At 36.6% G+C, this 57,671-nt stretch carries 43 protein-coding genes (1 of these 43 running past the window's edge); 24 read left to right on the forward strand and 19 right to left on the reverse strand.

Annotated elements, in window-relative coordinates; genetic code table 11:
* Nucleotides 1-205 precede the first annotated feature (205 nt).
* From BM383_RS02850 to BM383_RS02860, 4 genes are all read right to left on the reverse strand, one after another.
* Nucleotides 206-817, reverse strand: coding sequence for a HEAT repeat domain-containing protein (locus BM383_RS02850; protein WP_143106332.1), 612 nt, complete (start codon nt 815-817; stop codon nt 206-208).
* Nucleotides 818-836: 19 nt separating this feature from the next.
* Nucleotides 837-1,004: a hypothetical protein gene (locus tag BM383_RS18915; RefSeq protein ID WP_218157908.1), complete on the reverse strand. Its 168-nt coding sequence runs from the start codon at nt 1,002-1,004 to the stop codon at nt 837-839.
* Nucleotides 1,005-2,026: 1,022 nt separating this feature from the next.
* On the reverse strand, nt 2,027-3,994 hold the full coding sequence (locus BM383_RS02855; protein ID WP_093023432.1) for a DUF2075 domain-containing protein: 1,968 nt from the start codon (nt 3,992-3,994) through the stop codon (nt 2,027-2,029).
* A gap of 141 nt (nt 3,995-4,135) precedes the next feature.
* On the reverse strand, nt 4,136-5,128 hold the full coding sequence (locus BM383_RS02860; protein ID WP_093022749.1) for an HNH endonuclease: 993 nt from the start codon (nt 5,126-5,128) through the stop codon (nt 4,136-4,138).
* Nucleotides 5,129-5,636: 508 nt separating this feature from the next.
* On the opposite strand from BM383_RS02860, the gene era reads away from it, so the two are divergent.
* Together era and BM383_RS02870 are read left to right on the forward strand one after the other, a co-directional pair.
* Nucleotides 5,637-6,521, forward strand: a complete 885-nt coding sequence (gene era, locus BM383_RS02865; protein ID WP_093022752.1) for a GTPase Era — start codon at nt 5,637-5,639, stop codon at nt 6,519-6,521.
* A gap of 535 nt (nt 6,522-7,056) precedes the next feature.
* On the forward strand, nt 7,057-7,389 hold the full coding sequence (locus BM383_RS02870) for a GIY-YIG nuclease family protein (protein ID WP_093022755.1): 333 nt from the start codon (nt 7,057-7,059) through the stop codon (nt 7,387-7,389).
* A gap of 418 nt (nt 7,390-7,807) precedes the next feature.
* Here the strand turns inward: BM383_RS02870 and BM383_RS02875 are convergent, their stop codons facing one another.
* Complete coding sequence (locus BM383_RS02875; protein ID WP_093022758.1) at nt 7,808-8,341, reverse strand: lipid-binding SYLF domain-containing protein; 534 nt, start codon at nt 8,339-8,341, stop codon at nt 7,808-7,810.
* Nucleotides 8,342-8,518: 177 nt separating this feature from the next.
* On the opposite strand from BM383_RS02875, the gene BM383_RS02880 reads away from it, so the two are divergent.
* From BM383_RS02880 to BM383_RS02890, 3 genes are all read left to right on the forward strand, one after another.
* Nucleotides 8,519-9,304, forward strand: a complete 786-nt coding sequence (locus tag BM383_RS02880; RefSeq protein ID WP_093022761.1) for a M90 family metallopeptidase — start codon at nt 8,519-8,521, stop codon at nt 9,302-9,304.
* Nucleotides 9,305-9,398: 94 nt separating this feature from the next.
* Entirely contained in the window at nt 9,399-10,703 is a 1,305-nt protein-coding gene (gene der / locus BM383_RS02885) for a ribosome biogenesis GTPase Der (RefSeq protein WP_093022764.1), read from the forward strand.
* 300 nt (nt 10,704-11,003) lie between these two features.
* The gene (locus BM383_RS02890; protein WP_093022767.1) at nt 11,004-13,760 is read left to right on the forward strand and encodes an outer membrane beta-barrel protein; all 2,757 of its coding nucleotides are present in this window, start codon (nt 11,004-11,006) and stop codon (nt 13,758-13,760) included.
* A 103-nt stretch (nt 13,761-13,863) separates the two neighbouring features.
* Here BM383_RS02890 and BM383_RS02895 read toward each other — a convergent pair whose 3' ends face one another.
* Genes BM383_RS02895 through BM383_RS02915 form a run of 5 tightly spaced genes read right to left on the reverse strand, consistent with a single transcriptional unit; the run spans nt 13,864 to nt 17,033 of the window.
* Nucleotides 13,864-14,682: a TPM domain-containing protein gene (locus BM383_RS02895; protein WP_394331568.1), complete on the reverse strand. Its 819-nt coding sequence runs from the start codon at nt 14,680-14,682 to the stop codon at nt 13,864-13,866.
* Nucleotides 14,663-15,100 carry a TPM domain-containing protein gene (locus tag BM383_RS02900; RefSeq protein ID WP_093022771.1) on the reverse strand — a complete coding sequence of 146 codons (438 nt, stop codon included), beginning with the start codon at nt 15,098-15,100 and terminating at the stop codon, nt 14,663-14,665. The genes BM383_RS02895 and BM383_RS02900 overlap by 20 nt, the downstream gene beginning before the upstream one ends.
* A gap of 11 nt (nt 15,101-15,111) precedes the next feature.
* Nucleotides 15,112-15,714: a LemA family protein gene (locus tag BM383_RS02905; RefSeq protein ID WP_093022774.1), complete on the reverse strand. Its 603-nt coding sequence runs from the start codon at nt 15,712-15,714 to the stop codon at nt 15,112-15,114.
* A gap of 12 nt (nt 15,715-15,726) precedes the next feature.
* A complete protein-coding gene (locus BM383_RS02910) occupies nt 15,727-16,056 on the reverse strand; it encodes a MerR family transcriptional regulator (RefSeq protein WP_093022777.1) in 330 nt (109 codons plus the stop codon).
* Nucleotides 16,056-17,033: a M23 family metallopeptidase gene (locus BM383_RS02915; protein WP_093022780.1), complete on the reverse strand. Its 978-nt coding sequence runs from the start codon at nt 17,031-17,033 to the stop codon at nt 16,056-16,058. The genes BM383_RS02910 and BM383_RS02915 overlap by 1 nt, the downstream gene beginning before the upstream one ends.
* A 125-nt stretch (nt 17,034-17,158) precedes the next feature.
* On the opposite strand from BM383_RS02915, the gene alaS reads away from it, so the two are divergent.
* The 3 genes from alaS (at nt 17,159) to BM383_RS02930 (ending at nt 21,522) form a co-directional block, all read left to right on the forward strand.
* A complete protein-coding gene (alaS, locus tag BM383_RS02920; RefSeq protein WP_093023436.1) occupies nt 17,159-19,771 on the forward strand; it encodes an alanine--tRNA ligase in 2,613 nt (870 codons plus the stop codon).
* Nucleotides 19,772-19,835: 64 nt separating this feature from the next.
* Nucleotides 19,836-20,783 (forward strand): GSCFA domain-containing protein, encoded by a 948-nt coding sequence (locus tag BM383_RS02925; protein WP_093022783.1) that lies wholly within the window; start codon nt 19,836-19,838, stop codon nt 20,781-20,783.
* A 40-nt stretch (nt 20,784-20,823) separates the two neighbouring features.
* A complete protein-coding gene (locus BM383_RS02930) occupies nt 20,824-21,522 on the forward strand; it encodes a DUF4412 domain-containing protein (RefSeq protein ID WP_093022786.1) in 699 nt (232 codons plus the stop codon).
* A 55-nt stretch (nt 21,523-21,577) separates the two neighbouring features.
* Here the strand turns inward: BM383_RS02930 and BM383_RS02935 are convergent, their stop codons facing one another.
* The gene (locus BM383_RS02935) at nt 21,578-21,886 is read right to left on the reverse strand and encodes a rhodanese-like domain-containing protein (RefSeq protein ID WP_093022789.1); all 309 of its coding nucleotides are present in this window, start codon (nt 21,884-21,886) and stop codon (nt 21,578-21,580) included.
* Between the two features lie 127 nt (nt 21,887-22,013).
* Nucleotides 22,014-22,541, reverse strand: a complete 528-nt coding sequence (locus BM383_RS02940) for a DUF4136 domain-containing protein (protein ID WP_093022792.1) — start codon at nt 22,539-22,541, stop codon at nt 22,014-22,016.
* Between the two features lie 164 nt (nt 22,542-22,705).
* Between BM383_RS02940 and BM383_RS02945 the strand changes: the two genes are divergently transcribed.
* On the forward strand, nt 22,706-22,948 hold the full coding sequence (locus tag BM383_RS02945; protein ID WP_093022795.1) for a hypothetical protein: 243 nt from the start codon (nt 22,706-22,708) through the stop codon (nt 22,946-22,948).
* Nucleotides 22,949-22,986: 38 nt separating this feature from the next.
* Here the strand turns inward: BM383_RS02945 and BM383_RS02950 are convergent, their stop codons facing one another.
* The 4 genes from BM383_RS02950 to BM383_RS02960 all read right to left on the reverse strand — a co-directional run bounded on the left by BM383_RS02950 (nt 22,987) and on the right by BM383_RS02960 (nt 33,636).
* Entirely contained in the window at nt 22,987-24,963 is a 1,977-nt protein-coding gene (locus BM383_RS02950; RefSeq protein WP_093022798.1) for a urocanate hydratase, read from the reverse strand.
* 118 nt (nt 24,964-25,081) lie between these two features.
* Nucleotides 25,082-25,246 (reverse strand): C1orf53 family protein, encoded by a 165-nt coding sequence (locus tag BM383_RS18775; protein WP_177229058.1) that lies wholly within the window; start codon nt 25,244-25,246, stop codon nt 25,082-25,084.
* A gap of 110 nt (nt 25,247-25,356) precedes the next feature.
* Nucleotides 25,357-29,784: a GEVED domain-containing protein gene (locus BM383_RS02955; protein WP_093022802.1), complete on the reverse strand. Its 4,428-nt coding sequence runs from the start codon at nt 29,782-29,784 to the stop codon at nt 25,357-25,359.
* A 246-nt stretch (nt 29,785-30,030) separates the two neighbouring features.
* A complete protein-coding gene (locus BM383_RS02960) occupies nt 30,031-33,636 on the reverse strand; it encodes an Ig-like domain-containing protein (protein WP_093022804.1) in 3,606 nt (1,201 codons plus the stop codon).
* 156 nt (nt 33,637-33,792) lie between these two features.
* On the opposite strand from BM383_RS02960, the gene BM383_RS02965 reads away from it, so the two are divergent.
* Genes BM383_RS02965 through hemL form a run of 3 tightly spaced genes read left to right on the forward strand, consistent with a single transcriptional unit; the run spans nt 33,793 to nt 36,789 of the window.
* Nucleotides 33,793-34,680, forward strand: coding sequence for a 1-aminocyclopropane-1-carboxylate deaminase/D-cysteine desulfhydrase (locus BM383_RS02965; protein ID WP_245766516.1), 888 nt, complete (start codon nt 33,793-33,795; stop codon nt 34,678-34,680).
* Nucleotides 34,670-35,503, forward strand: coding sequence for a glucosaminidase domain-containing protein (locus BM383_RS02970; protein WP_093022808.1), 834 nt, complete (start codon nt 34,670-34,672; stop codon nt 35,501-35,503). The genes BM383_RS02965 and BM383_RS02970 overlap by 11 nt, the downstream gene beginning before the upstream one ends.
* Entirely contained in the window at nt 35,503-36,789 is a 1,287-nt protein-coding gene (hemL, locus tag BM383_RS02975; RefSeq protein ID WP_093022810.1) for a glutamate-1-semialdehyde 2,1-aminomutase, read from the forward strand. Before BM383_RS02970 ends, hemL begins: the two co-directional genes overlap by 1 nt.
* A gap of 69 nt (nt 36,790-36,858) precedes the next feature.
* On the opposite strand, the gene BM383_RS02980 is transcribed toward hemL, so the two are convergent.
* The 3 genes from BM383_RS02980 to BM383_RS02990 form a co-directional block, all read right to left on the reverse strand.
* Nucleotides 36,859-37,200, reverse strand: a complete 342-nt coding sequence (locus BM383_RS02980; RefSeq protein WP_143106333.1) for a hypothetical protein — start codon at nt 37,198-37,200, stop codon at nt 36,859-36,861.
* Between the two features lie 77 nt (nt 37,201-37,277).
* Nucleotides 37,278-37,946 carry a ribulose-phosphate 3-epimerase gene (rpe, locus tag BM383_RS02985; RefSeq protein ID WP_093022814.1) on the reverse strand — a complete coding sequence of 223 codons (669 nt, stop codon included), beginning with the start codon at nt 37,944-37,946 and terminating at the stop codon, nt 37,278-37,280.
* A gap of 220 nt (nt 37,947-38,166) precedes the next feature.
* Nucleotides 38,167-39,030, reverse strand: coding sequence for a sigma-70 family RNA polymerase sigma factor (locus tag BM383_RS02990; protein ID WP_093022816.1), 864 nt, complete (start codon nt 39,028-39,030; stop codon nt 38,167-38,169).
* Nucleotides 39,031-39,175: 145 nt separating this feature from the next.
* Between BM383_RS02990 and BM383_RS02995 the strand changes: the two genes are divergently transcribed.
* From BM383_RS02995 to gndA, 12 genes are all read left to right on the forward strand, one after another.
* A complete protein-coding gene (locus BM383_RS02995; RefSeq protein ID WP_093022818.1) occupies nt 39,176-41,920 on the forward strand; it encodes a helix-turn-helix and ligand-binding sensor domain-containing protein in 2,745 nt (914 codons plus the stop codon).
* Between the two features lie 230 nt (nt 41,921-42,150).
* The gene (locus BM383_RS03000; protein ID WP_093022820.1) at nt 42,151-45,267 is read left to right on the forward strand and encodes a SusC/RagA family TonB-linked outer membrane protein; all 3,117 of its coding nucleotides are present in this window, start codon (nt 42,151-42,153) and stop codon (nt 45,265-45,267) included.
* A gap of 25 nt (nt 45,268-45,292) precedes the next feature.
* The gene (locus BM383_RS03005) at nt 45,293-46,693 is read left to right on the forward strand and encodes a RagB/SusD family nutrient uptake outer membrane protein (RefSeq protein ID WP_093023438.1); all 1,401 of its coding nucleotides are present in this window, start codon (nt 45,293-45,295) and stop codon (nt 46,691-46,693) included.
* Nucleotides 46,694-46,784: 91 nt separating this feature from the next.
* Nucleotides 46,785-48,161, forward strand: coding sequence for a glucoamylase family protein (locus BM383_RS03010; RefSeq protein WP_093023440.1), 1,377 nt, complete (start codon nt 46,785-46,787; stop codon nt 48,159-48,161).
* Nucleotides 48,161-49,537 carry a glucoamylase family protein gene (locus BM383_RS03015; RefSeq protein ID WP_093022822.1) on the forward strand — a complete coding sequence of 459 codons (1,377 nt, stop codon included), beginning with the start codon at nt 48,161-48,163 and terminating at the stop codon, nt 49,535-49,537. The genes BM383_RS03010 and BM383_RS03015 overlap by 1 nt, the downstream gene beginning before the upstream one ends.
* Entirely contained in the window at nt 49,530-50,324 is a 795-nt protein-coding gene (locus BM383_RS03020) for a carboxylesterase family protein (protein ID WP_093022824.1), read from the forward strand. Before BM383_RS03015 ends, BM383_RS03020 begins: the two co-directional genes overlap by 8 nt.
* The gene (gene bglX / locus BM383_RS03025) at nt 50,321-52,672 is read left to right on the forward strand and encodes a beta-glucosidase BglX (RefSeq protein WP_093022826.1); all 2,352 of its coding nucleotides are present in this window, start codon (nt 50,321-50,323) and stop codon (nt 52,670-52,672) included. The genes BM383_RS03020 and bglX overlap by 4 nt, the downstream gene beginning before the upstream one ends.
* A gap of 183 nt (nt 52,673-52,855) precedes the next feature.
* Nucleotides 52,856-53,749, forward strand: a complete 894-nt coding sequence (locus BM383_RS03030; RefSeq protein WP_093022828.1) for a LysR family transcriptional regulator — start codon at nt 52,856-52,858, stop codon at nt 53,747-53,749.
* A gap of 69 nt (nt 53,750-53,818) precedes the next feature.
* The gene (locus BM383_RS03035; protein WP_093022830.1) at nt 53,819-54,796 is read left to right on the forward strand and encodes a YeiH family protein; all 978 of its coding nucleotides are present in this window, start codon (nt 53,819-53,821) and stop codon (nt 54,794-54,796) included.
* A 63-nt stretch (nt 54,797-54,859) separates the two neighbouring features.
* Nucleotides 54,860-55,858 carry an MBL fold metallo-hydrolase gene (locus BM383_RS03040; RefSeq protein WP_093022832.1) on the forward strand — a complete coding sequence of 333 codons (999 nt, stop codon included), beginning with the start codon at nt 54,860-54,862 and terminating at the stop codon, nt 55,856-55,858.
* Between the two features lie 232 nt (nt 55,859-56,090).
* Nucleotides 56,091-56,546 (forward strand): RpiB/LacA/LacB family sugar-phosphate isomerase, encoded by a 456-nt coding sequence (locus tag BM383_RS03045; RefSeq protein WP_093022834.1) that lies wholly within the window; start codon nt 56,091-56,093, stop codon nt 56,544-56,546.
* A 24-nt stretch (nt 56,547-56,570) separates the two neighbouring features.
* Nucleotides 56,571-57,671: the 5' portion of an NADP-dependent phosphogluconate dehydrogenase gene (gene gndA / locus BM383_RS03050; RefSeq protein WP_093022836.1), read on the forward strand. Its footprint extends 315 nt past the window's final position; the window shows 1,101 of its 1,416 coding nt (coding positions 1-1,101); the start codon lies at nt 56,571-56,573; its stop codon lies beyond the right edge, outside the window.

The following is a 57,671-nucleotide window of genomic DNA, read 5'->3' on the forward strand; positions in this document are numbered from 1 at the left end:
ATTGAAAACCACTCAGTGACCTGCCTTGGTGTATGGTAGTAATGATTCGGCACTTCGGTACACTTTTCAATTCTTTACTTCGTAGTATTGAAAACCACTCAGTGGCCTGTTATGGCGAAGGCGTATTGGTGTTAAAACAACAGCCACTGACTTCCCCTCTTATCAATGGCTGTTGCACTTTTACTAACGGTTTATTTCTACATTTCTAGTTAGTGAGGTAGTGTAGTGTTTTTTCGTAGGTGCTTTGTACTTCGGGGATGGAACGATCCCAGGAGTTGAGTTCGGCAGTGACGGCATCGTTATCTAACTGGCGCAATTGATGCAGGGCCAGGGCCAGGGTTTGTTGCAGGTCATCATCGTCTAAGAAGCGTTTGCCTGCAATGAGTTGAATGGCGACTTCGGGATATTTTCTAAAAAAGGAATCGTTGCGGGCATGGCTGATGCTGCGTATGGCAGCTTTGCATACGGTGGGTTCATCGCTTTGCAACCAATCTACCATAACGGGTAGGGCATGTGCATGGCCTACGGTGCTGCAATAATAATCAAAGGCGCGCACCAGGGCTTCCTGTACCCGTTGGCTGGTATCGGTACTTACTTCTTGCCGAAGTACTTGTAAAGCTCGCGGGTTCTTTACAGCAATACGCCCCAGAAGGCATACGCCCAAACTGCGTATCTGTTCGTTTCGGTAGGTTAAAAATCCATAGGCATAGGCAAAACAATCGGCCGTTGTTTTGTGTTGAAACATGTCTTGTGCGGTCCCTTCAATGGGTTGATACCCCTGGACGCTGTTCTGTAGTTTTGTGATGGTCGCTTTCATAAGGTTTTGTGTTTAGCATTTATACATCTTTTGCTATTACCTCTACTCTTTTAAAGGTACACCATAAACAACCGCCACAACCATCTCTCTCCACTTTTTTAAGTGATATCCCTAAGAAATAGGAAATTATAAAAACCACCTCATTTGTATTTCTAATTAGGCGTTTTTGTCCCTCTGAAAATTTCATTTTGACAAAAAAAATGTGAAACGCCACTCTGTGCAGAAGCTTAATTATAAGTAGGTTATCCTTTGAAAACTAACAAATATCATTGATTACAGTCAAAAGGAAACGTCAAAAATTAAGTAGGCGCATTTTGGGTATCGCTTTTAGCAACAAGGGTCACAAAAAATGGCAAAGTCGTAGTTTGGTCGATACCTTGTCGGTACTTTATCGTGGTTAGTACGTCGTTGCTCTGTGGATGCTCTGTAATTACTTCGGGGAATCGTCGGGGGATTCATAGGGAATCGTCGATGCCCGCTCGGGGTTTGGTCGATAGCTCCTCGGGTGATTGTCGTGAACGTGTCGTGGCAGCCTCGTGGAAACGTCGGCTTTTGTCGTGGAAGGGTCGTGGGAGTGTCGTGAACTTGTCGTGGAGCGGTCGTGAACCGCGATGCTCAAAAAGCTCTTTACACCCTATTTTTTTACATCTTTTTCTTACGAAAAGACGTTGTTGCACTTTTTTAATGCTTCTTTACGTGTGTATATAAACACTGCCTTCTATTGTATTCCGGAACGTTGGCTGTTACCCCTTATTTGATTGTAAGATAGGGAATTGATTTGGGGTTTGCAAGGGGGAATTTGGTTATAGGTTGTTTAGTTTGAAGATTGAAATTGATGAAATCTTAATCTTTGCAGTTTAATGTTCTTGAAAAAAGTAGAAATTAGAGTAACTACTATTTTAAATATTGTCTAGAAGTTTTTTATTCGTTCCCTGCTTCATGAGAATATTAGTCGAGAACTTTTACTATAATTTTATTAGTTGGTTTTTCTAAATACATTTCGTTTTAGTTTTTGCCTAGCACATTATATACCTTTAACATATAATGTATGCCTGTAACAGATTTTAAATATCCTTTAGTTTGATTAAATGTAGAGATATTCCATTATTGTAACGTGTTGATAAATAGGTTTTCATGTCGTGTTTAAACTTGTTAAAGTCACTTGTGTTCCTATATTTTGAACTGTATACCGTATAACACTGTTATTGTTTATTCTAATTCTGGTATTCCCAATTCTTTCAAATATTTATATGTACCATTATAAAATTCGCTTGGCCTTGTTTTATCAAAGTCGGAGCCTTCAGGGACAAAAATTACCATACCCTGACGTGCTCTTGTAAGTAAAACTCTGTATGTATTTTTTAAATAACTTTGATCAATCTCTTTTCTTATGTTTTGCCATTTAGTACCCTTAAAATTTTGATATTTCCAGGACAAATCATCTAAATGAAAATTTGCACCCCAAGCGACACAAGCCCAATCAATCTCAAGACCTTGGATATCAAATTCAGTAGCAATATCCTCCATATAGTATGATGATCTAGTATCTTCATTATCGTTCAGAAACCAATTGGCTGCCTTTATTTCGTTCTTGACATCAATTCCATAAGGTCTTAATCTTCGCGCGCCAGAAGAAGCAATTAATCCGTAGCGCTCCGTTCCTTTTGACATATTCTTTACCCATTGTTTTGCTAACTCTAAATCACGGGTCAACATAATAGGATAATCAAACTTTATCTCTTGGTACAGTTCCTTTGCAGAATCCTTTTTTAAATCTAATAAATCATGAATGAAATCTGAGAGTTTCTCCGAGCGAAATGACCTTACCGAAACGGCTAAATGTAAATCCGTTTGGATATTTGCGTTGATAGTTAACCAATCTTTTAGTTCAGTTTGTTTTAAATAATTTTCATTTTCAGTTATCAAATTTGAATAATGTATTTCCCATTCAGAATAATGTTCTTTTAATGCTATAATCCACTCTTCTAATCCTGCTTCTCCTGTATTAATTTCTTGGCCACCTCCAATCAAGCAGATTATTGTACACCAATCTTTATGACGATTCATTACATTAATTAGGAATTCAGGTTCAGACATGTTAAAGTCCTCAATTCCTTTTTTTCTTTTCATAAATGAACTTGCTTGTTGCATTGTCCATGCTCGTTGAGCTTCATCAAATACAACAACTTTTTCTATTGGAGCTTTTTCAGATAATAAATTATCGTCTCTGAAGTGATGAATATTTTGGATAAAAGCATTTGCTTTTATTGCTGCTTCTTTTTTTGTTTTATTTTCTCCGGTTTCTTTTGCTGTTTGGACTTCATTTCTAGTTAAAGCTTCTCTTAATACATCAACCAGAGGTCCATTTCCAGAAAGAAAAACCGCATGCTCGTTTTCGTCAGCATTCATTCGTTCATTTGCAATGTTTAATCCCGCAAGAGTTTTTCCGGCACCAGGAACTCCGGTAACAAAACAAATTGATTTAGCTTTTGAAGTTTTTGAATACTCTACAATTTCGTTTATACAAGTTGTAGTTTTTGAAAGATTTATTGCTCCCGAATCAGAACGAGTAATTTCTTTTACATCATGTCCTTTATACAGGGCTTGAGCAGCTTCAATAATAGTCGGGGTTGGTTTATAAATAGAGTTTTCCCAAGAAACTATATCAATTGATTTATTATTTTCAGTAATGAAAGAATTTATGACTTCTTGTAAATTTTTCTTATTCGATTTGGCAGCTGTTCTATGTTTAATAATTTCTTGTAATTCATTAATTATAGTTTCTGCATTTGTTGCAACAAGAATTGGAATCAATTTTATACAATGACTTCCTTCATGAAAATTCTTTAGATCAATTGTATAATCAATAACTTGTTCGATTGCATATTTTGCGTACCAACCGTCACCAACTTTAAACTCTATGATAAATGCAGTGTCCTTTACGATGACGATATTATCAACTCTTTTTCCCATTCTTGGGATTGCAAACTCAAAATAGATTTGTCCTTCCAATCCATTTAATTGATCTTTAAGAATTTCAATTTGCTTTTTCCAGGCGTTAGTTTGCAACTCATCTAAACTTCTGTTGCTATGATTCATACTTAATTCTCCGATTATACTGGAAACTGAATCATTTAAAAATTGGTCTATCGTATTTGAGTAATATGCTCTTTTCATTTCATTTTCTTTTGTGTCAATAAGATTCTTGGCATTAGACAAAACCTGTTATAATGGAGATATACTAATGATATTGTGTGCTATTTTTGTCATAAGAGGAATTTCTAATAATCTTATTTTTCCTATAAATCACTTAGTTTATTATCGTTTCCCTTTTACAAATACTTGCGAACGATGCCATGCAAATGCAGCTTGTGATGGATGGTAGGCGGGTTCTTTGGGTAGCAAGAGTTCTGCCCCTTGGAATTGCGAAATGGCATATACCGAGGGTTGTTCGGTAACTACTGGTGAAACTATGACGCGGTAATCGTCATCTACCCCAATCAACCCACGGTCAAACGCGCGGTGTAAGGTGGGCGATAGTGAAAAACCATTCGTCACGGTATCGTCTAAAGAGGTCTTAAAGGGTATGATATGGCAGGCGTCTACCATTTGTATGGGCAAGCCTGTTTGCACCTGCATGCCCGAAATGCAACACCGGTGTTGGTAGAGTTTTGGAATGGTTTTTTTAAATACATCGCTGCGTACATAGCGTTCTATTTGATAAATTTCTTTGGAGGGCTTTTCCTGAAACCATTTCATTTTGGTTTGATAGGTTTCCGCAGGCTCTTGTAACATTTCGTCAGCTAGTTGAGTATAGCGTTTTTCCAAACCTTCTGCATCATAGGCTTGTTTGGTGGCTGGGAAATAGGTAGCCAGTAATACTTCTGTTAGATAAGCTGCATGTACTGGGTTTGTGAGTAGTTGAAACAGGTCTGGGGCTAGCTCTGCATAGCGTACTTCTTCTTCGAGCATTTTGAAGCTTTTGATACTTCGGGAAGTGGTGGTGAGTTTATCCAATCCATTCCAAGTGACCAAATTCCAAAAGTCTCCTTTTTCGTTCTTTAAATGGAAAAAGGGCAATGAGAATGTGGGAATATGTGCTGTGATGACCAAAGCCTCCCAATTAGTTTGAAAAGCCGTGACCAACTCTGGACTCACATATACTTTTGGACTGCGGATGCTGCCATTTTGGATCAATTGAATGACCGAAAGCAATAGTACCGGTTTGTGGGGTGCTTTTCCTAATCCTTTGCTGTAACCTTGTTTTAGGGTCTGAAAGTATTTGGTGTATTTGGCTAGTTGTTGGTTCAAAGTTTCGTTGTAGTAGTGCCTAAATATACAACAAAACCTCACATCATATCATAAAACAGTTGTAATTCAAGGCGGCGTATTTCTTTTTTTTGTCATTACATGCTTTCTGTGTCTCTTTTTTTAAAAAATATAATTAACTGATTATTAGCTGATTAATTTATGTAAAACCACTATACATAACACTTCCATTACAGTTGCGGACACTTGTGTTTTGGTAAAGTGTTGTTTTACTGTATTTTAGTTAAAATAAAGCGGACACTTGTGTTGTTTTCTGTTAGTGTTCTGTGTTCATCCTGTAAGCTTTCTGTAAGCAATCCCTATGCTTTCTCTTAGTTGGCTCTTAGGTTTTCTAAGTATGGTCTGTGCATGCTTTTACCAAGGTTCTGTCTACCTTCCTTCAACCTTCTTTTGATCTTTTGGTAGTGCCTGTAACTTTTGGGTTATTGCTGTACGTAGAAAGCTGATAACATTCAACTAAAACCGTATCTTTGCCCCAAAGCAATTACATATGAGTCATAAAGCAGGATTTGTAAACATCATAGGAAACCCAAACGTGGGGAAATCTACCTTGATGAATGCCTTTATAGGCGAGAAGTTGAGCATTATTACTTCCAAAGCACAAACTACCCGCCACCGTATTTTGGGGATTGTGAATGGAGACGATTTTCAGGTGGTATTGTCTGATACTCCGGGAATCATTAAACCTGCCTATGAGCTGCAATCTTCTATGATGGACTTTGTAAAGAGTGCTTTTGAAGATGCCGATGTGTTGCTATACATGGTGGAGATAGGCGAGAAGGAACTGAAAGATGAGGCTTTTTTCAAAAAGATCAACAAGGCTAAGATTCCTGTATTGCTGTTATTGAATAAGATAGATACCACTTCGCAGGAACAATTGGAGGAGCAAATGCTTTATTGGAAAGAAAAAGTACCGAAAGCAGAAGTATATCCTATTTCGGCATTGGAGAACTTTAATGTTCCGGAAGTGTTTGATCGTATTTTATCGTTGTTACCAGCTTCGCCTCCCTTTTACCCAAAAGATCAGCTAACGGATAAGCCAGAGCGTTTTTTTGTGAATGAAAACATTCGCGAAAAGATTTTGGTGAACTACAAGAAGGAAATTCCGTATGCGGTAGAAGTAGATACTGAGGAGTTTTTTGAGAGTGAAGAGATCATTCGTATTCGTTCTGTGATCATGGTAGAGCGTGAAACTCAAAAGGGAATCATTATTGGTCATAAAGGAGAAGCGATTAAGCGTGTAGGGATGCAAGCGCGTGCTGACCTGGAGAAATTCTTTGGTAAACAAATACATATTGAGCTTTATGTAAAAGTGAATAAAGATTGGCGTAGCAATGCAAATCAGCTTAAGCGTTTTGGGTACAATCAGAAGTAAGTTTGAAGTGTTTTGAATTATTCAACAGCTTCGACTCCGCTCAGCCTGACACCGGGTTTTTAGTTATAATTGGCTTCGATTACTTCGTAAGGTATCTTCGATTAAAATGTATTTTACTCTCGATAATGCTCAGCCTGACACCGGGATTTTAGTAGTTATGGGGCTTCGACTCCGCTCAGCCTGACACCGAGATTTTAATTATGATTGGCTTCGGTTACTTCGTAATGTATCTTCGATTAAAATGTATTTTACTCTCGATAATGCTCAGCCTGACATGGTGGTAGAGGTATGATTTTTCGTTGTGATTGGCTTCGACTCCGCTCAGCCTGACACTGGGTTTTTCGTTGTTGAGCAGCTTCGACTCCGCTCAGCCTGACACTGGGTTTTTAGTTGTTATTGGGCTTCGACTCTGCTCAGCCTGACATGGTAGAATATATTGTCAGTTCGAGCGTAGTCGAGAACAAAACTTTTAATTGACTCGTGTTGTATAATTTATAATGAATATATTTTTAGTACCTTAAGCTGAAAATGAGCGATGAAATTCTATAACGTTTACATACTACTCTGTGCGGATGGCTCTTATTATACGGGAATCACCTCTGATGTAGAAAAACGTTTGATAGATCATAACTCAGGAAGAAAGCCAAATGCTTATACTTATAATAGAAGACCTGTGGAGCTTGTTTGGAGTCAATCCTTTACAGAACCTGTACAAGCTATACTATTTGAGAAGAAAATAAAGAAGTGGAGTAGAGCAAAGAAAGAGGCCTTGATTAATGGTGCTTATGAAATGCTTTCAGAACTTTCCGAATGCAAAAATATCTCACATTATATGAATCATATCGGCCATAAGAAAAAGGATGGTTAATGGAGTTGAGAGGTTTAAGATTGGTATTTGAACTATTAAATGGCTTCGACTCTGCTCTGCTTGACATGGTGGTATAATTTTGATTTTTAGTTGTTTAGTAGCTTCGACTCTGCTCAGCCTGACACCGGGATTTTAGTTATGATTGGCTTCGGTTACTTCGTAAGGTATCTTCGATTAAAATGTATTTTACTCTCGATAATGCTCAGCGTGACACTGGGATTTTAGTAGTTATGGGGCTTCGACTCCGCTCAGCCTGACATAGTGGTAGAGGTATATCTTTTACTCTCGATAATACTCAGCCTGACATGGTAGAATGTATTGTCAGTTCGAGCGTAGTCGAGAACCTTTAGATTTCTACATAAAATACATAAAAAAAGCCCGGTATGTACCGGGCTTTTTTTATAAATCAACTATGGACTTAGAATGATTCATAATCAAATTTTTGTCCGCCTACGGAAGCATCGGCCATCAAACCACCTTTTGGCATTGCAAATACGGCAACACCATCTTTATACTTCGCATTCACTGCTTTTCCAGACTTTACGGCAACCGCTGAAGCCTCGGCAGAAAATTGGAAGTTTCCTTTCATAAAATCTTTGAGGTCCCCTTCTGTCTCAAAGAAAATTACTTCGGTAATGGCTTGACCACCTGCTTGTAGACCTACGTTAATTTTTTTTAGATCGGCCATTCCAATAGCAACACCATCATCATACACTACACCGTTTCCGGTAGCACCTCCAATAATGAAACCGCCTTTCCCTACATTGGGAAAAATCACATATCCGGCTGCATCATCAAAGAAACTTTCCAGTCCGGCATCTTTTGCCATGAGTGTCGTTTTTGCCTTTGCGGCATCTTTCATGATTTTTTGATCTTTACTTGTTTGTGCCACGGCATTTGCAGTAAACAAACATACCAGAGCACTGGCCAATACAGTTTTTAATTTTTTCATAACAATTCTTTTTTTTATAGTTCTTTTTCTTTCTTTTTCTACTACGAATGTACAATGTAACTCGTGCGCCGGCTGTTAAAGGTGCGTTATTAATCGTCAATAAAATGTTAGAAAGCCATGCGCCTACCATCGCTTTCCACTTTAATCAACTACATTTGGATTTGCAATATCTATAGCATGGGACAATATATAAGTGTGATCTTGTTTGCAGCCTTGGTGCTGTTTTTTTGGAACAAAAGAAAGAAGAAAAAGAAAGTGGAAGCTTTTCCAAAGAAGTGGGAGCCGTACATTCAGCATTCGGTTTTCTACAAGCGTCTTCCTACAGAGGAAAAGCAACAGTTTAAGAACCGCATCATGAAGTTTTTAACCGAAGTCTATATAGAAGGCGTACAGACCGAAGTTACCGACGAAGATAAAGTATTGGTAGCTGCCGCAGCCGTGATTCCCACCATGGGGTTTGAAGCATGGTACTATCCCAATTTGAGTTCGGTATTGTTATATCCCGCGTCTTTTAATAAAGAATTTGACTTTAACAAAGAAGACAAGGAGCGCGTGATCATGGGGATGGTAGGCAATGGCCGTTTGAAGAATACCATGATTTTATCTAAAAAAGCATTGCACCATGGGTTTGATAACGAATCTGATAAACTGAATACAGGGATTCATGAGTTTGTGCATTTAATAGATGGGGTAGATGGTGCTGTGGATGGCGTACCGGAGCAGTTGTTACAAGAACCCAATACGCTGCCGTGGTTAAAACTGATGCACGATACCATGGAAGAAATTAATAAGAACCAATCTGATATACGCAAGTACGGAGGTACATCACAACAGGAATTTTTTGCGGTGGCTTCGGAGTATTTTTTTAGCAGGCCCAAGTTGATGCAGCGAAAGCATCCGGAATTGTATGCTATGCTAGAAAAGTGTTTCCGTCAAGATCCATCGGATTCAACCCGACTTTAATCCTTGAAAAACTGAAAATTACAGTCTTCGGGGTCGCTAACTATTTTATCATAAGAATCTAAACACTACCTTTGCACATAATTTTTAGAAGCACATGAGTAGAATTGTAGCTATAGTTGGTAGGCCCAATGTAGGGAAGTCCACTTTGTTTAACCGTTTGATTAAGCGAAGAGAGGCTATTGTAGACGCTGTAAGCGGGGTTACCAGAGACCGTCACTACGGAAGATCGGATTGGAATGGTCGTGAATTTTCATTGATCGATACCGGTGGATACGTTGTGGGTAGCGATGATATTTTTGAACAAGAAATAGATAAACAAGTAGAGTTAGCTATTGATGAAGCAGACATTCTTGTTTTTGTTGTAGATGTAGAAACCGGAGTTACCGGAATGGACGAGGATGTAGCCAATTTGCTACGCCGCTCTGACAAACCTGTTTTTCTAGTAGTAAATAAAGTAGATACTGCCATGCGCGAAGCAAACGCAGTAGAGTTTTATAGTTTGGGGTTAGGCGAATATTACACCATTTCCAGTATTAACGGTAGTGGTACCGGAGAATTGCTAGATGCTGTAGTAGAAGCCTTGCCAGAAGATGAAGAGGAAGAAGTAAGCGAGTTACCGCGTTTTGCCGTTGTAGGAAGACCTAATGCCGGAAAATCATCTTTTATCAATGCCTTAATTGGAGAAGACAGGTATATAGTTACCGATATTGCAGGAACAACGCGTGATAGTAACGATACCCGTTACAACCGTTTTGGTTTTGAATTCAACCTTGTAGATACAGCCGGGATAAGAAGAAAAGCCAAAGTTAAAGAAGATCTAGAGTTTTACTCTGTTATGCGTTCGGTACGTGCCATAGAACATTCAGATGTATGTTTGTTGGTGTTAGATGCCACTCGTGGATTTGAAGGACAGGATGTAAATATCTTTTGGTTGGCACAGCGTAACCGTAAAGGCGTGGTGATTTTGGTAAACAAATGGGATTTGATAGAGAAAGATACCAATTCTGCAAAAGCATTTACCCAAGCCATAGAACGCGAAATAGCACCGTTTACCGATGTGCCAATTATTTATATGTCTGCTTTGACCAAGCAACGTATTTATAAAGCTATTGAAACAGCAGTAGAGGTATATGAGAATCGTAGCAAACGCATTAAAACCAGCGTGCTTAACGAAACCATGTTGCCTATCATAGAAAATACGCCGCCACCGGCAACCAAAGGGAAGTTTATAAAGATCAAATATTGTATGCAGTTGCCTACACCAATGCCACAGTTTGTATTCTTTGCCAACTTACCACAATACGTTAAAGATCCGTACAAGCGATTTATAGAAAATCAGTTACGCGATCACTTTGGTTTTACCGGAGTGCCTATTGATGTTTATTTTAGAAAGAAATAAGATTTATTCCTATACATACTACCTAGAAGGAAGCTATTATTAGCTTCCTTTTTTCATTTTATGCATTAGAATTATTAGGTACTCTTTAAACCTTTTTCCTAGAAGACAGTCTAAGCTTTTGATGCTATATTTTTTGTAGCATTCATCATTATATGAGTGGGGAGACTTTTAAAGAAAATGGTGTTTCTTTTTTGTTAAAATAATACTAAAGTAAAGCTATTAACGTTTTTACACTGAAAAGTTGATTACTTTTCTTGCAAGTTATTCATTCATCAACTAAAAACTAACAATCAACCAATCATGAAGAAAAATGTGCTGTTTTTCTTGCTCTGTGCTTTTTGTATGGCTATAGGGCAAGCACAAGACTATACGGTCTCGGGAACCGTAAAAGACGAATTTGACAACACACTAGAATCTGCCACTGTATTTGTGGAAACCATTGCCGATAGTACCTTAATCAACTATACGGTTACCAATCAAAATGGTGTCTTTGAGCTAGAATTTAAAACCAAAAAGCCCAAAGCCAGAGTTGTAATCACCTATAATGGTTATCAAACCTACCGAAAAGAATTAACCCTTACCAAAGAAACTTTTGCCTTGGGAACCGTCTCAATGCAGCCTTATGCTATGGAGCTGGAAGGAGTAAGTGTCGTGGGAGAAAGTGCTCCTATTACCGTAAAGGCAGATACGCTGGAGTTTAATGCAAGCTCTTTTAAAGTAGCGCCAGATTCCAATGTAGAACAGATGCTGAAACAACTGCCTGGTGTAGATGTAAAGCCAGACGGAACCATTACGGTGAACGGAAAAGAGGTTAACAACATTCTGGTAAACGGAAAACCGTTTTTTGGAAGCGATGGTAAAATAGCAACGCAAAATTTACCGGCAGAATTGATAGAAAAGATTCAGGTAACCAATACCAAAACAGACGAAGAAGAACTTTCCGGTGATAAAGCAAGTGGCGATAACAAGACCATAAACCTTACCATAGCCGAAGATAAAAACAAAGGCTTGTTTGGAAAAGCCATGGCTGGGTATGGTACCGACGATAGGTATGAGTCTAGCTTACTGTTCAATACCTTTAAAGGCGACCGAAAAATAAGTGTATTAGCTTCCTCTAACAATATCAATTCTGTAGGTTTTTCTATGGATGAAGTATTTGATAATATGGGTGGTGGACGAAATTCATGGGATACTTTTGATGAGTTACAGTCGGCTACAAGGTATGGTATTACCCAATCCAATATGATAGGATTCAATTATGCAGACAGCTTTCTGGATGAAAAAATAGAACCTAATTTAACGTACTATTTTACAGAAACGAATACTGATAATGATAACGTAACCAGTACCGAAAACTTTCAGCCGGACCGCACTACCTTTACCAACTCAAACAGTGTTACCGATAATTACAGCAGAACACACACCGTGAGTGGAGACCGAACTACCATAAAAATTGACTCTACCTTAACCATTCGTGTCAACCCGAATTTTAAGCAGAGTACCAATGTAAACAATTATACCCAGGCAGAAGCAACTACCGATGAAGAAGGAGCCTTGTTAAATGATAGTCAGTCAAAATCTGTCACCAACAAGGAAAGTACTTCATTTGAAAATCGTTTGTATCTCTTTAAAAAGTTGGCGAAGAAGGGGAGAGGCTACAATGTGAGTTTTAACAATACGAACAGCCGTTCCAATACCGATTTGAATACCCAATCGGAAACCAACTTTTATGAAACTGGTGATCCTTCGGATATACGAGATCAAAATAGATTTACCAGAAATACCACAGATGAATACCGATTGAGCGCAGGATTCCGTGAACCGTTAACAGATTCGTTACGATTGAATATTGATGCGACGTACAAATACACCAATGATTTGGATCAACGAAATACTTTTGATTTTGATGGTACGGCCTATACAGATCTCAATGCAGAACAGTCTTATTATTACGATTCTAAAACCAATACTTTTTCTCCAGAGGCAGGATTGAGTGTTCAGAAAAAAAATCTATGGTTAAGTTTAGATTTGGGAGCAGATATCATTGATTTTAAAAACAGATCGGTCTATGTGGGAGCAACTACAGAACTAAATCAATCTTACGTATTTCCAACCGTAAGTGCAAGAGGGCGTATTCAAATAGGGAAATCGAAGTCTATTTATATGAATTATAACTACGACGTAAGCTTGCCTTCTGCTCAACAGCTTTTGCCGGTAGCCAATTTATCCAATCCATTGAGTACCATTATTGGTAATCCAGACTTAGATCCTACTCGAAATAATAACTTGTATTTCAACTTTAATAATTTTGATTTCTCCACACGTACCGGATTGTTTATTTGGGGAGGAGGAAGTACTACCAATAATCAGGTAGTTTCTTCAACCACTTATGACGATGCCAACAAAGCGACGACTACCTATGAGAATTTAGATGATGTGTATTCTGGATTTGGAGGTTTTAGTTATAGTAAGTCATTTAAAGGAGAAAACGGAAATTCTTTACGATACCGTGCCAGTATAGATGCTAATTATAGTAAAAGTAAAGGTTTGACCAATGCAGAGTTGTACGAGTCAGACCGATGGACGTTAAGTCCGGGTGTATCGGTAACCTATGAAATTCCGGAACTAGTGACCATAGAACCAAGCTATCGTTTGAATTATTATGATACCAAATATGATAATTACGTTATAGATGCTACCAGCAATGTAACCCACACCGCCAACGTGCAAACTACTTTGTACTGGCCAAAGAACGTAGTTTGGGGTAATGATTTTGGATACACCTATAATTCTAATATTGCTGATGGTTTCCGTAAAGACTTTTATTTATGGAACATGAGTTTAGGGTACAATTTTTACAAAGACAGATTTTTAGCGAAAGTAAAAGTATATGATTTATTAGATCAAAACTTAAGCGCTACCAGAACCATTACGCCTACCGCTATTGTAGATGAACAGAATACGGTTTTAAAGCGTTATGTAATGTTCTCTTTAACGTATAATCTAGAAATGTTTGGCGGTCAGAAGAAGAAAGAGCGCCACTTTATGAGATTCTAAAAAGACTTCTATAAATTGCTATAGAGATTTTAATTTTGAACCGAAAAAGCCATGCAAATGCATGGCTTTTTTATATCGTATATTTTGGAGTATTGTTATTTGTTTACCAGCTACCACCGGCGCCTCCACCAGAGAAACCACCGCCGCCAAAGCCGCCTCCGAAGCCTCCGCCTCCAAAGCCTCCGCTGCTTCCACCACCAAAGCCACCTCCGCCATAGTTTCCACCACGGCCCAAGCTGCTTAGAATGATAAAATCGGTAAGGTCAAAACCACCTCTTCGGCCACCTCGACCTCCGCCACCGCCTCTACGGTTTCTGAAGATAAGCATTATAATAATGATGAATATAACAATGACCACCAAGGGAGCAGCAGAACCTCCACTTCTTTTACGTGTACCTTTGAAAGTGCCTTGTAATACTTCAAAAATAGCATCGGTACCTTTGTCTAAGCCTGCGTAGTAATCGCCTCGTTTAAATTCTGGAATAATGATATTTCTAATGATTTCTCCATTGATTCCGGCAGTTAGTTTTTCTTCCGCTTCGTAACCAGGAGCTATCCAGATTTCGTGTTCTTTTTCTGCCAAAAGAATTACAACACCGTTATCTTTTCCTTTTTGACCAATACCCCATTGTTGTCCCCATTTTGGAGCTAGCAATCCTATGTTTTCGCCATTAAGACTTTTAATAGAAATGAAAACAATTTGTGTTGAGGTAGTGTCTGAGTAACGTACTAATTTATTCTCTAATGCATTCTTTTGTCCTTTTGATAAAACTTCAGCATAATCATATACACTGGTTTCTTTAGAGGGTTTTTCTGGGATCTCAAATTGTGCAGATACTACACAAGTAATGAGCAATGCAATTAAGGTAAAGTACTGTTTAAAATTTATTTGTTGTAACATATTAGCCTTTAGAAATTTCATCTGGTAATTCATTTACATCATCGTCTTGGTAAGGGAAATGCGCTTTTAGTTGCTCGCCTGCTTTTAAAATTCCGTCTACCAAACCTTGTTTAAAATTACCTTGTTTAAATTGGTTGATGATTTCATCTTTGGTGCTGTCCCAGAAGTTATCTGGCACAACATCATTGATACCTTTATCACCGCAAATGACAAAAGTTCTTTTCTCTACAGCGACGTAGATAAGCACTCCGTTTTGTAATTCAGTCTTGTGCATTTCCAACATTTGAAAAACTTCTAAGGCACGGTCAAAATCATCTTTATCGGTTCCTTTTTCAATATGTACCCGAATTTCGCCACTGGTATTGGTTTCGGCCGTTTTAATGGCAGCTACAATAGCGGTTTCGTCTTCCTTACTTAAAAAATCTTTTATAGAAGGCATAGTGTGCTGTTTTAGAAGTTAAAATCTACATCTGGAGCTTTCTCTGCACCTTCATCTGATTTGAAGAATGGTTTTTTCTCATAACCCGACAAGAACCAGCTGTTCGGTATTTTTTGAATGTATACGTTGTATTCTTTTACCGCTGTGTTGTAACGCGTTCTGGCTGTTTGAATGGTGTTTTCGGTACTCGTTAATTCATCTTGAAGCTTTAAGAAGTTCTGATTTGCTTTCAACTCCGGATAACGCTCTACCGATACCAATAACCTTGATAAAGCTGAAGATACACCCGATTGTGCTTTCTGAAATTGTTCTATTTGTGCAGCATTTAAGTTGGAAGCATCTACATTTACCGAAGTTGCTTTGGAACGAGCTTCGATCACTTCTTTCAAAGTGTTTCTCTCAAAATCAGCAGCCCCTTGAACCGTCTTAACCAAGTTGCCAATAAGGTCGTTTCTACGCTGGTATGATGTTTCTACATTTCCCCAAGCTTGTTCAACAGTTTGATCTCTTTCCAAGGCTGTATTTGGGATTGACACAAATCCTCGGAAAACAAAAATTCCGATGATAAGTACCAAAATTCCAATAATGATGAGTCCAATAGTTCCTTTTTTCATTTCTTTTTTAGTTTATAGTTGATCTTTAATCTTTATCAATTCTGCTTTGATATTTTCAAGTTTCCGAATGATCTCAAAATTATCAAGTGTCTTTTTCTTTTCTTCTTTTAGATGTGTTTTGGCGCCTTCCAAGGTAAATCCGCGCTCTTTTACCAAATGATAAATCAGTTGGAGATTCTTGATATCTTCTTTGGTAAATTTACGATTTCCTTTTGCGTTCTTTTTTGGTTTGATGGCATCAAACTCTTTTTCCCAAAAGCGAATTAGCGAAGTGTTTACCTGAAAAGCTTCGGCAACTTCACCAATACTATAATATAATTTATCAGGAAGATTAACGTGCATTAGTCAAGCGATTGGTTTTCTAATGAAGAAGCATGAAGCATTGCATCAAATTCGGCCTGCGTTAAACTACCATAGTAGAAGTTCATTGGGTTGATACGGTCTCCGTCTTTCCAAACTTCGTAATGGCAGTGAGGACCTTGAGAGCGTCCGCTACTACCTACATACCCAATAAGATCACCACGCTTTACCTTTTGACCTTTTCGAACATTATAGCGGCTTAAGTGTGCATAAAGGCTGGTGTAACCATATCCATGATCTATACGAATGTGCTCTCCATACCCTGTTGCACGGTGGTCTGCTCTTATCACAACTCCGTCACCCGTAGCATAAATAGGCGTTCCTGTTGGGGCGGAAAAATCCATTCCATAGTGGAATTTTCTAGCTTTGGTAAATGGGTCAGATCTCCATCCATATCCCGAAGCCATTCTTTTTAAATCTTCATTACGTACCGGCTGAATTGCTGGTATTTTAGCTAAAAAATCTTCTTTGTCTTCCGCTAGTTTGATGATTTCGTCCAAAGATTTTGATTGTACTACCAACCGTTTTTGTAATACTTCTAAGCGCTTGGTAGTTTCTGTGATTTTTTCAGAATTGTTATAACCTTCTAGATTTTTGTAACGGTTTACACCACCAAACCCAGCTTTTCTTTGCTCTTCCGGGATAGGGTTCGCCTCAAAATAAGAACGGTAGATGTTGTTGTCTTTATCTTCAATGTATGCCAACACCTCTTCCATTTGAGACATTTTTTTGTCTAATATCTCAAACTGAAGTTCGTATTGTTTGTTCTCTCTTTCCAGTGAAAGTTCTTTTGGAGTATTTACAACATTAAGGTTTAGCAGAACAATGGCTCCCAATCCACCAGCTATAAAAGCCGCTGTAAAAAGTAAAAAAACATTTCTGATTTTCTTACCACGCTTGGCTTCTATTTTCTTGTAGGATAGTGTTTCAGGATCGTAATAATATTTTACCTTACTCATAAGTGAAAATTGCTATTTTTGCATTCAAACGTTTCATCGTTATGAATTCGTATATGTGTAATTCACAAATATAAACAATGTACGCTGGAACGCAATTTTTTAAATCGGTTAAGAATCAAAATTATATGACTTCTCAAGAAATCAGAGCTCAATTTTTAGAGTTTTTCAAAAGCAAACAACATACCATTGTACCCTCGGCTCCTATGGTAATTAAGAACGACCCTACACTGATGTTTACCAATGCGGGAATGAATCAGTTTAAAGAGTTCTTTTTAGGAAATTCAGATCCTAAAAGTACCCGTGTGACCGATACGCAAAAGTGTTTGCGCGTTTCCGGTAAGCACAACGATCTCGAAGAAGTGGGGATGGATACCTATCACCACACCATGTTTGAGATGTTGGGGAACTGGAGTTTTGGCGATTATTTTAAAGAAGAAGCCATTGCCTGGGCATGGGAGTTGTTAACAGAAGTTTTTAAAGTAGATAAAGATATTTTATATGTAACCATTTTTGAAGGGGACGAAAGTGAAGGCCTTGAAAAAGATATGGAAGCTTATAATATCTGGAAAAAACACATTCCGGAAGATCGTATTTTGTTAGGGAACAAAAAAGATAATTTCTGGGAAATGGGAGATCAAGGACCATGTGGACCTTGTTCTGAAATTCATATCGACATTCGTTCTGCAGAAGAAAAAGCAAAAATTTCCGGGAAAGATTTGGTGAATCATGACCATCCTCAAGTGGTGGAAATCTGGAATTTGGTATTCATGCAGTTCAACCGTAAAGCGAACGGAAGTTTAGAGTCTTTACCAGCCAAACACGTGGATACCGGAATGGGCTTTGAACGTTTGTGTATGGTGTTGCAAGGCAAGCAAAGTAACTATGATACCGATGTGTTTACACCGTTATTAGCAAAGATAGAAGCGGTGACCAAAAACGCGTATGGCAAGGACGAAGAAAAAAACATTGCAATGCGTGTGATTGCAGATCACATTCGCGCAGTGGCTTTTGCTATTGCAGACGGACAGTTGCCAAGCAATACCGGAGCAGGATATGTCATCAGAAGAATTTTAAGAAGAGCCATCCGTTATGGATTCTCTTTCCTAAATATGACCGAGCCTTTTATTTATGAATTGGTTCAAACCCTAAGTGATCAAATGTCAGTGGCTTTCCCTGAGTTAAAATCACAACAAAATCTAATTGTCAATGTTGTAAAAGAAGAAGAACAATCGTTCTTAAGAACTTTGGAGCAAGGATTACAATTGTTAGAAAATGTGATTTCAGAAACCGAAGGCAAGCAAGTTTCTGGAGCAAAAGCTTTTGAATTGTATGACACCTTTGGATTTCCAATCGACTTAACCGCTTTGATTTTAAGAGAACGTGGTTATACGTTGGACGAGGCGGCTTTTGAAGCAGCTTTGCAAGAACAGAAAGAACGTTCGAGAGCAGCTACCAAAGTGGCTACTGGTGACTGGACCGTGTTGATTGATACCAAAGATGAAACCTTTGTGGGGTATGATACGTTAACCGCTGCGGTTCACATTACCAAATACCGTAAAGTAGAGAGTAAGAAGGATGGTGAAATGTATCAGTTGGTGTTAGATGTAACTCCTTTCTATGCAGAAAGCGGTGGTCAAGTAGGTGATACAGGTGTTTTGAAATCGGATGATGGAAGCACGATTAAAATCACAGACACCAAGAAAGAAAACAACCAGATTATTCACTTTACCAAGAAGCTTCCTGCAAATCCTGAAGCTACTTTTACAGCCATTGTAGATGCAGCTGAAAGAGCACAAACATGTAGTAATCATACTGCTACTCACTTGTTGCACCAAGCACTGCGCAGTGTTTTAGGAACACATGTAGAGCAAAAAGGATCTATGGTTCGTAGTAGTTATTTACGTTTCGATTTTTCTCATTTTAGTAAAATGACTGCAGAAGAATTGAAAGCAGTAGAAATTTTTGTAAACAATAGAATTGCAGAGCAACTTACGTTAGAAGAAAATAGAAAAGTGCCTTTTGATAAAGCAGTTGAAGAAGGCGCTATGGCTTTGTTCGGTGAAAAATATGCCGATGAGGTTCGTGTGATTCGTTTTGGTGAAAGTGCCGAATTGTGTGGAGGAACACATGTAAAGAATACCGGAGAGATTTGGCATTTTATCATTACAGGTGAAAGTGCTGTGGCTGCCGGAATTCGAAGAATAGAAGCGATTACTTCCGATGCAGCAAAAGCTTATTTTGAAACACAGACCGAAGGATTTCAACAAGTAAAATCGGTATTGAAGAATGCCAAAGATCCTGTGAAAGCTATTGAACAATTGCAAGATGAAAATACTGCTTTGAAAAAGCAATTGGAGCAATTGTTGAAAGACAAGGCGAAAGGATTGAAAAATGAGTTAAAAGAGCAAATAACCGAAGTGAATGGCGTGAATTTCTTGGCTACAAAAGTAGATTTAGATGCTGGAGGAATTAAAGATTTAGCCTTTGCTTTAGGAAGTGAAGTGTCAAACTTGTTTGCTTTGTTCGCAACCGATCAAGGAGGAAAAGCTGTTTTAACTTGTTATATAGATAAAGATTTAGCTAAAAATAAAGACCTGAATGCAGGTACTATTGTTAGAGAATTAGGAAAACACATTCAAGGAGGCGGCGGTGGCCAACCGTTCTTTGCTACCGCAGGAGGTAAAAATCCAGATGGAATTCCTGCTGCTTTGGAAGCTGTGAAATCCTATTTGTCTTAAATTAAGAACTTAAAAAATAGCCTGAAATTGTAGCATTACCATTTCAGGCTTTTATTTTCAATATATGAAGTTGCAAACGCAAATCCCTTTTCAAAAACAACCACAGCCTATAGGGTATGAGGATAGATTGCTATTGATGGGATCTTGTTTTGCTTCTAACATGGCAGAGAAATTAGCTTATTATAAGTTTCAGCATGTTGTGAATCCGTTTGGTGTGCTTTTTCATCCAATAGCCATAGAAAAGTTACTAACTAGAGCCATTAATAAAGAAGCTTTTACAGATGCTGATATTTTTTTCGCTAACGAGCAATGGCATTGTTTTGATGTTCATTCAGAACTGAGTCATGCTGATAAAGACATCTTTTTAGAAAATTTAAATAAACAATTGACTAACCTTCATGCGTCTGTTCACAATGCAACTTATTTTGTGTTGACACTTGGAACTGCTTGGGTATATCGTTTGATAGAAAAAGATGATCTAGTAGCCAATTGCCATAAAATTCCACAAAAGAAGTTTTTAAAAGAAATCCTGTCTGTAGAAGAAGTTGTTGCTTCGTTGGAAAACATATCGGTCCTTTTAAAGAGTATCAATCCTCAATTAAAAATGATAACCACGGTTTCTCCCGTGCGTCACTTGAAAGATGGTTTTGTAGAGAACATGCAAAGCAAAGCTCATTTACTAGCGGCTGTACAACAAGTTGTAACTCCAAGAGAACAGTTGTATTATTTTCCTTCCTATGAATTGATGATGGATGAATTACGTGATTACCGTTTTTATAAAGAAGACATGATTCATCCTAATGCTTTGGCAGTAACTTATATCTGGAAGAAATTTTTGGATGTATGGTTTTCAGAAGAAGCCATTCAGTTTTCTAAAGAAATAGATCAAATTCAAAAAGGCTTATCGCACCGCTCGTTCAATGCGCAATCCGAAGCACATCAACAATTTTTGGAGAAATTGAACATGAAAATAACCAAACTAAAAGAACGTTATTCATTTTTAAAATTCTAATTAAATGAATGATAATTGTATATTTATCAAAAACTAACTTATGAGAAACTTGAAAAACGCGGTTCTAACCGCAATTTTAGTATTAGGAATTACTTCTGCATTTGCACAAAAAACACTAAAAAATGCAACCGTTACCTATCAAATGTCTACCGATGCTATGAATCCGCAGACAAATGAAGAAATGACTATTAACATGGAGCTTGTTCTAAAAGTTTTGAATAAAAAAGCCGCCATAGACATGAATATGAATTTGATGGGAATGCAAATGAACATGAAAACATCTTTAGATACTGAAAGTAAAAACGGTATTTTATTAATGGATGTAATGGGACAAAAAATGGCAGCTAAGATTAATCCGGCTGATTATGATACCATGAAGTCTCAAAACAAGGTTGAAACTCCTCAAAGCGTTGAAAAAACAAACAAAACAAAAACTATTTTAGGGTATTTGTGTAAGCATGCTATTGTTACCGGAAAAGATGGTTCTGTAAGCGATGTGTATTATACAGAAAAGTTGAACAATTTAGATATAGATGGAGCTAATCAAGTAGCCATTAGCGGTGTAGATGGTTTGCCTCTAGAGTATGTGACCAAAGCACATGGAGCTACTATTACAGTAACTGTGGAAGGTATAGAAGAAAATACAGTAAAAGCTTCTGATTTTATGTCTTCGATTCCTGAGGGGTATACAGAAGTTACTTATGAGCAATTGACAAGTATGGGAGGAGCTGGAATGTAGGTTTTGATTTACTTTAAATATGATAAAAAAATAGCGGTCATTGACCGCTATTTTTTTATTGAAGTTTCTTGTATAAACTCATATATCCACCACCGTTGAGTGCTTCTATACCACTACTTTTTAGCATAGCCGCTGCACTTGCACTACGCATACCACTGGCACAACAAGTGATCACAGGTTTATTCCATTTTTTAACAGTATCTAATTTACTCCCTAAGGTTTGTAATGGAATATTTTTAGAACCTGGTATGGCGCCACTACTATATTCTCCGGGAGTTCTTACATCCAGAATCACAGCATCTCTTTCTATAAAGTCATTTATTTTTTCCATTTTATTTCCGAATAAATTATTTAAAAATCCCATATGTTTTATTTTTTAACAAAGGAAATACATCTTGGATAAACGTAGCGTAATAATTGTTACACAGGTTCTAGTCATAAAAAAAGCTGCCTTAAAAAGACAGCTTTTCTAATATCATTTTATTACTTCATTATTGTTTCTGCGGAGGATATTGCGATAGAATTTCTGATACAAATTCATTGATACGTTCCTGTTTTTTAGCAATATCATCAACTTCCAGGTAGCCAGAACCTTTACCTTGCCAAACAAGTTCGTTGGTTTTAGCATCAATCAAATCAATATATAAACTTCCCTGTGTAGAAGTACGTACATTGTTATAAGCTCCTCCCCAATACCAAGGGCTCCAACCCCAACCATAACCGTAGTTGTTATACACGTCTACCTGTTTTTGTTCTTTGGTAAAGATATTTACCAACAAATCTGGTTGTTCAGATTTTTGAAAACCTTTTTGGGTCATAGAAGCATCAATAGCTCTTAAAATTCTCTTTTTATCTAGGTCAGAAATTTCAGCTTTGTCGATTCCCGGTTTGTAAAATGCGAACGATTTATAACTGGTGAAATTAGCTTGTTGATCATAATCTGAAACTACTTTAACACTAGAGCATGAAGCTGTAACCGCTACCAATGCAAGTATCATAATTGATTTTATCCATTTCATCTTTCAAATTTTTTGAGGGTTATTTTACTTAAAGATAGAAAACAAAAATTATGCCTAAGTAAAAATCTTTGTTAATGTTTATGGTGTTGATATGTAGAATGTTAAAAAAATGCTAGACTAGGTCTGAAGTTTTCGAAGAATGAGTACCTTAAAACAAAAATGTTATGAAAAAGTTAGTAATAGCCTTAATGGCATTGAGTTTATCTACAGGTTCTTTGGTTTCTTGTAGAGATAGCAAAGAAAAGAAGAAGCAAGAATTGATTGATGAAATGAAAGAAGAGGGAGCCGATATTAAAATGAAGAAAGATGGTGATGAAGAGAAAATAAAGATGGAAACAGAGAATAAAGAAGTCAAAATAAAAGAAGATGATGACGGCGACATGAAAATTAAAACGGATGATAATTAATTGAAAAAGGCTGAACGATGAGTTCAGCCTTTTTTATGTTACAATAAATCTTCATCTACTAAATTGGGGATGGTGATTTTTAAATTTGGTTCGGCTTCCATGGCGCGTTTGGCGGCAAACATAGCACCTTCGTTACGTGCCCAACTTCTTCTGGAAATTCCGTTGTTCACATCCCAGAAAAGCATAGATTTTAGTCGGCGTTCGGCATCATCAGAACCGTCTAATACCATTCCGAATCCACCATTCATAACTTCTCCCCAGCCAACGCCACCACCATTGTGGATAGATACCCAGGTAGCGCCTCTAAAGCTATCGCCAATTACATTTTGAATGGACATATCTGCTGTAAAACGAGAGCCGTCATAGATGTTAGAAGTTTCTCTGTATGGAGAATCAGTCCCCGATACATCGTGGTGATCTCTTCCCAAAACTACATAGCCAATTTCGCCATTGGCGATGGCTTTGTTGAATGCTTGTGCAATTTTGGTACGGCCTTCGGCATCGGCATATAAAATACGTGCTTGTGAACCTACCACCAATTTATTTTCTTGCGCTCCTTTGATCCATTGAATATTGTCTTGCATTTGTTGCTGGATTTCTGCCGGAGCTGTTTGTTTGATTTCTTCTAATACTTCACACGCAATGGCATCGGTTTTGGCTAAATCTTCCGGTTTTCCTGAAGTACATACCCAACGGAAAGGTCCAAATCCGTAATCAAAACACATAGGTCCCATAATGTCTTGTACGTAGCTAGGATATTTAAAATCGATTCCATTTTCGGCTATCACATCGGCGCCGGCTCTGGAAGCTTCTAGTAAGAAAGCATTTCCATAGTCGAAGAAATAAGTTCCTTTTTCGGTGTGCTTGTTAATCGCTTTGGCTTGTCTGCGTAACGATTCCTGAACCTTTGTTTTAAAGTTTTCAGGATTGTTAGCCATCATATCGTTGGCTTCTTCATAGCTTAAACCTGCCGGATAATAACCGCCAGCCCAAGGGTTGTGCAATGAAGTTTGATCGGATCCTAGATCAATGTATAGATCTTCTTCATCAAAACGTTCCCAAACATCTACTACGTTTCCTAAATAAGCAAGTGACACCACTTCTTTGGCAGCTTTGGCTTTTTGAACACGGGTTACTAAAGCATCGATATCTTCAATAACTTCGTGAATCCAGCCTTGTTCATGACGAATTTTAGTGATTTTAGGATTTACCTCTGCGCAAACCGTGATACAACCTGCGATGGTTCCTGCTTTGGGTTGCGCACCACTCATCCCCCCCAATCCGGAAGTAACAAAAAGATTTCCTGCCGGTTCAGTTTTAATTTTTCTGAAACCATTCAATACCGTAATCGTAGTACCGTGAACAATTCCTTGGGGCCCAATGTACATATAACTTCCAGCTGTCATTTGTCCGTATTGTGTAACGCCTAATGCGTTGAATTTTTCCCAGTCATCTGGTTGGGAGTAATTCGGAATCATCATTCCGTTTGTGACTACAACTCTCGGCGCATCTTTGTGCGAAGGGAACAAACCCATTGGGTGTCCTGAATACATTACCAAAGTTTGTTCGTCTGTCATTTCGGCCAAATACTGCATGGTTAGCAGGTATTGTGCCCAGTTTTGAAACACGGCACCGTTACCGCCATAGGTGATTAATTCATGCGGATGTTGTGCCACAGCATAATCCAAATTATTTTGAATCATGAGCATGATGGCTTTGGCCTGTGAACTTTTTCCCGGATATTCTTCTATAGGTCGCGCGTACATTTTATAGTCGGGACGTAGGCGATACATATAGATGCGGCCATAGGTTTCTAATTCATATTTAAATTCAGGAATTAGTGTAGCGTGTTGCTCCGGTGAAAAATAACGTAAAGCATTTTTAAGCGCTAACTTTTTCTCGTCGGCAGATAAAATGTCTTTGCGTTTTGGCGCATGGTTGATGGAATTATCGTATGTTTTTGGCTCTGGAAGTATTTCCGGAATTCCTTGTAAAATATGTTCTTGAAATGTCATAGTTTTTTGTGTTTTTGCGTGAGCGATTGAGCCTTTGTTGGAGCTCTTTGGTTGGTAAACCAAAAGCGACTGGCGAAAGCGCGACCCGAACCGAAAGGGTAGGGGCACGCCCAGCAAATTATTTTGATACTTTTCCTGTTTTTTTGTCGAATCCGTAGGGGCAATGCCTGCATCCACTTTGGCAGCAATAGCCGCGTTTTAGGTGGTATTGTTCTGTGAAACACCGGTAGCCTTCCGGAGTTAGGTAATAATCGCCTTCTTCTATAGGAATTCGTTTGTTCATTATATGATCTGTGAATTACAAAGATATAAGAATTGTGTGTTTTGAAAAGTAAATAAAAAAAGCCTTCCGATTATTGGAAGGCTTTCTTGGAGTGCTATATTTCTCGAATTTTAGTGTACTAATTTTTTTGTAATTGTAGCTCCACTAGTGGTGGTTACAGTAATTAGCAGGGTACTATTTGTTCTTTTTGAATAGAACGTTTTGTCTAGTGTTTGTATGTCTTGTAAAGAAAGAACCAATTTACCATTGATGTCATAAATTGTAATGTCTTTCATAACTTCCTGAGTAGATAATACTCTTACTTTCTGATCATTGATCTCTACGGCTTTGATGGTATTGGCGTTAACGGCGATATCTTCTAAACCTAGTGCTGTATTTACATATTTTACAACGAATCTATCGTCAAATCTACCAACTGAAGCAGCAAAGGTATATGGAGCATTTGTTAACTCGTGGGTTACATTCAAATAAGTATCTTCAAGATAAATCTCAGTTTGCGTACCATCTGTAAATAATCCATCAGCATCTGCGATTGCAATGGTATAATTACCTGCAGTACCTGTGTAATACCCTAATGAAACCGTATCTGTATTTTCAAAAGGTAATGCTTTACCTTGGATCATCACATTTTCATCATCAATAATTGAATATAAATTCAATGATGTGTTTTCATCTGCATATGCATCGTATAAACGATCTTTATCATTGGTAGCGCCATCAATATAACCGATTAAGGTTCTTTTTACTGATGTTTGATTTGGTGAAATGATGTCTAACCAAAATCTTCCTTCAGGGTTTGTAGGTGTTTCGGTTTCTGTTGTTGCAGTTCTAAAGAAAGATGAATTGTTGAATGATTCACTTCTCATTTCATTGCTAAATGTAACAGTTTCTGTAGCGGCACTACCGTCTGCCATTTTTACAAAGAAAGATTGTCCTGCAGCAATATAGCCATCAAAACCTAATAGTCCACTAATAAGTCCGGTAGCGTTGAATACAATGTAGTCGTCTTGGCTATAGTTAAAGCCATAATCTGCATAGAAAGGATTCGCATTACTATTACTTGGGTTGTTTCCATGCGTCCAAATTCTAACCGCTCCTTCTATATTTAAGTTTTGAGATAAGAAAGCGTTTACACTGATTGATGATGGATATGGATTTCCTATAAGATTCCAGTTGTCATCATAGTTGGTCACCCAAGATCCATTGATGATATTTAGGAAATCTAAACCAGTATAACTTCCACGCTGAATGCTTTTTGTAATAGTTCCGTTATTTGGAGTCCCCTCGAATGTAGCTGTAAAATCTTGATCGGTGTTTACCGGATAGTCCATTGGAGCTCTGATGATATACCCTTTTCCGGCAATCATATCTTCTGATGTGTTTGACCACTGACCATATCCACCAGCTACGGTAGGAATCCATTCATAAATAGACCATGTTGGACTGTCGGGTGATACATCTTGAACGTTGAAAGATTGTACAGGTGAAGACCAATACACATAATCGTATTTGCTAATTGAAGCGTCACGATCCATAGTAATTGACCCCGTGTTTTGAACGTCCTGTACTTGGATTAAGCTACCAGAGTCTTCAATATGGAAAATACCACCATCTTCCACTGTTACTTCCTCTTGAACTGTAAGGGTGCCACCACCTTCAATAGTGAATTCTCCACCGTTTTTAACTTTAAATATTTTAGCTTGACCATTTTGATTGTTTGTAATGTCAGAAATGAAATCATCTTTTACAATTACACAGTTTTCCGATGTAGGAACTCCAAATGGTAACCAGTTATTAGGGTTGTTCCAACTTGCATTAGAAGAGGTTCCTTGCCAAATTTTTGAATTGTTGGTTACGGTAACATCTCTAGAAGCAATACAGCCGTTAGATAGTTGCGCACTTACCGTAAATGTGTATTCGCTTACTTCTAACTGTTCTAAAGTAGGTTTGATGTACACGTTTGAAGAAGTGTCTGTACCTTCTATATAAGGGATTGTACAAGCTTCATCTAAATAGGCATCTACATTGTCTCCACTCCACAAGAAAGCGGTAGTTAGCGGTTTGTAACCATGTAAAGAAATGTTGTCTATTGCCGCACCATCTTTCCAACCTGCTCGGTATCTAAAACGTACTTTTAATTGTGTGTATCCTATGTAATTGGAAAAGTCGAATGATAAATTAGCAAAATTTGAACCAACTCCAACATCTTGAGTAAAATCATGAAAAGTAGACCAATTGTATCCGTTATTGGTAGACACTTCAACAATAATGTGGTCATCATCACTTACCCCAGCATAGTTAGAATAATATAGATCAAAATTAAGTGTTAGACTTTGAAAGTTTTCGGTGTTAATGCTGTTGCTTAATGTAATAGCATTATTTACAGAAGTGCCATTCCCTAAGTCTGAAGTAGTCATAGCAAAGTGATTTCCGTTGAAACCAGATGCAATGGCCGGAAACCATACTTGTGTGTTATTAGGAACATATGGACTCTCTTTTATTTGCCAGTTAGATCCATTAGAAGAAGAGCTTACATTTTGGTTGTAAAAGCTTCCTAAATTATTGTTTTCAAAATCTTCATTGATAAGATATACTTCCTCCAATTCGCCACCTGCAGAAAGTTCAATAACGGCATCTTCACCACAAACTACTGGGTTTGCTGGTGTAACCCCTAATGTAGGGACAGGTTTTACAGTGGCCTTTACAGCTGTTCTTTCTAATGATTCGCAACTACCATTGTAGGCTGTTACATAAAATGTAGTGGTCTCTGTAAGTTCGGGAGTAGTCCATGTTGTATTTGTGGTCGTAGCAATTAAATTATCGCCTGTTGCAGCGCCATACCATCTGTATTCTGTGGTGCCATAACTAGCAGTAACGCTTAGATCTTGAGAGCCTTCACCACAACCTTCAGATTCTGTGATGCTTGTAATTAGAGCTTCGCAATTTTCAACTACTGTAAATTTATAGTCTTCTACTTCCCCATAATAACTATTGTCACAAGTGCTATTGCTGTCGTTTCTTAAGCGTAAAACGTAGCTGCCTGGGGTAGTGTTTTCAGGAATTACAAATCCAAAAGTTGTAGATACAATACCAGTACCACCAGATGAATACACTTGCTCATTATAATCGTTAAAGTCTCCATCTTTATTCCAGTCAACCCATGCGTATACAGCTGATAAATCTTGATCGTTATAAGTGATTTCTGCAAAAATATTAATACTTTCTCCCTGAGCTTGAGAACTTACTTCATCTAAATTCGTGAAATCTTGGTATCCATTATAGGAATACGTAGAGCTATTTTCGGTATCATTTAAAGTTCCTATAAAGTTAACTTGAGAGAAATAAGATTTATTTTCATAACTCACATTAGGAGTACAGTAGGATGGAAGGTCATCGTTTCCACCTCCGCTTCCAGCATTCACAGTGACGTTGTAATCTTCTGCGGAACCATAGCTTTCATATCCACAAGGGTTATTTATGTAGCTTCCGTATTTTTGTATAACTCTCATTCTCGTGATTCCATTAAGAGCAGAAGAAGGAACTTCGATAGTGTTAGAAATTGAACCATTATAGTTATTGCTTCCTATATTATATTTTTCATTACTATCGAAACTGTTGTTTTGATTCCAGTCAATATATACACTGATATAATATGAATAATATCCGTTAGTTTCGGATGATACCGATATGTTGTAAGTTCCACCTTGTGTAACGGTAGCTTCATCGCAATACGAATCATAAGCACCATAGCTAGTTGAATTAGAAGAACTGTTGTTAATACCTGCAAAAGTTACATTGGTAATGGGTCTAGTGGTTCCAAAAGTAGGAATACAATAACTACCTGAAGATTGAGAATACGTTATTTTTACTTGACCATTACCGCCGTCGCCACCTTTTTTACTATCATTGTGATAACCTTCGCCGCCGCCGCCGCCGCCGCCAGGATTTTCACCGTCTTCACCATTCTGACTTTGTTGGCCATCTCCACCATAACCACCACCAGCATTCGTGTTTCCCGCGTTACCACCGTCTCCACCAGTGCTGTTATTTCCATTGCTTCCATTTTGGCCGTTGTTATTTTGACTTCCGCCTGAAGGTTGTCCTGGTTGTCCTGGTTGTCCGTTTTGGTTTCTTTGACCACCATAGCCTCCACCAGCGGTCATTGTATAACCGGTGAAGTTTATAATTGTACTTTCTCCATTGTCACCATCGGCGTTATAATGTCCTTCTCCACCAGCACCAATAGTAAACGATACAGTTTCTCCTCCGGATAGGTTGTTAAAGGTTCGTCTTACATAGGCACCACCACCACCACCGGCACCACCACCGGCATTGTTATTTGAACTTCCACCACCTGCACCACCTGCGCCCCAGGCTTCGATGGTAATTGAAGTTACACCACATGGGACTTCAAAAGTGCTATTTCCAGGGGTGTTAAAAGTTTCGGTTTGATTATTTTGTGAAAATACTACAGCTGAGAATAGTAGGCATAGCGCAATCAAAGAGCTGTGGACTCTGTGGGGAAATTTAGAATTCATGCTAAGAGGTAATTTTTTGCGATAGTTGTTAATTGTAAAAATTTGAGCACCACAAAACTAATGGCTCTTAGTATCAAACTGTTGATTATGTCTTTATAATCGTTGAAAGCGTAAAAACTTCGATAAAGTGCATTTTTTTATCGTTAAGAGTACGTGTTTTTTTACACAGTAAAGTTGTTTTTTAGTATTGAAATAAAAAAGCAATCCATTTGGATTGCTTTTCGAAATTATTTAAAAATACTTTAATTAATGAACAATTTTCTTAGTGGCTAAATGATTATCTATCGTTTGTATGTTGACTAAAATTACGTTGTTCAATTGTTTTAAAGGAATTTGAACCGAAGATGTATTCAAATTATTCAAACTTAAAAGCTTTTGACCATTAACGGTATAAATCGTTATTTCTTTTAAATTCTCTTTAGAGGAGCTGATGTTCAATATGCTTCTGTTTGATGATTGGTACACTAAGATAGTATTCTCATCTAAGAATTTATCAGAATTTAGCGCTGTTTCAACATATTTAATGTAAAATCGATCGTTATAAATATCTGCTGTACTCACATTAAATGTATACGGAGATTGACTTAAATTATGAACTTGGTTTGAATATGTATCTTCAATATAAATGGTGTAATCATCCAAGTTTTCAAAAATACCATCCACATTTGCTAGGGCGATGGTATAATTTCCAGAAGAAGTAGCATTGAATCCTAAGGGTATCATATCTGTATTATCAAAGGGAATAGATCTGGCTTGGATTTCCATTCTTTTTGTTCCTAATAAGGTAAATAATGAAGGATTATTAATGGTATAGCTATCATACAATCTATCTTTTTCGTTTGTAGCTCCTTCTAGGTAACCAACCAAAGTCCTTGATATGTCATTGGATGGTGTAATAAGATCTAACCAAAATCTTCCTTCAAGATTTTCTGGAGTTGTGGTTTCGGTTGTTTGCATAGATCTGAAAAATTGAGAATTATTAAACTCTCCACTTCTCATGCCGTTATCAAAAATAACCGAAGAAGTAATCTCTGCTCCATCGGTCATTTGAATGAAAAAACCTTGGCTTGCACCAATATAACCATCAAATGTATCAGGACCGGCAGAAGATCCTGTAGCGTTGAAAACTATGTAGTCTTCCTGTGTATAGTTGTATTGAAAGTCATCATAGAAAGAATCATCATAGCTTTCACTAGGTGCTTCGCCATGCGTCCAGATTTGAATAGTTCCCTCTATATTTTCATTGGCTGATAGAAATGCTCCTGCATCTATGGCAGAAGGGTATGGGTTTCCAACAAGATTAAAGTTGTCATCCATATTGGTTACTGTAGCGCCATAACTATTTTCGTAATTTTCGCCAGTATAGTTTCCTCTTGAAATGGTGGTAGTTATTGTTCCGTTATTTGGAGTACCATCAAAAGTGGCGGTATACTCTTGTGTTTCAGTTGATGAATATTCTGAAGGAGCTCTTACAATATAACCTTTACCTAACATCATATTTCCGGAACTATTTACCCAATTACCTACTGAATTGTTTACTGTAGGTAGCCATTCATAAATGTAACTTGATGGCGTGTTTGGAGAAATATCATTTACAGCAAAACTAGCTACCGGACTTGACCAATACACGTAATCAAATAAACCAATGGTACTATTTCTATCCATAGTAATAATGCCTGTATTAGCTACATCTTGGACTTGAACTAAACTTCCATTATCTTCTATATGGAATGTGCCATTTTCTTCAACAATTATTGTTTCTTCTACTGTTAATGCAGCATTGCTCTCTATAGTAAATTCGCCATTGTTCTTTACTTTGAAGTTTTTAGCGTGGCCTTGGGTATTCTCTGGAATACTAGCAGTTTGAACATCTTTAATGATTACACAATTTTCTGATGTAGGTATTTCTGCGGGCAACCAATTATTTATATCTGTCCAATCATCCGAATTTCCTTGCCAAACTCTTGTAGTATTGGTAACCGTTACACTTGTGTTAGCATAGCAACTATTAGTCAAAGTAGCGCTTGCGGTAAAAGTGTATGAAGGTAACTGTAGTTGGTCTAAAGTAGGTTTTATAAATACAGTATCAACAGGAGTTCCTTCTGCATAAGGAATGGTACAAGCTTCATTGGTATAGGCATCTACAGTGGTATCGCTAATCCAATTGAATGCTGTGTTCAAAGGTTTGTCTCCATATAGTTTTACATCATCTACGGCAACTCCATCCGGTAACCAACCAGAAGAAGTTGAGTAGGAATAATGGTTAAATCTGATTTTTAAGTTTTCAAACCCTACAAATTCACTGAGATCAATAGAGATGTTTTCAAATCTACTGCCAATTCCTACGTCTTCATTGTAGTTGAGAACAGTATTCCATGAATTTCCATTATCAGTAGATACTTGAAAAAGAAAATACTCTTGAAATGTTTCATTGTCATTAGGCAAATATCTTGAATAAAACATGTCAAACTCTAAATTCAATGATACAAACTCACTCGTATTTACGGCATTTGTAAGTGTGAGCATGTTATTGATATTGTTAGGAGCCGGACTGTTTATCAAGTCAGAATTTGCCATAGCAAAATGATCATCTCCAAAACCTGAGGAAATAGCTGGAAACCAAACTTTTCCTTCTGGAACTATTGTACTTGTATAAGTTTGCCATTTTGAATATTGGTCGTAGGAAGATGTATTGCCATCATTGTTAATATTTTCGAATACTCCTAAGCCAGACTCAAAGTCTTCGTCAATTAAATATATCTGTTCAAAATCACCCGTTGCAGATAGTGTAAGAATGTCATCATCTCCACAAACTGTTGGATTTTCAGGAGAGAAGTTTAACGTAGGAATAGGATTTACATGGGCAATAACTTCAGTTCTCTCATAAGATTCGCAGAAACCATTGTAAGCCGTTACGTAGTATGAAGTTGTGGTAGAAATATTTGGTGTTGTCCAGTCTCCTGTAACAGTGGTTGCAACAAGACTTCCGCCAGTAAGCGCATTGTACCATCTAAATTCAGTTACGTCATCGGAACCAGAGACGGCTAAGTCTACTATTCCGTTACCACAGGTCTCGCCGTCAATAATATCGGTTATGTAGGCGTCACAACTTTCTAAAACAGTAAATGTGTAATCTTCAGCTTCACCATATTCCTGAAAATTTCTGTTTTGTCCAGCATAATAAACTGTATTTGTATCAAAAGTTTCGCAAGCATTGAAATTATACCCAAAATACTCGATCGTGGATCCATTTATAGTAGTGAAACTGTTATATACGCGAATACGAAGTCTGTAATCACCTGGAGTTGTATTTTCTGGAATGACGAATCCAAAAGTTGTAGTAAGAGCAGCATAGCTTCCAGGATTATAAACAATTTCAGTACTTTCATTAAATTGTCCATCTTTATTCCAGTCTACCCAGGCTTTCCATCTTCCTCTTGAGTTTGCCTCTGCATAAATATTTACTCCTTCGTTTTGAGCTTGTGAAGCAACAGTACTTGCGGATGTAAAATTTTGATATCCTATTGGAGAAGACGACGCGTATGTGGACGAATTAGAGGTGTCATTTAAGGTACCTATAAAATCCATTTTTTTTATGTAGCGTTGGCTAGCGCTATTTGTGGTAGTGGGCGTACAATAGGCCGTTGTTTCGTATGGAACGTAACTTACAGTTTCAATTAAAAAAGTAGAATCTTTAATAGCATCTGATAATATAATATCAAAAGTAACATCGGTTCCAGATGGAGTGTCAAGAACTTTAGTTGGAGCAATATTCCCAAATAGAGGAGCGTATACTACATAACACAGAAGCATAAAGAAGAAATACTTTCTTCCTAGAGGAAAGTTGATCATGCGTTTGGGGTTATTCCTGTTTATTAAATTTTACATGTTTTTTTTTGGCTTGCCAAAATTATTAAATTTTTAATTTTGTTAGATTGAAAACATGGGAAAATAAAGTTATTAGTCAATTAAACGGTTATTTTTATAGATAAATTATATTTCTTGAAAGTGAAAAATTATAAAAGTGTAATCCAAAACAGATTAATCCTACTTCCAGAATATAAAAACCATCCATTTATATCAGGTAATAAATTACGAAAGCTGAAATACAATGTGCTTAAAGCGAAAGATATGGGTTTAAAAACCATTGTTACTTTTGGTGGAGCATTTTCAAATCATATTGCGGCGACAGCAGCGGCTGGTAAGGAGTATGGTTTCAAAACCATAGGAGTTATTAGAGGTGAAGAACTTGTCTCTAAAATTGATGAAAACCCAACTTTAGCTTTTGCAAAAGATTTGGGTATGCAGTTTAAATTTGTTTCTAGAAGTGCTTATCGTGAAAAGTCTTCGGAGTTATTTTTGAATCAATTAGAACAAGAATTTGGAGCGTTTTATCTATTGCCCGAAGGAGGAACCAATGAATTGGCGGTAAAAGGTTGCGAGGAAATATTGTGCGATTCAACAAAAGATTTTGATTTTATTTGCGTTCCTGTAGGGACGGGAGGAACAATTTCCGGGTTAATCAACGCAAGTGAACCACGCCAAACAATTTTGGGGTTTCCGGCTTTGAAAGGTGAATTTTTACAAAATGATATTACTACATTTGTAACCAAAACTAATTGGAAACTGATTCATGATTATCATTTTGGAGGATATGCCAAAGTAAATTATGAATTGATTCAATTTTTAAATTCGTTTTACGAAGAAACTCAAATTCCACTGGATCCTATTTACACAGGAAAAATGGTTTACGGAGTTTACGATTTATTGGAAAAAGGATATTTCCCAGAAAATTCAAAAATTTTATTGGTTCATACCGGAGGTTTACAAGGAATTAAGGGAATGAATCAAAAACTAAAAAAGAAAGGTAGTACTACCATTAATTATGAAGTTTAAATATCTATTTATATGCATTCTTTCTTTAGCAATTATTTCTTGTGGAGGGAAGAAGAAGGTTTCGAAAAAGAAAAAATCAGCTCCCAAAAGAGAGAATACCATTGTTATTAAAGCTCCCACAAAAAAAGAACAGGTAGAATTGTTAGAAGCTACTTCTACCGTAGCCGTTAAAACGAATACAGTTGAAGAGTATATCAATGTGTATAAAGATATTGCTATGGTAGAAATGCAGCGTTACAATATACCTGCCAGTATTACTTTGGCGCAGGCAATTTTAGAAAGTGGTTCTGGTAAAGGAGAATTAACACTTAAAGCAAACAATCACTTTGGTATTAAATGTCATTCAGATTGGCATGGACCAAGTGTTACGCATGATGATGATAGAAGAGGAGAGTGTTTTAGAAAATATGACAATCCAAATAAATCATTTGAAGATCATTCACTGTTTTTAACAGAAAGAAGCAGATACGCTTTTTTGTTTGATCTGAAACAGAGCGATTACAAAGGTTGGGCTCGTGGCTTAAAGAAAGCAGGGTATGCTACAGATCCAAAATATCCAAACAAATTAATTACCATAATTGAGAAATATCAATTGTTTGAGTTCGATAAATTGGTGTTGAAGGATAATTATGAAATAGTAGTTGAAAAAGACAATGCAGAAGAGGTAGTAACTGCTGGTGAAACCTATCACACCGTAGTTAAAGGAGATACTTTGTACAATATTTCTAAGAGATATGGTGTAAGCGTAGAATCTATTCAAAAAGCCAATAAGCTAAAGGGAAGTGGTATTTCAATTGGTCAAAAATTAAAAATAGTTAAGTAATGTTATATAAAAGAAGTAGTGAGTTGTTTGCTCAAGCAAGTAAAGTGATTCCTGGCGGAGTAAACTCTCCGGTGAGAGCTTTTAAAGCAGTGGGAGGAACACCTATTTTTATAAAAGAAGCAAAAGGAGCTTATTTGTATGATGAAGATGGAAACCGTTTGATAGATTATATCGCATCTTGGGGACCAATGATTTTAGGACATGCATATGAGCCTGTAACCAATGCTGTTATTGAAAAAACTAAAAAAGGAACTTCTTTTGGAACGCCTACCGAAATAGAAACTAAAATTGCTGAATTGGCAGTGGCGATGGTTCCTAATATTGATAAAATCCGATTTGTAAATAGTGGAACCGAGGCTTGTATGAGTGCAGTCCGTCTAGCTAGAGGATTTACAGGAAGAGATAAGATCATCAAATTTGCGGGTTGTTATCACGGGCATTCTGATTCTTTTTTGATTCAGGCAGGAAGTGGAGCAGTTACCTTTGGTTCACCAAATAGTCCTGGAGTAACACAGGGAACAGCGAAGGATACTTTACTAGCTCCGTATAATAATTTAGACGCTGTTGAAGCACTTTTTGAAGCCAATAAAGATGAAATAGCAGCTATAATTATTGAACCAATTGCCGGAAATATGGGGTGTGTAATTCCTAAAGAAGGCTTTCTAGAAGGTTTAAGAGCGTTGTGTGATAAGCACAACACACTGTTGATTTTTGATGAAGTGATGACAGGTTTTCGTCTTGGAAAAGGTGGCGCTCAGGAAAAATTAGGAATCGATGCTGATATTGTAACTTTTGGAAAAGTAATTGGTGGCGGTTTGCCGGTTGGAGCATTTGCGGCGAGAGCCGAAATTATGAGCTATTTAGCTCCGGAAGGTCCAGTATACCAAGCAGGAACTTTGAGCGGAAATCCTTTAGCAATGGCAGCCGGTCTAGCCATGTTAACAGCATTAAACGATACTCCTGAAGTTTTTGAAAGTTTAGAAAAGAAGACAGCTTACCTACACGAAGGTTTTGAGAAAGCCTTGTCTAAAACTTCTTTGGAATATACCATAAATAGATTTGGTTCTATGATTTCGGTATTTTTTGCAAAAGATGAAGTGGTGGATTTTGAAACTTCAGCAACAGCAAATAATGATACTTTTAAGAAGTATTTCCATGGTATGTTGGCAGAAGGAATCTATTTGCCGCCAAGCTCATTTGAAAGTTATTTTTTAAATGATGCTTTGTCTTATGAAGATTTAGATTTTACAATCGCTGCTTTTGAGAAAGTTGTAGCAACATTGTAAACAAAAAATATAGCAAATAAAAAAAATCCGGTTTTAAACCGGATTTTTTTATTCTTTAGTATGTGTGGGTTATTGCATTTGAACGTACCCCATAAAAGTATCATACTGTTCGTCTGTAAGAACATCTTTAATTTCTGGTAAGATATCTGCAGCATATTTCTCTCTCATAACAGAAAATTTGCTGTTAGGATATGGAGATGCAGTAGCATCAACATAGTCTAATTTGTTTTCTTCATATTTTTTGATAACGTCAAACATATCAAATTGCTGGTCTTTGGTTAATTGTAAAGCTCCAACTAATTCCATTGTTTTTCTTTTTGCCATGGCATCATAATCAACACTGGTTTGTGCATATGCTGTAATGCCTGCAAACATGAAGAAACAGATAAATAGTGTGTAAATTTTTTTCATAGTATGGTGAAGTGTTTTATAAACTTCAATTTTAAGGAAAAAACCTAACATATACAAATGCTTATTTCAGTGTTTTGTTATAATTCAAAGTTTGTAAGATTCTTTAACTCTTTAATAGTGTCTATTGGATTGTCACTTTTAAAAACAAAGCTTCCGGCTACTAAGACATCTGCACCTGCATCAACTAGTTTTTTTGCATTGACAGATGATACTCCACCGTCTATTTCTATTAATGTACTTGCATTTTTGGTAAGGATCATTTCTTTTAAAGTGCTTACTTTTCGATAAGTGTTTTCAATGAATGATTGTCCGCCAAAACCTGGATTAACGCTCATGATGAGAACAATGTCAATATCCGTTATGATATCTTCTAATAAAGAAATTGGGGTATGAGGATTGAGCGCCACACCAGCTTTCATACCTTCAGCTTTTATGGCTTGTAAAGTTCTATGCAAGTGTGTACATGCTTCGTAATGAACGGTAAGATGATCTGCTCCCAAGTCAGCAAACGTTTTGATATATCTATCAGGATTCTCTATCATTAAATGAACATCGTTTACTTTGGTAGTATGTTTTGTTATTGCTTCCAAAACAGGCATACCAAAAGAAATATTTGGAACAAACATTCCGTCCATAATATCAATATGAAACCAATCTGCTTCGCTATTATTAACAAGTTCTATATCGCGTTGAAGATTTGCGAAATCTGCTGCGAGTAAGGAAGGAGCAATCAATTTATTGTTCATCGTAAATTCTTTTACTAAGTACTCAAATGTACATATTAAAAATGAAAAACTCCGGTAATCAGCCGGAGTTCATTCATCAATCAAAAAACGAACAGTTATGATAAACTGTTGTAGTCTTATATATTTTTAAATAGATATTTCTTCTTTAAGAAGCGTTCATACAAATATAAACAAAGATTTTTAATATCAATGTTTTTAAAAATGAAACGAAAACTTAAAATTAACCTAAATATGTTTTTAAGATTTTACTTCTTGAAGTGTGCTTCAATCTACGAATAGCTTTTTCTTTGATTTGTCTAACACGTTCACGAGTTAAATCGAAAGTTTCTCCAATTTCTTCAAGTGTCATTGGGTGTTGGTCACCTAATCCAAAGTACAAACGAATTACGTCTGCTTCTCTTGGAGTTAATGTTTCCAAAGCTCTTTCAATTTCGGTACGTAAAGATTCATGTAACAAGTCTCTGTCTGGGTTTGGAGATTCTCCAGAACGCAAAACATCATAAAGGTTAGAATCTTCACCTTCCACTAAAGGAGCATCCATAGATACGTGACGACCAGAGTTTTTCATAGACTCTTTTACATCGTTCACAGTCATGTCTAGCTCTTTTGCAATTTCTTCTGCAGAAGGAACACGTTCATGTGCTTGCTCTAAGAAAGCGAAAGTTTTATTGATTTTGTTAATAGAACCAATTTTGTTTAGCGGTAAACGTACGATACGAGATTGCTCTGCCAATGCTTGAAGAATAGATTGACGAATCCACCATACTGCATAAGAGATAAATTTAAATCCACGTGTTTCATCGAAACGTTGTGCTGCTTTGATAAGTCCTAAGTTACCTTCATTAATAAGATCGGGTAAGGTTAACCCTTGGTTTTGATATTGTTTCGCTACAGAAACTACGAAACGTAAGTTTGCTTTTGTAAGTTTTTCGAGTGCTCTTTGGTCACCAGCTTTGATTCGCTGTGCTAATTCTACCTCTTCATCTGCAGTAATCAAATCAACTTTACCTATTTCTTGAAGGTATTTGTCTAATGATGCTGTCTCTCTGTTGGTAACCTGTTTTGTAATTTTAAGCTGTCTCATATGTACTTGTCCTTGTTTTTAATTTGGGTTTGAGTGCGTGCGCTTTTAGTTATACGTATGAATGCTTCCAAATGTTACAAAAAAGTTTGATTATTTTTTGAAGGCATAAAATAACTTACATTAGCACTGTAGATTATTTAATTCTATGATGAGATTTCATTCCTATATATTTATTTTAATTTTTCTTATAAGTTCTACGCTAAGGGCGCAAGTAGAAACGTATCCAGTAACCAATTATGCGGTAAACGAATATGGAGCTGCAAATCAAAATTGGGGTATTTCTTTAAATGATAAAGAACATGTTTTTGTTGCGAATCATCAAGGTTTATTGCTATTTGACGGTCAGCATTGGGAATTAAAGAAATTGCCAAACAATACCATTGTACGCTCCGTATTGTCAGATTATAATAGAGTGTATACTGGTTCTTATGAGGAATTTGGTTATTGGAAAGAAAACGAATTTGGAGTGTATGAGTATACATCTTTAACTTCATTAATAGATAATAGTTATGAATTTCAGAGCGAAGAATTCTGGGAGATTGTTAAATGGAATAATAAAATAGTATTTAGATCTTTTAGAGCTCTTTATATATATGATGGAAAAACTATTCAGGTTGTAGAACCTAATTTAATTATCACTAAAATTTTTCCGTTTGAAGATCAATTGATTCTTGGGACAGAGAACAGAGGCGTTTATTCTTGTACTTCTACATATAGAATTCTGCCGTTGGAAGGTTCAGAAGAAATTTCAGATTTGTCTATTGCTGATATTGCTTTGTTGTCCAAAGATGAATTGATTATTGGATCTAAGTATGATGGTGTTTTTTCTATCAGAAATAAAAAACTTTCAAGGTGGAGTTCAGAATTAAATCAAATATTAGAAGAAGATCAGTTAAATAAGATTGCCGTTATAAATAGTTCGGAAGTGGTTTTTGGAACTATTAAAAATGGATTGGTTTTTTATGATCTGAATCAAAAAAGTATTACACATTTCAATAGAAGTTTAGGATTGCAGAATAATACAATCCTCGGACTAGCCTGTGGCAAAGATCATTTATGGGTGGCTCAGGATAATGGTATTTCTGTATTGGATGTCACTAGTGGAATCACATTTTTCAATGATCTTAGTGGTCAGCTGGGAACAGTTTACGATGTTAAACAGTTTGAAGGTACTACGTATCTAGGTAGTAATACCGGAGTTTTTTATTTTGAAAATGAGCAGTTGAAGTTTCTTGAAGGTAGCCAAGGACACGTTTGGTCTCTCACTTTAGTGGACGGGAAGTTATTATGTGGGCATAATGATGGATTGTTTCAAATTAAGAATAAAACTTTTCAGCCTATTGCTGGTTTAGAAGGTACTTTTAGCGTTTCTAAAATTCCAAATGAAGCCAACTCATATTTGGCGGGAACCTATATTGGTATTTCTAAATTGACATACTATAATGGTCAATGGCAAACTAGCAGAATTAGGAATGTAGATTTTCCTGTAAGCGCAATTGTTTTTGAAGCAGAAGATACCATTTGGGCTACACATCCTTATAAAGGTTTGTACAGAATCGCTCTAAATGATAATATGACGGAAGCTGAACTGCTGAAGTTTAATGATCATGAAGTGCGGCTTACAGATTATCAAACTAGAATTCATAAAATAAATGATAACATAGTATTTTATGTGAGTAATAAATGGTTTACCTATAATAAAGAGCAGAATCAAATTATAGAATTCGATGAATACAAGCATTTGAATGGCTATAAATTAATCTTCAATAATGAAGGTAGATATTGGTTTATTGATTCAGATAGAAATGAATTACAATTTGTAAGCAAGAAATTGGCACTAGCGGTAACCAATACCGATTTACTTTCTAGAATTACGCCTCTTTATGAAAAAATATTTCAGAAGAATGATAGTATTTATTCCATTCCGTTAAATGATGGTTTTGCGAGTTTAAATCTAAATGAGCTTAAAAAAGAACGAATTAGTGATGAAGTAAGAATAGCTACACTACGAAGAGTTTACACAGATCAACATGAGTATCAAATAAAAAATGGTAGTGAAATACCTTTTGATGAAGCCACTAGCTTAACAGTGTCTTTTGGGTTTCCATACGGTGACGGAGAAGATTTTACATACGAGCTCGAAGGTCCAATTGATCAAACCGGTGAAACATTGAATGGCGATGTAATCCTCCAGAACTTAACCTATGGTCAATACATTTTAAAAGTTTTACTACCAAACTCCGATGATAAAATTCTTTCCTACACGTTTAAGGTTTTACCTCCTTGGTATCTTTCTGAAGTAATGATTCTAGGGTATATACTACTGAGTGTTTTACTTATTTATTTGATATTTTATTTGAATAAAAGAAGTATGCAAAAATACCAGCGAAAACTCCACTTGAAAATGCAAGAAGAGGAGGCTAAAAAGAAAGCGGAGTTAGAGCGTGTAGCTCTGCACAAGGAGGTAGAGTTGAAACAAAAAGAACTTATGAATTCTACCTTAATTATTAGTAAAAAGAATGAGCTATTACTAGAGTTAAAAAATGAATTCAAACGAATAAAAGATAATTCAGTCAATGAATATCGTGTGAAAAGTTTAATAGCAAAAACTACAGATGCTATAAGTAATGAAGAAGATTGGGAAGTTTTTGAAACTAATTTCAATGAGCTCCATGACGATTTCTTTAAAAAATTGATTAAAGCATATCCGAAGTTAACCTCCAAGGATTTAAAATTATGTGCCTACATTAAAATGGGATTAATGTCAAAAGAGATTTCACCATTAATGGGTATTACCACCAGAGGTGTAGAATTACATCGTTATCGTCTTCGTAAAAAATTGGATTTATCCAAAGAACAGGATTTGACAAAATATCTACTGTCATTTTAAATATTTTTCAATATTGTAGTTTAATTTTTCGTAAATAACACCACATCATCACTACATCAATATGTTAAAATTTTAAATTCATAGTGAATTATTTAATATGTAATGAGCTGTAAATCAATTTTTTAATTATTGTTTAAGTTGATGAGCCCTTTTAAGGTTACTACGTCTAAAACGATTTCGTGTTTTCGTGATACTTTTACATCGAAAATCAAGAACAAATATTATACGCAATGAAAATTAAAACTTTATTTCTGGTTTTATTTTTACTTTCTACAGTGGGTATGGTAGCACAAACTACTATTACCGGAACTGTTTATGATGACAATAACATGCCTTTACCAGGGGCCAATGTTACTGTACAAGGTAAAGACGCATATTCCATTACAGATTTCGACGGAAAGTTTTCTGTTGAAGCAGAAGAGGGAGATGTTTTAAACATTAGTTATCTAGGATTCCAGTCTCAAAAATTGACTGTGGGTTCTGAGACAAACCTTACCATTACTTTACAACCCGAAGCATCTCAATTAGATGAAGTAGTTGTTATCGGATATGGTACACAAAAGAAAGCAGATGTTACGGGTGCAGTTTCTAGTGTGAAAGCTGAAGACCTTATCAAACAACCTGCTGTAAATGCAACACAATCTATTCAAGGTAAAATGTCTGGGGTAAATATTGTGAATAGCAATGCTCCTGGAGCAACTCCAAACATTATTATTCGTGGTACAGGTACTGCTGCTGGTGGTACAAATGTACTGTACGTTGTAGATGGTATTCAAACAAGAGATATCTCTAACATTAACCCTGGAGATATTGAATCTATGAACGTTTTAAAAGATGCTGCTTCTGCTGCAATTTATGGTATGGACGCCGCAAACGGTGTAGTTATTATTACCACTAAAAAAGGTAAAGCGGGTAAAATGAAAGTAGGTTTAAATACTTATTACGGAGCAAAAAGTATGTTGAATCCTGTTGAAATGGCAAACGCAAGTCAGTACGTGACGTATTTTAATGAGCGTTTGACTTCTGAAGGAGCAACAGCATTTTTATCTGAAGATCAGCCGTATGATACAGATTGGTATGATGCACTAACCGATGTTGGTTTTGTAAACAACAACGAGGTAACCCTTTCTGGAGCATCGGATAATGTGAGCTACTATATGAGCTATAGTAATTATAACGAAGATGGAATTTTGAAAAACAATGACTATTCTCGTAATACAATTAGAGCTAATAACTCCGCAGATTTCTTCAATGATAAATTGAAATTAACTTCTAACATGAGTGCGTCTTTCATAAAGAGTACTCCAAAACCTTTTAGTTCATTTAATTCTGCTTATCGTCAAGCACCGGTGGTTCCTGTTTACTATCCTGATGGGAAATTTGGTCAACCGTTTTGGAATCAGTCTACGGGTATTGCTACCTATGATGTTGGAGCTGGTGAAACAAGAGGACAATTGAATTCTATTGGAAACCCAGTTTCTCAAGTGTATTATAACAACGAGAAGAATACAGGTATCGATCTTCAAGCGTTGTTTCAAGCTGATTTAAAAGTGACAGATTATTTGACGTTGACTTCTAGATTTGCAGGAACAAAATCATTTTCTAATCAACGTATCTTCAACGATATTAGAAATCAATGGTTAACAAGTTACCCTTATTTGTCTGAATCAGATTTTGATACGAACCAAGAAAATAACCCAACGTCAACTACGTATGCAGATAATAGTCTAGCTTATAACAAATATGAAAATTTCACCTATAACTGGGATACGTATTTAACTTTTAATAAAGTTTTTAATGATAAGCATAACGTAAATGCGACTTTAGGTACTACCAGAGGTATGAGGGATAAATCAGAGACCATTTATATGTTGGGGTATAATGTTCCTCAGAAAGAGCAATATTGGAGTATGAATTTTGCTGGAGATGAAATTGAAAAACAAATTACGCAAACTATTGGAACTCCGTATAAGCAATTATCTTATTTTGCTAGACTTCAATATAACTATGATTCTAAATACTACTTACAAGCAAACTTTAGACGTGACGGAGTAAGCACATTTAAAAATGAATCAGAAGCAGGTTCTAGTACAGACTATTTTGGAAACTTTCCATCATTCAGTTTAGGATGGGCGTTATCTAATGAGCAATTTTTTGAAAACGTAAAGTTTGTAAACTTCTTAAAGCTAAGAGCTGGTTGGGGTAGAATGGGTAATTCAGATGTACCTTTCAACGTTCGTTCGTTCACAACCAATACCGGTGCAACTAACAATAATGTGAATTATGTATTTGGACCATCTCAAACGTTGACATACGGAGCTGCTTTAGGAGCCAATGTTTATCCAATCTCTTGGGAGGTTACAGAGGAAACTAACTTAGGTTTTGACTTTGCAATGTTCAATTCTAAGTTGAGTGGTGCTGTAAACTATTACAATAGAAATACTGATAATGCAATTCTAAATGTAACACCAATTTATACATCAGAATCAGTAGACTCTTATTATGATCATGGAGCAGAAATTTCTAACAAAGGTTTGGAATTTGAACTAACTTGGAGAGAAAGTGTGAACGAAGACTTCTCTTATAGTGTAGGAGCAACCTTCTCTACAAATAAAAATACTGTAGAAAATGTAAAATCTGCATATGACGGACAAACAGGAGGAAGCTTGAGTAATGGTCAAATTACAAAAAGATTACAAGAAGGCGAGTCATTATATGGCTGGTGGATGTGGGAAGCCGATGGAGTTTGGCAAACACAAGATGAAATTGATAGCAACGCTCATTACGGTACTCCAATGCCAGGATACTTAAGATATAAAGATCAGAATGGAGATGGTGTTATTGATGACAATGATAAAAAATTCTTTGGATCATACTTGCCAACTTATAATGTAGGTTTAAATGTTACTTTGAACTATAAAAACTGGGATCTTTCTGTTGATGGATTTGGAGCAGGAGGAAACAAAGTATATAATGCTTTGAAAGGTGTTCGTATCAACGGAGGAGAAAATATTGCTGCGGACGTATTTGAAGATCGTTGGACAGGAGCAGGATCTACCAATACAAACCCTGGTGCAGCAAGAGATTCATATGCTTCCAGCTACTATTTAGAAGATGGAGATTATTTTAGAATCAATGCCATGACCATAGGTTATACCCTAAGAGATGTGATCAAAGAAGTTTCTAGAATTAGAATTTATGCAACAGCACAAAATCCATTTTTATTTACAAAGTATAGCGGATTTACTCCGGAAATTTCTGGAACAGCTGCAGGAACAGGAGGTATTGAACTTTCAGCTTACCCAAATACCAAAACATTCATGTTTGGTGTAAACGTTGATTTATAAAAAAAAACTTAAAAAGAAGAATCCAATGAAAATTATAAATAAAAGTATTCTATCCATTATGGCTTCCGCGCTTTTATTGGTAAGCTGTAACGAAGATTTCTTAGATGTAGATAAGACAGATGGTTATGAGGCTGCGGATACCGAAACCGTAACACCAGAACAAATGGTTAACGGAGTTTATGGGTATTTAACAGACTGGACGTATGCTTTTTCATATCTAGGTGTAACCGAAATTATTTCTGATAATGCAGACAAAGGAAGTTCTGCTTCAGATACTGGTTCAGACAAAGACGTATTAGATAACTTAACTTTTACAGCTAGTGCCAGTTCTGTTTTAGGAGTGTGGCAAACTTGGTACAAAACCATTGGTAGAGCTACCATTTCTATTGATTATACCGAAAACTATGGCATAACTGATGAAAGTTATAAAAACAGATTGATTGGTGAAGCTAAATTTCTTAGAGCTTTAAACTATTTCTGGTTAGTAAGATCTTTTGGGGATGTTCCTTTACAACATATTGATTATGTAATCAGACAGCCAAAAGAAGATGTATACGCTTTCATAGAGCAAGATTTATTAGATGCTATTGATGCCTTGCCATTGAAAAGTGAATATGATTCAGAAGATTTAGGTAGAGCAACAAAAGGAGCTGCTCAAGCATTGTTATCCAAAGTATACCTTTATGAAGAAAAGTATCAGGAGGCATATGATATGGCCAATAATGTAATAAACTCTGGAGAATATAGTTTAGCGGCAGACTACTCTACACTGTGGCATGCAGATACCGAAAATGGAGTTGAATCTATTTTTGAAGTACAAGGAAGAGGAGAGTCTATAGCACACGGCGTACAACAGTACTCACAAACGCAAGGAGTTCGTGGTCAGTTTGGATGGGGTTTCAATATTCCTTCTCAAAATCTTTTGGATGCCTTTAATGAAGAAGGCGATGAAATTCGTAGAGATGCAACCATTATTTTTCCTGGTGAAACTTTATGGGATGGTACTGTAATTATCTCAAACCCAGAAAATCCAATGTACAGTGAAAAAGCCTATTCCAGTGCAAATGGTGGAGCAGAAGATACAGATAAAAATGTTAGAATGCTTCGCTATGCTGAAATTTTACTTATCAAGGCCGAAGCGGCTGTTGAATTGGGTATGGATGGCTCAGAACCTTTAAATCAAGTGAGAGAGAGAGTGAATCTTGATGATATTAGTAATCCAACTTTGGAAGATATCTGGAAAGAAAGAAGACTTGAATTAGCTTTTGAACATGACCGCTGGTTTGATTTAGTAAGAACAGGACAAGCGTCAGATGCTATGGCAGCAGATGGAAAAACATTTGTAACCGGTAAGCATGAATTGTTTCCAATACCAAACAATCAATTAATACAAACTCCGGAAATGGAACAAAATCCGGGTTGGTAAATATAGTTAGTTGTGATACAAAACTGCAGTTAGTAACGGCTGCAGTTTTTTTCCAATTTATATAGTGAATGCCCTAAATGCAAACAAACAAATGAAATATACAAAAGTAGTAGCTTTTTGCTTCATTTTCATTTTCTTAATAGGCTGTAAAAAGTCTAAGAAAGCTGAGGAAACTTTGTTGTCCCCCAAAGAAGTTTCTGAAAATACAAAAGCCCCAATTATTAATAACCAACTTTTAGATACGTTGCAGTATCAAACCTTCAACTATTTTTGGGAAGGAGCCGAACCAAATTCTGGTTTAGCCAGAGAACGCATTCACATGGATGGAGTTTACCCTCAAAACGATGCTAACACAGTAACAACCGGAGGTTCTGGTTTTGGTGTTATGGCTATTATTGTTGGAGTAGAACGTGGTTTTATTACCAGAGAACAAGCGGTAGAGCGTTTTGAAACCATTCTAAATTTTCTGGAAACAGCAGATCGTTTTCACGGAGCTTGGCCACACTGGATGATTGGTGAAACAGGAAAAGTAAAGCCTTTTTCAAAAAAAGATAACGGTGGAGATTTGGTTGAAACTGCATTTCTTATAGAAGGATTACTTACCGTTTCAGAATATTTTAAAGATGGTTCTGAACGAGAGCAAAAAATATCAGACCGAATAGAAAAAATGTATGACGAAGTAGAGTGGGATTGGTATACTCAAGGTAAAAATGTACTCTACTGGCATTGGTCCCCAGAATATAAATGGGAAATGAATTTTCCTGTCGGTGGCTATAACGAGTGTTTGGTAATGTATGTTTTGGCAGCTTCATCAAGAACACATGCTATAGATCCAAAAGTTTACCATGAAGGTTGGGCTCGTGGTGGCGACATCGCAAAAGATACTACTTATTATGGTTTAAAAACAGAGCTTGATTATTTTGAACATTCAGATGCTCCAATTGGCCCGTTATTTTGGGCTCATTATTCCTATACAGGTTTAAGTCCAAAAGGATTAGAAGATACTTATGCAGATTATTGGAAATTAGTTCAGAATCAAGCATTGATTCATTATAAATATGCACTAGATAATCCAAAGAATTTCAAAGGTTACGGGAAGCAACAATGGGGTTTCACGTCTAGTTATTCTATCAACGGTTATCACGGACATCGCCCTGGTGATGATTTGGGTGTGATTTCTCCAACTGCTGCATTGTCTTCTATGGCTTACACGCCGGAAGAAAGTATGCAAATGATTGAATATTTATATAAAGATGCAGATAGTTTAGTAGGAAAGTATGGCCCTTATGATGCTTATAGTGATGAATTTGATTGGTATACGCCAAGATATTTAGCTATAGATCAAGGTCCAATTCCTGTAATGATTGAAAATTATCGTTCTGGGATTTTCTGGGACTTATTTATGAAGCGCGATGATGTTCAAAATGGGCTAAAACGTTTAGGCTTCAAAAGCACATATTTTAATTAATGAAGTTATTTGTTTACATAACATGTTTTTTTGTTTCCCTTTCATTTTTTTCCTGTAGCAAAGATGAAAATGTTGCTCAGGTAGAGGAATCACCGGATCCGGTAACACCAACACCGGATCCAGAGATTTCTGATGAAGATTTAATGGATTATGTTCAAGAAGAAACCTTTAAGTATTTCTGGGATTTAGCAGAGAGCAACTCTGGTGGAGCTCGTGAGCGCTATGTAGCGGCAAACCCATCGCAAGATGCACATGTTGTTACAACAGGAGGAACCGGATTCGGCTTAATGGCAATCTTGGTAGGTGTAGAACGGGGATATGTAACCAGATCTGAAGCTGTAACCAGATTAAACACTTTACTTACATTTCTTGAAAATGCCGATCGTTTTCATGGTGCTTGGCCACATTGGTTACATGGTGAAACAGGAGCTGTGCTACCATTTAGTACAAATGATGACGGAGTAGATTTAGTAGAAACATCATTTTTGGCACAGGGATTAATCTGTATAAAGGAATATTTCAAATCAGGAACTGAAGAAGAAATAGCACTAGCCAATAAAGCAGATGAATTGTGGAAAGGTGTAGAATGGAATTGGTTTACGCAAAATCAAAATATCTTATACTGGCATTGGTCACCAAACAATGGTTGGGCAATGAATTTACCCATTACTGGCTATAATGAGTGTTTAATTACGTACGTAATGGCAGCATCATCGCCTAATTATGCCATAGATTCACAAGTATATACAGAAGGTTGGGCTTCCAGTGGTACTATTGTTTCAGGAAACGTGCAATATGATTATCCTTTGTTGGTAAAACATCAAGGAAATGAAAGTTATGGAGGTCCATTATTTTGGGCTCATTATTCTTATTTGGGTTTAGATCCAAGAAATTTATCAGACTCGTATGCAAATTATTGGAATGTGAATGTAAACCATTCCATGATCAATTATTTGTACTGCGTAGAAAATCCGATGGGTTATACGCATTATGGCGAAGACTTTTGGGGATTAACTGCAAGTTATTCCAGAAACGCAGATGGTAGTTTGGGGTATTCAGCACATACACCAACAAATGATTTGGGTATTGTTTCTCCAACTGCAGCCATAAGTTCTATCCCATATACTCCGGAAGAATCCTTGGCCGCAATGCACTATTTTTATTTGTATGATGATATTTTAACTGGTGAAGCTGGGTTTTATGATGCTTTCAGCCCGCATTATAACTTTTGGGTTGCCGAAGCATATTTAGCCATAGATCAAGGACCACAAATAATTATGATTGAAAATTATAGATCTGGCTTGTTATGGGATTTGTTTATGCAGAATGAAGACATCCAAAACGGATTAACCAATTTAGGTTTTAGCTATGAATAAATTAATATTCTTCTTATTTCTATTTGCTTTTGGTAGTTTGCAAGCGCAAGATACCTTTGAACCAAAGCAATATATTTCTGGGAAAGACACGTTAAAGTATCAGATTTTATATCCTGAAAATTTTTCTGAAACACAAACGTATCCGGTAGTGTTATTTTTACATGGAGCCGGAGAGCGCGGGAATGATAATAAAGCTCAATTAACGCATGGTAGCTCATTGTTTTTATCAGATTCAGTTCGAACAAAATATCCTGCAATTGTAATTTTTCCGCAATGTCCAAAAGAGGATTATTGGGCGAATGTTGATGTAGACAGATCTTCTTATCCTTTGAAGCTAGATTTTAAAGATGGCGAAGAACCAACTACAGCATTAAAACTTGTAACCAAGTTGATGGAAGAAACTATTCAGCAAGAGTACGTTCAAAAAGATCAAGTATATATTATGGGATTGTCCATGGGCGGAATGGGAACTTTTGAAATGATCTTTAGAAATCCAAATATGTTTGCAGCAGCAATTCCTATTTGCGGTGGTGCGCATCCAAATACGGCAAAGGCTTATGCAGATCATTTACCTATTTGGGTATTTCATGGAGCAAAAGACGATGTTGTAGATCCTAAATATTCTTTACAGATGGTTTCGGCAATCTTGAAAGATGGAGGATTTCCGCAATATACTTTATATGAAGATGCAAACCATAACAGCTGGGATGCTACTTTTCATCAACCCAAGTTGCTATCATGGCTATTTTCAAATAAAAATACAACAAACATAAATACAACAAAATGAGATTAAAAAGAGTAATTACTTTAGTGACTACCGGAGCCATTTTGGCTTCATGTTCTAATGTGAAAGATGCTTCTTCCCCCCAAGTACAGAAAGCGTCTGCTACAAAACCCGAACCCGTAGCAACGCTTTCTTTCCAAAGTCCGTTTGAGAAGCAGATAGATTCTATCTTAAGCTTAATGACGCTTGAGGAAAAATTAGGACAATTAAATCTTCCTTCTTCAGGAGACATTACTACAGGGCAAGCAAAAAGTTCTAATGTAGCTAAGATGATTGAGGAAGGAAAAGTAGGTGGTCTCTTCAATATAAAAACAGCCGAAAAAATTCAGGAAGTTCAAAAAATTGCTGTAGAAAAAAGTAGGCTTGGAATTCCATTACTTTTTGGTATGGACGTAATTCATGGTTATAAAACTACTTTTCCAATTCCATTAGGGTTATCATCTTCATGGGATATGGAGATGATTCAACAAACAGCCCGTGTTGCTGCACAAGAAGCAAGTGCCGATGGTATCAACTGGACGTTTTCTCCGATGGTAGATATTTCTAGAGATCCACGTTGGGGTAGAGTTTCCGAAGGTAATGGAGAAGATCCGTATTTAGGTAGCCAAATTGCTGCTGCCATGGTGAAAGGATATCAAGGAGACGATCTTACTTTAGAAAATACCATTCTTTCTTGTGTAAAACACTTTGCATTGTATGGCGCTATTGAAGCGGGTAGAGATTACAACACGGTAGACATGAGTAGAATTAGAATGTTCAATGAGTACTTTCCGCCATATAAAGCTGCGGTAGATGCTGGTACGCGTTCTGCTATGGCATCTTTCAATGAAGTTGATGGAATTCCTGCAACCGGAAACCGCTGGCTATTAACCGATTTATTAAGAGATAAATGGGGTTTTGATGGTTTTGTAGTGACCGATTATACCGGTATTCCAGAAATGATAGCTCATGGAATGGGAGATTTACAGACTGTTTCGGCATTAGCATTAAAAGCTGGTGTAGATATGGATATGGTAGGTGAAGGTTTCTTAGGTACTTTGGAGAAATCTTTAGAAGAAGGCAAAGTTTCTATAGACGAAATTGACCTGGCTGTGAAGCGAATTTTACAAGCAAAATATGAATTAGGCTTGTTCAAAGATCCTTATAAATATTGTAATGTAGAGAGAGCAGCAACCGAAGTTTATACGCAAGAAAATAGAGATTTTGCACGTAAAGTTGGAGCTGAGTCTACAGTATTGTTAAAAAATGCAGGTCAAGTACTTCCATTGAAAAAAGAAGGAACCATTGCTTTGGTTGGTCCATTAGCCGACAATGCGGTGAACATGGCAGGAACTTGGAGTGTTTCTACAGATCAGGAAAAATCAATTCCATTTTTAGAAGGACTAAAAGAAGTTGCTGGTGATAAAGCAGAAATCATGTATGCTCGCGGAAGCAATCTTTCTTACGATAAAGAATTTGAAACCAATGCTACCATGTTTGGAAAAACTATTCCACGTGATGGTAGAACAGATAAAGAAATGTTGGATGAGGCTATTACGGTTGCCAAGAAAGCAGATGTCATTGTAGCTGCCATCGGTGAATCAGCAGAAATGAGTGGAGAAAGCTCAAGCAGAACCCATATCAGAATTCCCCAAGCACAAGAAGATTTACTTGATGCCATGTTGGCAACCGGAAAGCCAGTAGTTTTAGTTCTGTTTACAGGAAGACCTTTGGTTTTGGTAGAAGAAGAAGCAAAAGTTCCTGCAATTTTAAATGTATGGTTTCCGGGTAGTGAAGCTGGTTTGTCTATTGCAGACGTTCTTTTTGGAGATGTAAACCCTTCAGGAAAATTAACGGCTACGTTCCCAAGAACAGAAGGTCAAATTCCATTGTTTTACAATCATAAAAATACAGGTAGGCCATTATCTAATAAGGAAGGAAATTTTGAAAAATTCCGTTCTAACTATTTAGATGAGCGTATAGAACCATTATATCCGTTTGGTTATGGTTTAAGTTATACCACTTTTGAGTATAGTAATTTCCAAATTAGCAACACCACTTTACCAATGAATGGTAGTATTACAGTTTCTGTAGACGTGAAAAATACAGGGGACTATGATGGTAAAGAAGTTGTTCAATTATACACTAGAGATTTGGTAGGAACAGTTACCAGACCAGTAAAAGAATTAAAAGGATTTCAGAAAGTAATGATCAAGAAAGGAACTACCAAAACAGTGACTTTTACGTTAACTGCTGAGGATCTTAAATTTTATAATTATAACTTAGATTTCGTTGCAGAACCGGGTGAATTCGAAGTTTTCGTAGGAACTAATTCTGATACCGAAATGAAAAAATCGTTTACATTGAAATAACTTTTAGTTAGGCTGAGCAAAATTGCTTTAGGATGGGGCTTGTGAAGCCAAATCTATATAAGTTATTTATACTTTGTGAATAGAGTTATTTTAAGGGTTTTTTAATGTTAAGAGATTCGGTTTGCGCCGAATCTCTTTTTTTATGAAGTATATAGATTAAAAAGAATACAGTACTTTTACTTCATGTTCGATTTTCGATTAAAAGTTTTCTATACAGTCGCCAAGCATCTCAATTTTACCAGAGCTGCACGCGAATTATTTATTACCCAGCCGGCGGTGACCAAGCACATCAAAGAGATAGAAAATCATTTTAATACCAAATTATTTCATAGAAACGGAACCTATATTTCGCTCACCGCATCGGGTGAAATATTACTGAAATATGCTGAAGAAATTTTCGATACTTACCGAAAATTGGAGATTGATATTCATGCGCAGCAAAATAAACATGCGGGAACATTGCGTTTGGGAGCAAGTACTACGATTGCAAATTATGTGTTACCACTGGTCTTACCAGATTTTCAAAGAGAATATCCAGACATCAATTTGCAACTACATATTGGCAATACAGAGCAAATTGAAAAGTCACTTCAAAACAAGGAGATTGATTTAGGAATTACTGAAGGATTTTCAAAAGCTGCCGGATTGCAATATCAAGAATTTTTAAAAGATGAAATTGTTTTAATTGTCAATACTGCGAATCCATTAGGTGAAAAAGCGATCATTTCTTTAGAGGAATTGCAGCAACTACCTTTGTTGATACGTGAACCAGGATCTGGGACTTTAGAAGTAATTGCGCATGCATTGGTAGAAAAATCAATGAAGATTTCTCAGTTAAAAACGCTTATGCAATTAAGTAGTTCTGAGAGTATGAAACAATATATTTTAAATTCAGATAGCCTAGCTTTTCTTTCCATATATGCCGTTCTAAATGAATTGAAACAAAAAACAGTTACGATACTTGAAGTAGAGAATTTGACCATTGAACGAAATTTTTACTTTGTAACCAATCAAGCTGAAATGAATTATTTGGTAAGGTTATTCACAGAATTTTCATCTAGCTATAACTTCAGGTAATATCTTATTTTAAATTGTGATTTCTTTTTGTGATATCAAAGCTTCAATTTTGTTATCAAATAAAACGAAATGAACAAGGCAATTAGTCATTCAATATATTCAATTCAACATTTTTTTGATAGAAACATCTCCTTAAGAGAGATGATCTTTGTCGGGTTAATAATCGTATGCGTTTCTAATCTTATTTCACCTCCAATTGCATTATTATTAGGAATCATTATAGCTCAATTAGTTGGTCATCCTTATTTGCATTTGAATCACAAAGCAACGCATATTTTACTGCAATTATCAGTTGTGGGTTTAGGTTTTGGGATGAATGTAAACAGCGCCGTCAATGCAGGTAAAGAAGGTGTTTTGTTTACGGTAGCTTCTATTTTCGGAACCTTATTCCTTGGTTTTATATTGAGGAAATTTTTAAAAATAGAAAAGAAAACTTCTTTCTTAATTTCCGCTGGAACTGCTATTTGCGGGGGTAGCGCTATTGCTGCGGTTTCTCCGGTAATCAAGGCAAAAGAGAAACATATTTCTGTAGCCTTGGGAGTTATTTTTATTTTGAATTCTGTAGCCTTGTTTATTTTTCCTACGATTGGTCATGTTTTCAATTTGTCACAGACTCAATTTGGCTTGTGGAGCGCCATTGCTATTCACGATACTAGTTCTGTAGTTGGTGCTGCAGCTAAATATGGTGAAAAGGCGCTGGAAGTGGCTACTACCGTAAAGCTAGCGAGAGCTTTGTGGATTATTCCGGTTTCCTTCATTTCTGCTGGAATGTTTAAAACTGAGAAAAGTAAAATCAAAATTCCTTATTTTATTGGGTTGTTTGTTTTAGCAATGTTGGCAAATACATATTGGCAACCTGTGCAAAAAATAGCACCTTATGTGGTTCATGTTTCAAAAATAGGACTCACACTTACGTTGTTTTTAATAGGAAGTGGTCTGTCATTCAAAGTATTAAAATCCGTTGGGATAAAACCGTTATTGCAAGGAGTTTTGTTGTGGATGTTTGTAGCGGGTTTTTCTCTGTGGGCAGTATTTTCTTTCGTATAGAATATTTGAATTTTGTAAGTTTTGATGAAGGATAAGGACTAACTTGCATTGTAAACCCTTAGAATGAGAAAATCAAAAAATCCGAATATTCCGTCTTCTATTCAAATAGATGGAGTGTTTCAAAATATTGAAGATACACCACAACTTTCCAAAGATGGATCGTATACCAAAATTTTAAAAGAAAGTTTCAAGCGCCCTAAAGAGGCAAATCCATCGGTAGAAATTCCACATGTTTTTACCAATCTACAGTCGCTAAGAGCGGAAAAACCAACTTTTGTCTGGTTTGGTCACTCTTCGTATTTATTAAGTTGTAAAGGGTTTAATTTGTTAATGGATCCTGTTTTCAGCGGTAGTGCTTCTCCTTTTTCTTTTATGATAAAAGCGTATAAAGGGGCAGATGTTTATAAGGCAGAAGACATGCCAAATATAGATTTACACTTGCAATCTCATAATCATTACGATCATTTAGATAAGGATAGTGTACAGAAATTGACTTATAAAACGTCTACCTATGTAGTTCCAGAAAAAGTAGATGAAGACTTGAAGCGTTGGGGCGTTTCGCCCGAAAAAATTACTGTATTGGACTGGGGAGAAACCATTCATGTTTCAAAGGATGTAAAAATTACAGCAACTCCGGCGCGTCATTTTTCTGGTAGAGGATTGAAAAGAAATACTTCGTTGTGGGCTTCTTATGTATTAGAATTTTACGGTATGAAGATTTTTATAGGTGGTGATTCCGGTTTTGGAAATCACTTTAAAACCATAGCCGATGAATTTGCTCCCTTTGATATAGCTATTTTAGAATGTGGACAATATGGAAAGTATTGGCCTTATATTCACACCCAACCAGAAGAAACTTTGCAAGTTGCAGAGATTTTAAAAGCCGAGGTTTTAATACCGGTTCACCACTCAAAATTTACCTTAGCCAACCATCCTTGGAATGAATCTTTAAATAGATTGACGACGGCTGGAGAAACTTCTCAAGTAAAAATTGTAACACCAAAAATTGGAGAGGTTGTTACGCTTAAAGAAGATTTTCCTTATGAAAAATGGTGGAATTGAAAAATTTAATAAAATTACTTCCAATAGTAGATTTTATAACATTTAGCATTTTTTTGTTTGGATATCTGTGAATACATTAGAGGAATGTGCTATACATTGTTCAAATTGTACCTGTATTTCTCCAGAACAAGTCTTAATAAAATATTAATTGCTTGTAATTTTGTCTGTAAGCAATTTTAATTGGTTAATTTTAATGTACTAAATCAATTAAGACGTAAATACTCACCCAAACATGAAGATCGGAATAGCAGCAGATCATGCCGGCTTAGAACAAAAGCAAAAACTCGTTTCACTCTTAAAAGAAGCTCAAGTTGAGGTAGTTGATTTTGGTGCTCATGAGTACATTTCCGATGACGATTTCCCAGATGTTGTAAGTCCGTTAGCAAAAGCAATAAGTATAGGTGAAGTGTCCAAAGGCATTGCTGTGTGCGGTAGTGGTGTGGGTGTTTCTATTGCAGCCAACAAATTCCCTGGAGTTCGTGCCGCTTTAATTTCAGAAACGTATTCGGCACATCAAGGTGTTGAGCATGATGCTATGAATCTTATTTGTGTAGGCGGTAGAGTGTTAGGAGTTTCATTGATTTGGGAGATTATTCAAGCTTTTTTAGCAGCGAGTTTTCAAGAAGAAGAACGTTTTGTTAGAAGATTGCTCAAAGTACAAGAATTGGAAAACAGACATTTTAAATAAATATATAGAAACGAAATTACAATTATGGAAGAATTCGATTTTGGAATGGTAGGACTGGGAGTAATGGGAAGAAACCTATTGCTAAACATGGCCGACCATGGTTTTTCTGTGGCCGGACTAGATCTTGATCCGGAAAAAGCCGAATCTTTAGAAAAAGAAGCTTCAGAAAAACATACAATTAAAGGAACTACCCAAGCTGAGGAGTTCGTAAAATTGATAAAAAAACCAAGAGCTATTATGTTGTTGGTGCCAGCGGGTAAGCCTGTAGATTCTGCAATAGACTCATTATTACCATTTCTTGAAGAAGGTGATATTGTAGTGGATGGCGGAAATTCTTTTTTCCCTGATACCGATAGAAGAGTAAAAGAATTAGAACAAAAAGGCGGAATTCACTTCTTTGGAATGGGGATTTCCGGTGGTGAAAAAGGAGCGCGTTTTGGTCCAAGTATGATGCCTGGTGGAAACGAAAGTGCTTACGAACGTCTACGCCCAATTTTTGAAGCAATTGCTGCTAAAGTGAACAATGAACCTTGTGTAACCTATCTAGGTCGTGGTTCTGCCGGTAACTATGTGAAAATGGTTCACAACGGGATTGAGTATGCTATCATGCAACTGATTGCTGAAACCTACGATTTCTTGAAAAGAGGATACGGAATCAGTACCGATAAAATTCAAAAATTATTCGAAGATTGGAACAACTCGGAGTTGTCTTCATTCTTAGTAGAAATCACAGCAGACATTCTAAAACAAGCAGATGAGAAAACCGGAAAAGGTTTGCTTTTAGATTATATTTCAGATACTGCAAAAGCAAAAGGAACCGGAAAATGGACATCGCAAGATGCTATGAATATTCAAGCGCCAGTACCGTCTATAGATAGTGCGGTGGTAATGCGTAATATTTCAAAATACAAAGAACAACGTGTTGCGGCTTCAAAATCGTTGACATGGGAAGCTCCGGCTGAAAACGTTGAAGAAGCACAATTATTCGCCGAAATTAAAGATGCATTTTATTTCTGTATGATTTCTATCTATGCGCAAGGTTTGGCACAATTAACCATTGCTTCTGAAGAATATGATTACGGATTAAACTTAGAAGAAGTAGCCAAAATCTGGAGAGGTGGTTGT

It is taken from the genome of Pustulibacterium marinum, assembly GCF_900116665.1.
Lineage (GTDB): Bacteria > Bacteroidota > Bacteroidia > Flavobacteriales > Flavobacteriaceae > Pustulibacterium > Pustulibacterium marinum.

Excerpts from the sequence above, each read along its gene's own strand:
- BM383_RS02850 (WP_143106332.1), bottom strand. The coding sequence starts at position 817 with ATGAAAGCGACCATCACAAAACTACAGAACAGCGTCCAGGGGTATCAA.
- BM383_RS02990 (WP_093022816.1), bottom strand. The coding sequence starts at position 39,030 with ATGAGACAGCTTAAAATTACAAAACAGGTTACCAACAGAGAGACAGCA.
- BM383_RS03015 (WP_093022822.1), top strand. The coding sequence starts at position 48,161 with ATGAAGTTATTTGTTTACATAACATGTTTTTTTGTTTCCCTTTCATTT.
- BM383_RS03000 (WP_093022820.1), top strand. The coding sequence starts at position 42,151 with ATGAAAATTAAAACTTTATTTCTGGTTTTATTTTTACTTTCTACAGTG.
- BM383_RS03030 (WP_093022828.1), top strand. The coding sequence starts at position 52,856 with ATGTTCGATTTTCGATTAAAAGTTTTCTATACAGTCGCCAAGCATCTC.
- hemL (WP_093022810.1), top strand. The coding sequence starts at position 35,503 with ATGTTATATAAAAGAAGTAGTGAGTTGTTTGCTCAAGCAAGTAAAGTG.
- BM383_RS02955 (WP_093022802.1), bottom strand. The coding sequence starts at position 29,784 with ATGAATTCTAAATTTCCCCACAGAGTCCACAGCTCTTTGATTGCGCTA.
- BM383_RS02935 (WP_093022789.1), bottom strand. The coding sequence starts at position 21,886 with ATGGGATTTTTAAATAATTTATTCGGAAATAAAATGGAAAAAATAAAT.
- rpe (WP_093022814.1), bottom strand. The coding sequence starts at position 37,946 with ATGAACAATAAATTGATTGCTCCTTCCTTACTCGCAGCAGATTTCGCA.
- bglX (WP_093022826.1), top strand. The coding sequence starts at position 50,321 with ATGAGATTAAAAAGAGTAATTACTTTAGTGACTACCGGAGCCATTTTG.
- der (WP_093022764.1), top strand. The coding sequence starts at position 9,399 with ATGAGTAGAATTGTAGCTATAGTTGGTAGGCCCAATGTAGGGAAGTCC.
- BM383_RS02970 (WP_093022808.1), top strand. The coding sequence starts at position 34,670 with ATGAAGTTTAAATATCTATTTATATGCATTCTTTCTTTAGCAATTATT.
- BM383_RS18775 (WP_177229058.1), bottom strand. The coding sequence starts at position 25,246 with ATGAACAAACGAATTCCTATAGAAGAAGGCGATTATTACCTAACTCCG.
- BM383_RS02940 (WP_093022792.1), bottom strand. The coding sequence starts at position 22,541 with ATGAAATGGATAAAATCAATTATGATACTTGCATTGGTAGCGGTTACA.
- BM383_RS03045 (WP_093022834.1), top strand. The coding sequence starts at position 56,091 with ATGAAGATCGGAATAGCAGCAGATCATGCCGGCTTAGAACAAAAGCAA.
- BM383_RS03020 (WP_093022824.1), top strand. The coding sequence starts at position 49,530 with ATGAATAAATTAATATTCTTCTTATTTCTATTTGCTTTTGGTAGTTTG.
- era (WP_093022752.1), top strand. The coding sequence starts at position 5,637 with ATGAGTCATAAAGCAGGATTTGTAAACATCATAGGAAACCCAAACGTG.
- BM383_RS02870 (WP_093022755.1), top strand. The coding sequence starts at position 7,057 with ATGAAATTCTATAACGTTTACATACTACTCTGTGCGGATGGCTCTTAT.
- BM383_RS03035 (WP_093022830.1), top strand. The coding sequence starts at position 53,819 with ATGAACAAGGCAATTAGTCATTCAATATATTCAATTCAACATTTTTTT.
- BM383_RS02890 (WP_093022767.1), top strand. The coding sequence starts at position 11,004 with ATGAAGAAAAATGTGCTGTTTTTCTTGCTCTGTGCTTTTTGTATGGCT.
- BM383_RS03010 (WP_093023440.1), top strand. The coding sequence starts at position 46,785 with ATGAAATATACAAAAGTAGTAGCTTTTTGCTTCATTTTCATTTTCTTA.
- BM383_RS02880 (WP_093022761.1), top strand. The coding sequence starts at position 8,519 with ATGGGACAATATATAAGTGTGATCTTGTTTGCAGCCTTGGTGCTGTTT.
- BM383_RS02915 (WP_093022780.1), bottom strand. The coding sequence starts at position 17,033 with ATGAGTAAGGTAAAATATTATTACGATCCTGAAACACTATCCTACAAG.
- BM383_RS02925 (WP_093022783.1), top strand. The coding sequence starts at position 19,836 with ATGAAGTTGCAAACGCAAATCCCTTTTCAAAAACAACCACAGCCTATA.
- BM383_RS02895 (WP_394331568.1), bottom strand. The coding sequence starts at position 14,682 with ATGAAATTTCTAAAGGCTAATATGTTACAACAAATAAATTTTAAACAG.
- BM383_RS03040 (WP_093022832.1), top strand. The coding sequence starts at position 54,860 with ATGAGAAAATCAAAAAATCCGAATATTCCGTCTTCTATTCAAATAGAT.
- BM383_RS02945 (WP_093022795.1), top strand. The coding sequence starts at position 22,706 with ATGAAAAAGTTAGTAATAGCCTTAATGGCATTGAGTTTATCTACAGGT.
- BM383_RS18915 (WP_218157908.1), bottom strand. The coding sequence starts at position 1,004 with ATGAAATTTTCAGAGGGACAAAAACGCCTAATTAGAAATACAAATGAG.
- BM383_RS02875 (WP_093022758.1), bottom strand. The coding sequence starts at position 8,341 with ATGAAAAAATTAAAAACTGTATTGGCCAGTGCTCTGGTATGTTTGTTT.
- alaS (WP_093023436.1), top strand. The coding sequence starts at position 17,159 with ATGACTTCTCAAGAAATCAGAGCTCAATTTTTAGAGTTTTTCAAAAGC.
- BM383_RS02960 (WP_093022804.1), bottom strand. The coding sequence starts at position 33,636 with ATGATCAACTTTCCTCTAGGAAGAAAGTATTTCTTCTTTATGCTTCTG.
- BM383_RS02950 (WP_093022798.1), bottom strand. The coding sequence starts at position 24,963 with ATGACATTTCAAGAACATATTTTACAAGGAATTCCGGAAATACTTCCA.
- BM383_RS02980 (WP_143106333.1), bottom strand. The coding sequence starts at position 37,200 with ATGAAAAAAATTTACACACTATTTATCTGTTTCTTCATGTTTGCAGGC.
- BM383_RS02855 (WP_093023432.1), bottom strand. The coding sequence starts at position 3,994 with ATGAAAAGAGCATATTACTCAAATACGATAGACCAATTTTTAAATGAT.
- BM383_RS02900 (WP_093022771.1), bottom strand. The coding sequence starts at position 15,100 with ATGCCTTCTATAAAAGATTTTTTAAGTAAGGAAGACGAAACCGCTATT.
- BM383_RS03005 (WP_093023438.1), top strand. The coding sequence starts at position 45,293 with ATGAAAATTATAAATAAAAGTATTCTATCCATTATGGCTTCCGCGCTT.
- BM383_RS02905 (WP_093022774.1), bottom strand. The coding sequence starts at position 15,714 with ATGAAAAAAGGAACTATTGGACTCATCATTATTGGAATTTTGGTACTT.
- BM383_RS02910 (WP_093022777.1), bottom strand. The coding sequence starts at position 16,056 with ATGCACGTTAATCTTCCTGATAAATTATATTATAGTATTGGTGAAGTT.
- BM383_RS02930 (WP_093022786.1), top strand. The coding sequence starts at position 20,824 with ATGAGAAACTTGAAAAACGCGGTTCTAACCGCAATTTTAGTATTAGGA.
- BM383_RS02995 (WP_093022818.1), top strand. The coding sequence starts at position 39,176 with ATGATGAGATTTCATTCCTATATATTTATTTTAATTTTTCTTATAAGT.